Source organism: Streptomyces sp. NPDC028289 (assembly GCF_055565975.1).
This window is the reverse complement of record NZ_JBVHTI010000005.1, coordinates 708,325-763,505: the sequence shown is the minus strand read 5'-3', so window position 1 is coordinate 763,505 and position 55,181 is coordinate 708,325. Positions and strand designations below refer to the sequence as shown.

Sequence of the window (55,181 nt, the reverse complement as noted above, 5' to 3'; positions counted from 1 at the left end):
CATCGGCAACGGAGGAGCCTCCGTACTTCTGCACGACAAGGCCCACGTGCGCTCCTCGCTCGGTTTGTTGTGTCGGCTCAGTTTAACGAGCGTCCGAATTCCACCAGCCTGCTCCCGCATGGTGAGACCGGCGGGCCCTCGCCGCTCGCGACCGGAACCTGCCCAGCGAACCGCACCCCACGCGGAAAGTGCCCTGCCTCACAGTGACGGCTGTGAATTAAGTTTCAAGAATTAAGGTACGGGACGACGGCGCCGCGTACTTCTGTTGACATCCTCCCCCTCTTGGAAGAGGGGGATCCCAACCCGGGTGGGTTGAGGTTCACGGGCGCTCGAACGGCTGGTGGCCGCTGTCGCCCCTCCGGCACCGGCTGTCCGCCCGGCCCGGCTTCCTCAGCTGCGCAGGAGACTGACGCCGGCACCGAGCGACACGACTCCCATCCCGACGGCCGTCAGCACACCCTGCGTGCCGTCGACGACGAAGGGCGCGACGGCGGCGACGACGAGGTTGAAGAGGAAGAGGAACCACAGGACGGGACGGGAGGAGAGCAGCGGCTTCACGGCGGGATCCTTGTTTCTCGGCTTGGCTGACCTGGCGAGATCAACGATCCCGTCTCCCTGCGGCCGCAACGAGGAAGCGCACTCCCGAACCGTTGGTGTAGGCAGGTACACCATGACGGCGCTGATCCTTCTCTCCGGCGTCGTGGTGCTGGGCGCGAGCGTGCAGTGGCTGACCGGCATGGGCTTCGCGCTCGTCGCCGTCCCCGCCCTGATCCTCCTCCTCGGCCCGGCCGAGGGCGTCGCGCTCGCCAACTGCGCGGCGGGCGCGATCAGTGTGGTGGGCCTGGCGGGCGGCTGGCGCCGGGTCCGCCCGGCCGCGATGGTCCCGCTGTGCGCGGCGGCGGCCTGCACGGTCCCGGCGGGCGCCTGGCTGACCCGCCGACTCCCCCCGCCCTTCCTCCTCCTGACCATGGGAGCCCTGGTCACCTTGGCCGTGCTCCTCGTGATGCGGGGCGCCCGTCTCCCGGCCCTCGGCGGCCGGGGCGGCGCGCTGACGGCCGGCGCGGTGGGCGGCTTCATGAACTCGGCGGCGGGCGTGGGCGGCCCGCCGATCTCCCTCTACGCCCTCAACGCGGGCTGGACGGTACGGGAGTTCGTCCCCAACGCCCAGTTCTACGGCGTCGTCGTCAACGCCTTCTCGGTGACGGCGAACGGGGTGCCGGGGCTGAGCGCGGCACAGTGGACGGCGGTGGGCGGCGCCATGCTGACGGGCGGCCTGGCAGGCCGCGCGGTGGCCGACCGCACCCCCGAACACCACGCCCTGCCGCCTGGTCCTCCTCCTGGCCCTGACGGGCGGGGTCACCGCGGTGGCGAAGGGGGTGTGGGCACTGTGACCCGCCCGCCGACGAGACTCAGTCCACGAACTCTTCTGGTCGGTTGGGTCGGTTCAAACCACCCCAGATACCCATGGGAAGAGCTCGAAGCCCGGGGCTCGAGCCCCGGGACGAACTACGGCTGACGGTCAGAACCAAGGATCAGCCGGTCGACTTCACGGGCGGGCTGCTGCGCCCCCGGCCGCGGCCGCTGAGTTCGACGTCGAGGGTCTCCTGGGCCACGCGCATGGCATCGGCGTACACCGGGTCCTGGAGCCGGGTCCACATCTCGTCCTCGGGGACGTCCTCGACGTGGGCGACCACCCACCAGATGTTGCCGAAGGGGTCCTTGACACGTCCTCCGCGCTGACCGAAGGCGTTGTCGGCCAGGGGGGTGACGACCGTCGCCCCGGCCGCTACGGCACGCGTGAACGAGTCGTCGGCGGCGGCGACGAACACCCGGAGCAGGCTCGGCATGGCGGGCCAGTCCGCGCGCCGGTCGAAGGCCAGGACGACGGTGTCGCCGACCCTGATCTCGGCGTGCCCGATCAGACCGTCCTCGGTCTGTACGCGCCCCAGTTCCTCACCCCCGAACGCCTGGCTGACGAAGTCCAGGAACGCCCCGGTGTCGTCGGTGACGACCCAGGGCGCGACTGTGGTGTACCCCTCCGGTGAAGCGCTGGCCTGCTCGGTCATTGCGGTCCCCTCGCTGGTGTCGGTGCCATCGACGACCGTAGGCACGACTTAGGACCACCCCTGTCCTATATGACTGTTGTGGCCTCAACTCATCAACAGAGCAGCGAAGTTGCTCTACGCTGATGGGTCCCGCACGCGCATGAACTCGGGGGACGAGCTTTGATCGTGCAGTGGTGTGTGAAGGGGATGGCGCTCCCCGGCGACGACGTCGCCAGAAAAGTGATCGACGACAGGTTCGGGATCGCCTGCCGCTGGTGGCAGCGGATCGATCCCCTGCCGCACGGCGACGTCGCCTCGAAACTGACCGCGCAGAACCTCAATCTCCACGTGAACCATTTCGAGAGCACCGACCCGGCCACGGGGCTGCCTTTCTGCGAGGAGACCCCTTTCATCTCCCTGTCGTGCGGGACGGTCGAGCGGGACACGGCGGCGAAGACCAACTTCGTGCACACCGCCCGGCACACGGCCCTGTGGTTCGGCACCCGCTTCGGCCAGGAGCCGGTCGCCTATCTCTACTTCTGCTGGGTCATCCTGGCCCCCCGCTCCGCGGTGGCCGTACAGGGCGTCGCCGAAGAGGTCCGGGACCTGAACACCTACCGCAGATACTCTGCGTACCAGGTCGAGGGCGAGGTGGCCGCGAAGATCCTCGTGCCCGCGAACCAGATCAGCCGGTGCGAGCGATGGGAGTGGAACCGCGAGAGCAGGACGATCCGGCAGACGTGGACTCACTCCAACCCCCATTTCGTGCGGCCCGAAGCGCTGAGCAACGTCAGGGAGATGCTCTGAGATGACCTCTCGCTCACTGGACCTCCTGGGGCTCCGCGCCGAGCAGGCGGGGACCGCCGCGGACTTCCACGAGGCATACGGGCGCCTCGTGGAACCCGACCAGGAGAACGTCGACTTCAAGGCCCTCGTCGAGGCCGCGTCGGCGTACCGCCTCGCGGGCCAGTGGCGGTGGCTGGTCGAACAGGACGCCGGAGTCGAACTGCTGCTCCACGCCGCCTCACTGTTCACCCGGGCCGGACTCACCTACGGCGCCTACCTCAGCGCCTCGCTGGCACCTGTCAGCCATGGCGACCAGCTCGATTCCTGGGTGGAACGGCTCCTGCGCACCGCCGGGCAGCGACACCGCGAGAACGAACCACTCGTCGAGCTCGGGCTGGAGGACCACCGGCCGGACGACATCCTCGGACATGTCCAGCAGCAGGCCTATCTGCTCCTGGCCTGCGCCCTGCTCACCACGCCCGGGAGCCCGCAGGCGACAGAGCTCAGGTCCTTCGCGACCGAGTCACCGCACCGGGACGGCGTCGTTCCCATGGGGTCGATGGCCATGCCGGTGCGGACCTTCTGGGGATTGGCGGTGGACATGCTCTCTCCCGAGGACAGCGAGGCCGCCCGACGGTACGCCGACACGCTCGCCGAACTGTCCCGCGCCTATGCCAGGACGGTCGACCTCGCCATGGCCAACACCCTGACCTGGTCCAACGGCGCGGCCCCGATCGACGTGGCGGACCTGGACGTGATCGGCACGACGGCGATGGGCACACGGCACTTCGGCCGGCGCCGGATGCGAGTCCTGCTGGCCACCGCAGAACTGCCCGACCTCGCGCTGGTGCCGCTGGACCTCGGCCTGGAGGTGGTGGACGTACCGGACCCACCTGACCCAGATCCGTCTGGTCTACGTCGAGACCGACTGGAAGTGGATGATCTCGCCCCGGACGGTCTCGACCCGGACCTCACCTGGGGCCGTCGCAACTGGGGCCATCTCGACCCGGATCGAACGGAGCTGGGCGACCCGGACGACGGATTGGACCCGGACGGCCCGGACGGGGGGCTGGATCTGTGATGAAGGACGCGACGGAACTGATCAGGGCGCTGACCGGGCTGGCCTGGCCGCTGTTCGCCGCCTGGGTGGTGTGGAAGCTGCTTCCGGAGATCCGGGGCATCGTCAGGCACCGGGCCTTCAGCATCAAGGTCGGCAACAACGAACTGACGGTTCAGGAGTTCACGAACCAGGTCGTCGAGACCACCGCGGAGCTCCAGCAGCAACTCACGGTCCGGACGGATCGGAGCCGGCTCCGGCAGGAGCCGTCGCCACCGCCGCAACGCGTCCTGCACAGGGTTCTGTGGGTCGATGACAACCCCTCCAACAACGCCTACCAGACCGCCCAGTTACAGGCGATGGGCGTGGAGGTCGTACAGGCCGAGTCCACGGACGAGGGCCTGCGGGCCCTGCGGAGGGCATCGCGGCCCTTCGACGCCGTGATCTCCGACATGGGCCGCGCCGAGGCCGGCGGGTTCGACCCCGAAGCCGGGCTCACGCTGATCCGGAAGATCCGCGAGACCGATGCCACGACCCCGGTGTTCGTCTACGGCGGCACCGGCGCGACGGCCCGCCGGGAGCAGGTGGCCGCCGCCCGGGGCAACGGCGTAACGCAGTCCCCGAGCGAGCTGTTCGACCTGCTGGGGCGGGTGGGCCGGTTCCCGAGGACGGCTACTTGACCGGCCGCACCCCCACCGGCCCGCCGATCTCCTGCTGCATGACCTGGCCCGCCTCGAACTCCAGGGTCTCGTCGCCCATGGTGGCCTGGTCGGTGTCGAGGCCGTCCAGTTCTTCGAGGGGCTGGTTGAGGCGGACGTGGATGAGGACGGACTGGAGGGCGCGGAGGACGGCGGAGGCGGTGGGGCCCCAGTTGGAGAAGTAGGAGAACTGCCACCACCACAGGGCCTCCGTGGTGCGGCCCGCGCGGTAGTGGGCCATGCCGTGGCGGAGGTCGGTGATGATGTCGGCCAGGTCGTCCGAGATCCGGGCCGGGACGGGCGCCTTGCGGGGCTCGTACGGGTCGAAGACCTCGGAGTAGACGTCGATGGGGTCGAGGAGGCGTCCGAAGTTCTCGCGGAGCTGGTCGACGTCCGGCTCCGGGCCCAGGTCCGGCTCGTAACGCTCGTCGGGGACGATGTCCTCGTGCGCGCCGAGGCGGCCGCCGGCCAGCAGCAGCTGGGAGACCTCCAGGAGGAGGAAGGGGACCGCCGAGTCCGGCTCGTCGCCCTTCGACACCTCCGTGACGGCCACCAGGAAACTCTCCACCTGGTCGGCGATCTGGACCGCGAAGTCGTCGGGGTTCTGCGCGGTCGCGTGCAGCGTGGCGTCAGACATCTAGGAGTCGTCTCCCCTCGAAGGCGCGGCCGAGCGTGACCTCGTCCGCGTATTCCAGGTCGCCACCCACCGGGAGGCCGCTGGCCAGGCGGGTGACCTTCAGGCCCATGGGTTTGATCATGCGGGCGAGGTAGGTGGCAGTCGCCTCGCCCTCCAGGTTCGGGTCCGTGGCGAGGATCAGCTCGGTGACCGTGCCGTCCGCGAGGCGGGCGAGCAGCTCCCTTATGCGGAGGTCGTCGGGGCCGACGCCCTCGATCGGGCTGATCGCGCCGCCGAGGACGTGGTAACGGCCGCGGAACTCACGCGTGCGCTCGATCGCGACGACGTCCTTCGGCTCCTCCACGACACAGATCACCGTCGGGTCGCGGCGGGTGTCGCGGCAGATGTTGCACAGTTCCTCCTGTGCCACGTTGCCGCAGGTCGCGCAGAAGCGGACCTTCGCCTTCACCTCCAGGAGAGCCTGCGCGAGGCGCCGTACGTCCGTCGGCTCCGCCTGCAGGATGTGGAAGGCGATCCGCTGCGCGCTCTTCGGACCGACGCCGGGCAGCCGCCCCAGCTCGTCGATGAGGTCCTGGACCACGCCTTCGTACAACGGACTGCCCTTCCTGGAGTCTTTCGGTACGTACGGTAGTTGGCTGCCGCCTGTCCTAGGAAGGCGGTGCGGGTGTCGTGCGGGCGACGAACATCAGAACGGCAGGCCGGGGATGCCGCTGCCGCCGCCCAGACCCTGCGCCAGCGGGCCGAGCTTCTGCTGCTGAAGCGCCTGGGCGTTCTCGTTGGCCGCCTGCACCGCCGCGACGATCAGGTCGGCGAGGGTCTCGGTGTCCTCCGGGTCCACCGCCTTCGGATCGATCTTCAGCGCGCGCAGCTCGCCGGAACCGGTCACGGTGGCCCGCACCAGGCCGCCGCCCGCCTGTCCCTCGACCTCCGTGCCCGCCAGTTCCTCCTGGGCCCGTGCCAGGTCCTGCTGCATCTTCTGGGCCTGCTGGAGCAGCTGCTGCATGTTGGGCTGGCCACCACCGGGGATCACGATCAGCTCCTGGGTCGGGTCCGGATTTTCTCTGTTGTGCATGAGCCTACGTGGTCGACGCAGCCATCGCCCCGCCACTCTTTCGAGTGAGATTCCCGGCCGCCCTATACCTGATCAAGACCCCCTTCCGGGCGGAAAAGAGACGAAAGCACAGCCTTCGCCACCCATTGGGCGGTAGGAAGGGTTCCCGTCGTCAGCATCCATTGTCAGGTCCAGTGCCGGGGCCAGTGTCAGGCCCGACGTCAGTCCGATGTCAGGTCCGATGTCACGGAACGTGACCGGTCGGGATCAGTAAGGGAGTGCCGGGTGGGTCAGCCGGAGATGCAGCCCGAGGGGCCGCCTCAGGACGGGCGGGGCGGCGAGGGCGCGGCCGGACTGCGGCCGGGTGATCTGACCGGGCGGGCGTTCCCGCTCGGGGACTGGGGCGAGCCGGCCGAGCGGCTCGACGAGCTGTACCGGTGGGTGGAGCGCGGGGCGCTGGAGACGGCCGGGTGGTATCTGGCGGACCGGGTCTGGAAGCGGCGGGGGGCGAGGGCGCTGCGGTGCGGGGCGGCCGTGGGGGCGGTGCTGGGGGCCGCGCTGCCGCTCCTCGACCTCACCGGGGTGGTGGGCGGGGTCGCGCCCTGGGGATATCTCGCGCTGCTGCTGGCGGTGTCCTGCGTCGGCATCGACCGGTTCTTCGGGGTGACGTCCGGCTGGATAAGGGACATGGCGACCGCACAGGCCGTGCAGCGGCGGCTGCAGGTGCTGCAGTTCGACTGGGCGTCGGAGAGTGTGCGGGAGGTGCTGGGGCCGGCCGAGGGTACGGCGAGTGAGGCGGCCGAGCGGTGCCTGGGGGTGCTGCGGAGGTTCTCCGAGGACGTGACCGAGCTGGTCCGTACGGAGACGGCCGACTGGATGGTGGAGTTCCGGACGGGGCCGGCGCCGCTGGGCATGCAGGCGACGGTGACGGCGGGGCCGCGGGCGGATGCGGGGCATCTGAACGGACGGTTCCCGCTACCGCCGGGGCCGAACGGGGCTCGCCCGAACATGCCGAGGCAGCGGCCGCCGGAGCCGCGGTGAGAGGGGGTGCGCGTCGTCGGTTCGGTGCCGCGCCGCGGGGGTGTTCGCGCAGTTCCCCGCGCCCCTAGAAGGTGGGTGCATCGCGCCGTGGCTCAGTGCCGCGCCGCGGGGGTGTTCGCGCAGTTCCCCGCGCCCCTAGGGGGTGGGGCTTCGCGCCGTGGTTCGGTGCCGCGCCGTGGGGGGCTGGTCGCGCAGTTGCCCGCGCGCCTGACGGGGGGCTGTAGCGGGCGGGGCCGCGGAGGCGCCCCTGAGGGGCGCGGGGAACTGCGCGGGCAACCACGACGGCGGTGCACACGGCCTTGTCCAGACGCCCGAATGTCTTGACATCTTTGGAAGCGGCGCCCCATCGTGAGCACGCAGGCTCTGGACGGTCCAAGGAGGGGCAGCCCCATGGTGCGTACGCTCGGCGTCGCCGTCGTCGGATTCGGGTGGATGGGGCGGGTGCACTCGCAGGCCTACCAGCGGGTGGGGCACCACTTCCCGCAGCTGGGCGTGCGGCCCGAGCTCGTGGCCGTTGCCGAGGAGGTGCCGGGGCGGGCGGAGGAGGCCGCCGCGCAGTTCGGGTTCACGTCCACCGCCCGGGACTGGCGCGAGGTCGCCGCAGACCCGCGGGTGCACGCCGTCAGCATCACCGCACCGAACTTCCTGCACCGCGAGATCGGCGTCGCCATGGCGGAGGCCGGCAAGCACATCTGGATCGAGAAGCCGGTCGGGCTGACCGCCGAGGACGCCCGCGCGGTGGCGGAGGCGGTGGCCAAGGCCGGGGTGCGCGGGACGGTCGGCTTCAACTACCGCAACGCGCCCGCCGTCGCCCACGCCCGTGAGCTGATCGCCTCCGGTGAGCTGGGAACCGTGACACACGTCCGCGTCCGGCTCTTCAGCGACTACGCGGCCCACCCGGACGGCGCCCTGACCTGGCGGTACGAGCGGGCCCGGGGCGGCGGCGGGGTGCTGGGCGACCTCGCCTCGCACGGCGTCGACCTGGCCCGCTTCCTGCTCGGCGACATCGAGTCGCTCGCCGCCGACACGGCGGTGTTCATCCCGGAGCGCGCCCGGCCCACCGGCGCCACCGCCGGCCACACCCTCGCCACCGGCGGCGAACTCGGCCCGGTCGAGAACGAGGACTACGTCAACTGCCTGCTGCGCTTCGCCTCGGGCGCCCGCGGTGTCCTGGAGGCCTGCCGGGTCTCGGTCGGCGAGCAGAACAACTACGGCTTCGAGGTGCACGGCACCAAGGGCGCCGTCTTCTGGGACTACCGGCGGATGGGCGAGCTGGGCGTCAGCCTCGGCACCTCCTACCAGGACCAGCCCGTCTCCACCGTCTTCGTCGGCCCCGGCCACGGCGAGTACGGCGCCTTCCAGCCCGGCGCCGCCAACGCCATGGGTTACGACGACCTCAAGGTGATCGAGGCCCGCAACTTCCTGCGGTCCGTCGCCGAGGGCACCTCCTACGGCCCGACCCTGGAGGACGCCGTGCGCAGCGCGACGGCCCTGGACGCGATGAGCCGCTCGGCCGCGCAGGGGAGCTGGGTGAGCCTCGGCTGACCGGGGCGGGCGGCGGGCGTCACGCGCAGAGTTTCATGCCCACCGGCGTGTAGCAGGCCACATGCCCGTACGAGCGGATCACGTCCTGGCCGTTGCCCTTCTCGACGTACGACAGGAAGCTCGACGCCAGCGAGGTGGCGGCCGGCTGACCGTAGGTGTACGCGTACTCGATCTCGCGGTACGGGTACGGGCTGACGCCGCGCTCGATCGCGTCCACCGACGGGGCCTCGGCGTCCAGCGAGAGGATGTGCAGACCCTTCGCGCCCTCCGCCCTGTTCAGCTCGGCGTAGCCGACCGCGCCCTTCAGCTGGGCCACCTCCGACAGCACCTGGTCGGTGGAGTCCAGCTCGCAGCGGATCACCTTCGCCGTCGGGTCGTCCTTGTGCAGGCAGTCCACGGAGGAGTTGGCGATCTCGCCGCGCTTCAGGACCCGCCGTTGGAACACCTGCCGGGTGCCGGAGTTGGCGTCCCGGCTGACCAGCACCACCGGCAGGTCGGGGCCGCCCAGCTGCTTCCAGTCGGTGATCTCGCCCCGGTACAGCCGTCGCACGTCGGACGTGGTGAGGTTGCGCAGCGGCACGTCGTCGTTCACGACGAGCGCGAAGACCACCAGGGCGACCCGGTTCTCCTTCAACTGGGGCATGTCGGTGGGCTTGGGACCGTCGGAGAGGGCCAGGACCGGCGGGGAGCCGTTCTTCGCGTCCTTCCCGGCGCCGTCCAGCTCCCTGATCCCGGCGGTCGAGCCGTGCGCGTCCACCGTGATCGACGCGCCCTCGCACTGTTTCTCGTACTTCTTCGCCGCGTCCTGCATCACCGGGGCGAAGGCGGTCGAGCCGATGACCCGCAGCGAGCCCTTCGAGCAGCCGATCGGCGGCGGGGTGTCGTCACGGGCCACGACGATCGCGGCGAGGGTGAGGACACTGAGCGTCAGCATGATGGTGATCAGCCGGGAGGCGCGGCTGAACAGGGGCGTGGCGTCGTCCGGGGTGGCGCTGCGGTTGGGGTGCACCTCGCCGTCGTGGAGACCGCCGACGATCCTGATCTCCCGGCCGACGTCACCGCCGGAGAGCAGCACGAGCAGCTTGAAGTGCTCGCCGTGGTTGAGCGGGACCCGCGGGATGCGCAGGGTGTTGCCCGAATAGCCGAAGCCGCGGTCCGGCGTGAAGTGCGGCATGAGGTGGTCGCTGTCGGTCGGCTGGGTGACCGAGACGCCGCGGATGATGCGGTCGGTGAAGACCGCGGTGAGACCGTGCAGTTCGGGACTGGTGTAGTCGTCGCGCCCGATGCCCTGGGAGCCGTCGTTCTCGATGCGCAGCAGGACCAGGGTGGCGTCGGTCATGTCCGGGGCCTCGTCGAAGAGGCCCAGGCGTCTGCCGATACGGCCCGAACGGACGTCGTCGCCGATCGGGTTGTCCATCTGCACCCGGTAGCCGATGCGCTTACGGCGCGGGACCCGGCGCTCGTACCAGAAGATGCCCGCAGACGCGACGATGCCGAGCACCGCGGTCCCCACGGCGACGATGTTCTCCGCGCTCAGCCACTCCATGTGGGTGCCCCCGCCACTCCCCGGAGTCGGATGGTGGGGTCACCGTAAGGGGCCGGATGCGGCCGTGAAGGGACATATCGGTCGCCCGCACTGTTGTTCGCCGAACGTTCAACTACCCCGGGTCCGGCGGCAGTTCACTCCTTGCTGTAGGTCAGGCTCTCGTCGCCGCCCTTCGTCACGCGCTTCAGCTTGCCGCCCGGGAGCAGGGTCACCTCGGTGGCCTCTCCGGCGGTGCACGACGAACGGGGCTTGCCCGCCGTGACCGTGGACGGGCCGATCTCCAACGGACCGTCCGAGCCCGGCTTTTCGGCCAGCTTCGCCGCGAACTCGCAGTGGTAGCCCGGGCCGTCCGCGACCAGGGTGAGGACCGTGTCGCCCACGGCACCCTGGCGGATGGCCAGTTCGCGGGTGTTGTGACCGGTGTCGTTGTCTATCGAGGTGACCCAGGTGCCGAGGAAGCCGCTCGGAACGGTGCCCTTGGGAGCGGCCGAGGAGGAGGGCGGCTCGGTGGGCGACGGCTCCGCGGCGGTGGTCGGGGCGGTGGCCGAGGGAGCGGCGGCGGTCCGGCCGCCCGCCTTGGCGTCCGTGCCGTCGCCGCCGCCGCTGTTCATGAGCGCGTAGACGGAGCCGCCCGCGGCCAGCAGCACGATCAGGGCGACGGTGACGAGGAGGGCGGTGGAGCGGGCGGTGCGGCGGGGCTCGTCGGCGGGGAGGGGGTCGTACAGCGGGGGCGGCGGGACGGGCGGGTAGATCTGGGTGGGGTCGGGGGCGGGCTCGGGTGCGGTCGCGGTGTACGGGTTGTACGGGTTCGGCGACGACTGCGGGTGCTGGTGGGGTTGGTTCGGGTAGCCGTAGGCCGGGTGGGCGGGGGCGTGTTCGGGGGACGAGGCGTTGTGGGGCGGCTGCGGGTCGGTGGGGGCTGATCGCGCCCCCGCGGCGGCAGCCGCAGATTCGACACCGCCCCGCGCCCCTCGGGGAGTTGGCCCCTGCGCCCATTGATTCGTCGCCGCGGCCGCGGTTGCCGGGGCCTCGTTCAAGGCCCCGTAGACCGTCGGGTCCTCCACCTCCAGCAGCTCCACCGCGTGGCGGCCCAGTTGCGCCACCAGTGCCCCCGGCAGCCACGGGTCTCTCGACCGGCCCTCCCAGACCGTGTCGCCCGCTCCCGTCCGGGACAGGATCGCGTCCAGTGACGGACGGGCCGCGGGGTCCTTGCGCAGGCAGTCGCGGACCACGTCGGCGATGTCCTCGGGGAGGCCGGAGAGGTCGGGGTCCTCCTGGGCGATCCGGAACATCAGGGCGTGTGCGCCGCCCTCCGTGGAGCCGAAGGGAACCCGGCCGGTGGCCGCGTAGGCGAGCACCGAGCCGAGGCAGAAGATGTCGCAGGCCGGGGTGATCCGGTCGCCGCGCACCTGCTCGGGGGCCATGAAGCCGGGCGAGCCGAGGAGCGAGCCGGTCTGCGTGAGCCGCTCGCCGGGCAGTGTCTCCAGCGCCCGCGCGATGCCGAAGTCGATGACCCGGGGCCCCTCTATGGTGAGCATCACGTTGGACGGCTTGAGGTCCCGGTGGACGATCCCGGCCGCGTGGATGTTGCCCAGCGCGTGCGCAAGCCCGGCGGCGAGGATGCGCACCGACCGCTCGGGCAGCGGCCCGTGGTCGTGCTCGACGACCCGCTGGAGGCTCGGCCCGGCCACATAGCCGGTGGCCACCCAGGGCACGGCGGCCTCGGTGTCGGCGTCGAGCACCGGCGCGGTCCAGAACCCGCCGACCCGCTGGGCGTTGCGGACCTCCTGCCGGAAGCGCGCCCGGAACTCCTCCTGCGCGGCCAGCTCCGCCCGCACCAGCTTCACGGCGACGGTACGACCGCGCTCCGACCGGGCGAGATACACGTGCCCCATGCCGCCCGCGCCCAGCCGCGCCAGCAGCCGGTAGCTCCCGATGTGCTGCGGATCCCCCGGCCCCAGCTTCTCCATGGCAGATCCGCCCCTCGCTCACACTTGTGATCGAGCCGAGAATAATGCGGCCCTTCCGGGGATCGCGCAGTGCCATGTCTACGGTTACGTAACAGGGACCGACCGCGGGCCATGTCCCCAGGCTGTGGACAATCTGTCGCGGAATCCCCCTGGCCACGGAACAGGTCGCCGATACCGCTCCGGTGCCGGCCGCTCCTACGCTCCCCCGCATGACCCCTCAGCCCAATCACCAGGCCGGAGCCGCCGTGAAGGCGGCCGATCGTGCGCATGTCTTCCACTCCTGGTCCGCGCAGGACCTCATCGACCCGCTTGCCGTGGCCGGCGCCGAGGGGTCGTACTTCTGGGACTACGACGGCCGGCGCTACCTGGACTTCACCAGCGGGCTCGTCTTCACCAACGTCGGGTACCAGCACCCGAAGGTCGTCGCCGCCATCCAGGAGCAGGCCGCGAAGATGACGACCTTCGCTCCCGCCTTCGCCGTCGAGGCGCGGTCGGAGGCGGCACGGCTGATCGCCGAGCGGACGCCCGGGGACCTCGACAAGATCTTCTTCACCAACGGGGGCGCGGACGCCGTCGAGCACGCCGTGCGGATGGCCCGGCTGCACACCGGGCGCCCGAAGGTGCTGTCCGCCTACCGCTCGTACCACGGCGGCACCCAGCAGGCGATCAACATCACCGGCGACCCGCGCCGCTGGGCCTCCGACGGCGCCGCCGCCGGGGTCGTGCACTTCTGGGCGCCCTTCCTCTACCGCTCCCGTTTCTACGCGGAGACCGAGGAGCAGGAGACCGCGCGGGCGCTGGAGCACCTGGAGACGACCATCGCCTTCGAGGGGCCGGGGACGGTCGCGGCCATCGTGCTGGAGACCATCCCCGGCACCGCGGGGATCATGGTGCCGCCGGCCGGGTACCTCGCCGGTGTCCGGGAGATCTGCGACAAGTACGGGATCGTCTTCGTCCTGGACGAGGTGATGGCCGGGTTCGGGCGGACCGGTGAGTGGTTCGCCGCCGACCTGTTCGGGGTCGTACCCGATCTGATGACCTTCGCCAAGGGCGTGAACAGCGGGTACGTGCCGCTCGGCGGTGTGGCCATCGGCGAGAAGATCGCCGAGACCTTCGGCAGGCGGCCCTACCCGGGTGGGCTGACGTACTCCGGGCATCCGCTGGCCTGCGCCGCGGCCGTCGCCACCATCAACGTGATGGCGGAGGAGGGGGTCGTCGAGAACGCGAAGCGGCTGGGGGCCGAGGTGGTCGGACCCGCGCTCGCCTCGCTCGCCGAGCGGCACCCGAGCGTCGGCGAGGTCCGCGGGGTCGGCATGTTCTGGGCGCTCGACCTGGTGAAGAACCGGGAGACCCGGGAGCCGCTGGTGCCGTACAACGCGGCCGGGGAGGCGAACGCGGCGATGGCCGCGTTCGGGGCCGCCGCGAAGAAGCACGGGCTGTGGCCGTTCGTGAACATGAACCGGACGCATGTCGTGCCGCCGTGCAACGTGAGTGAGGCGGAGCTGAAGGAAGGGTTCGCTGCGCTGGACGCGGCGCTGAGTGTGGCCGACGAGTACACGGTGGGTTGAGGCCGGGTTTTGGCTGCGGGTGCGTGGGGGCTGGTCGCGCAGTTCCTCCCCCAGCCTTCGGCCGGGGGTACCCCCAGCACCCCTTGCGGGGCGCTACAGCACAGGACGCTCACAGGATCCGTAGAAACGACCCACGGGTAGCTTCGCGGACACGGAAGGAGTACACGCGGAACCCGAACGCGTAAGGTGGCGTGCTCGTACATGTACGTGTAAGCGAGCACGTCACCCGAACGCGTGAGGAGAGGGACCCCACGATGCCCGGCAACGGCGCTGTGACCCGCAGTACCCTGCGCCAGCAGATCGCGGACGCGCTCCGTGACGAAGTGCTCGCCGGGCGGCTCCAGCCGGGCCGGGAGTTCACGGTCAAGGAGATCGCCGAACAGTACGGGGTCTCCGCCACCCCGGTCCGCGAGGCGCTGGTCGACCTGTCGGCGCAGGGCATCCTCGACGCCGACCAGCACCGAGGGTTCCGGGTTCCGGAGTACACGCTCGCCGACTACCGGGGCATGATCGAGGCCCGCAGCCTGGTCACCGACGGCATGTTCCAGGCCCTCACCGACGGGCTGCACCCCGCCTTCAAGGACCCCGAGGAGCCCCGGGTCTCGGCCGCCCTGGCGGCGGTCCGGCGGCGTGGCGAGGAGGCGCAGCGCGCCGCGGCCGCCGGTGACCTGACCGTCCTCATCGGCTACGACCTCCGGTTCTGGCGGGAGCTGTCCGCCCTGTTCGGCAACCCCTACCTCGCCGACTTCCTGCACCGGCTGCGCGTGCAGTCCTGGGTGTGCGCGGTGCGGCATCTTCGCCGGCTGCCCGATCTACGCGGGTATCTGTGGTCCCGGCACACCGAGTTGGTCGACGCGCTGTCGCGCCGGGACACGGAGGCCGCCCGGGGGATCGTCGCCGCGTACAACACGCACTCCCTCGCCCTGATCGAGCGACTGGCGGAGAAGGACGGATGACCGCGCCCACCACCGTCGACCTTTCCGTCGTCATCCCGGCGTACAACGAGGAGGAGCGGCTCGGCCCGACCCTCGACGCCGTCACCCGCTACCTCGCCGACAACGAGAGCCGCTTCGGTTCCTGGGAAGTGATCGTCTCCGACGACGGCTCGACGGACGGGACCCGCGAGGTCGCGGCCTTACAGCACCCGCACGTCCGGCTGGTCACCGCCGACCGCAACCGGGGCAAGGGCAACGCCCTGCGGCTCGGCGTCGCCGCCACCTCCGGCGGCCGTGTGCTGGTCACCGACGCCGACCTCGCGGCGCCGATCGAGGAGCTGGAGCGGCTGGACAAGGCGCTCAGCGAGGGCGGCGCCGCGGCGATCGGCTCGCGTGCGGTGCCGGGCGCGGAGATAGCCGCCCACCAGCACCGGCTGCGCGAACTGCTCGGCCGCGCCGGGAACCTGCTGATACGCGCCACCGCCGTGCCGGGTCTCAGGGACACCCAGTGCGGGTTCAAGCTCTTCGACGGCGACCTGGCCCGCGAGGCCTTCGCCGGCTCCCGGCTCGACGGCTGGGGCATCGACGTGGAGGTCCTCCAGCACCTGCACCGCGCCGGCCACCCCGTCACCGAGGTCCCGGTCCGCTGGAGCCACCAGCCCGGCTCGAAGGTGGGCCCGCTGGACTACCCGAAGGTCCTCGCAGACCTGGCCCGGCTGCGGCTGCGCCGGCTGCGCCCGGCGGACCTGCTGGTCCCCGTCCTCTTCCTCGCCCTCTCCGTCGCCCTCTACTCGGGCCGCTTCTTCGACCCGGACCACCGCTACCTCACCGACTCCCTCCAGGACCAGAACCAGTGGGAGTGGTTCTTCGCGGTGACCGCGGACAACCTCGCGCACTTCCGCAACCCGCTCTTCTCCGACTTCCAGAACTTCCCCGACGGCGTCAACCTCATGGCCAACACGGTCATGCTGGGCCTGTCGGTCCCCTTCGCCCCGCTGACCCTCATGGCCGGTCCGGCCGTCTCGCTCTCCGTCTGCATGGCGCTGGGCCTCGCCGCGACCGCCGTCGCCTGGTACTGGCTGATCGTCAGGCGGGTGGTACGGCACCGGGCCGCCGCCTTCGTCGGCGCGGCCCTCGCGGCCTTCGCGCCGCCGATGGTCAGCCACGCCAACGCGCACCCCAACTTCGTGATCCTGTTCATGATCCCGCTGGTCATCGACCGCGCCCTGCGCCTCGCCACCGGCGCCCGGGTCCGGCGGGACGGGATCGTGCTCGGCCTGATGGCGGCGTACCAGGTCTTCCTGGGCGAGGAGCCGTTCCTGCTGGCGGCACTGGGGATGACCTTGTTCGCCCTCGCCTACGCGGCCGTACGCCCGCAGGTGGCGAAGGAGGCATGGCGCCCGCTGGGCAAGGGCCTGCTGATCGCCGGGGCGGTCTGCCTGCCCCTCGTCGCCCTCCCGCTCCACTGGCAGTTCTCGGGCCCGCAGAGCTACCACAGCGTCCTGCACGGCGACAACGCCGGAAACAGCCCCCTCTCCCTCCTCGCCTTCGCCGAACGCTCGATGCTCTACGGCGACGCCGGCCGCGCCAACGAGCTCTCCCTCAACCCCACCGAGCAGAACGCCTTCTACGGCTGGCCGCTGGTCCTGGTCGCCTTCGGGATCGTCGTACGGCTCTGGGAACGGCCGCTGGTCAAGGCGCTGGCGTTCACCTCGGTGGCCGCGGCCGTGCTGTCCATGGGCCCGGAGATCCGCATCCCGCTCACGGAGACGGTGTATCCGGGGCCCTGGGCGCTGGTGCGGAAGTTCCCGCTCTTCGAGTCCGTCATCGAGGGCCGGGTGGCGATGATCTGCGCCCCGGCACTGGGCATCCTGCTCGCGCTCGCGGTCGAAAAGGCGCTGGCCACCCGCCGCCCCGGCGCCCAGTACTTCGGTCTGCTGGCGGTCGCCCTCGCCCTGCTCCCGATCGTCCCCGCCCCGCTGAAGTCCGAACAGCGGGAAGCGGTCCCGTCGTTCATCAGCAGCGGGATGTGGAAGTCGTACGTGGGCAAGGGCGAGTCCCTCGTCCCCCTCCCGCTCCCGGATCCCGGCTACGCCGAGGCCCTGCACTGGCAGACCAGCGCGGGGCTCGGCTTCAAGCTCCCCGGCGGGTACTTCAACGGCCCCTACGGCGCGGACCGCACCGGCATCTACGGCGCCGTCCCGCGCTACACCTCCAGCATGCTGCGGGACGTCCGCTACTCCGGCAAGGTGCCGGTGATCGGCAAGAACTGGCGGGCGCAGGCGAAGAAGGACTTCGCGTACTGGAAGGCGGGGGCCCTGGTGGTCGCCCCGCAACCCAATGACGAGAAACTACGACAGGCGGTGGAGGCCCTGACCGGAAAACCCGGTAAGTGGACCGGTGGGGTCTGGGTATGGGACCTGCACGAGGGGAGCTGACCGGCGCCGCACGGACTACTCTTCCCTGACCACCTAGCTGAGCACCTGCTGTGAACGCGCTGATATGAGGAGCCCTCTTTGGCCTGTGACCTCTGGCTGGTACCGCTCGTCGACGTGTTGTGCCACACCCCCGACAATCCCTTCGCCGAGGAACTCGCGCAATACAACAAGGTGCTCGCCGAGGCCGGGCTGCCCCCGGTGCCGGTGTACCAGTACATGCCGGGCCTGTCCGGCGAGGTCGCCCCGGTGGCCGGCTTCGACTACGACGCGCTCCACTTCCTCCGCCGCGCCTACCTCCTCCAGGTCTGCGGCCTGCCCGTCTCCCCCGTGGACGACCTCGGCGGCGACTACGAGCAGCTCCTGGAGATGTTCGAGTCGACGGCCCAGCAGTCGCACCTGGTCTGGCACTACGACCACGCGGGCGCCTACGTCCCGGTCGACTTCCCGCGCCCGCTCTCCAGTGACGAACTCCTCGCCAGCGGCGGCCCGCTGGGCTCCTCCCACGCCCTGCTGCGCGAGCTGGAGTACGTCGCCCCGTCGATCGGCATCGACCCGGCGAACCCCCCGGCGCCGCCCCAACCCCCGGCCGCACCCACCGACTTGGAGGAACCGGCGGTCCCGGCGCCCTACGACCCGAGCCCGTTCGCGCGGGAACGGCACGTGTGGCTGGGCCTGCACGCGGCGGCGACCCGCAGCCTGGCCCAGGGTTCGATGATCGTCTTCAGCTGACGCCAGGTCACGCTGATGACAGGTCACGCTGACGGCTGGTCACCCGGATGACCGTCACACCCCATATGGCTCCTCCGAAGAGCGCGGCGAGCGATGTCGATCTAGCCTCCGAATTGAGCGCTTATCAGTTCATATGACCGCGCGCTCTCATCAGCTCGAGGAGGAACATGCGCAAGCTTCACAAGGCAGCTGTCACGATCGCCATCGTCGGTGGCGTCGGCTTCATGGGCACCGTCCCGGCCACCGCCCTCACGGCGCAGCAGCACGCGTACGGCGGTCACGGCGGTGGCTGCCGGTCCCACGACTTCAACCTCGACATCCTCGGCAACGTGGGCATCGCCAACGGGCTCGCCGGCAACCTCCTCAACGGCGAGGGCAGCCCGGGCGCGCAGTTCACCGACCTCGGTTCCGACTGCGGCCGCGGCGACTGGTAGGCCGTCACGCACCACTGAAGCGGCCGTGAGCCGCGTATTCATCTCTGTGTGAGTGAAAAGGCTCCGGACCGTTTGCCGGTCCGGAGCCTTGGGGTGTGTCTTCGGGACCGCGGTCAGCCCTGCTCGACGATCCACGGTCGCCGGGCCCGCACCGTCCCGAGCACGACCGTGACCGCCGCCGCGGCCAGCGCGACCGCCGGCCCGAACGTCGCCACGAGAATCCATCCGCCGGAGTCGTCGCGGAACCGGGCTGTTCCGGCCGAGGTGCCACAGCTGTCACCGGCGAACGCCATGCCGAGGAACAGCGGCCCGTTGACGGCGACGGCGACCGCGAGCAGCAGTACGGCCACGACGGCGAAGACCACCCTGAGGGGACCGCCCTGCGAGGGGCACGACGGTGGAAGGCTCATGCTCCCCGTCTCGTCCCCGACCGCGCGTTCCCGCCCGAGTAGAGCTACTCAGCAGGGGTGAGCCCGTGCCCCGGGGTGAGTCACCAGGGCACCTCCCCGTCGTCGTCGAAGAAGCGGCCGGTCGGGCCGTCGTCGGGCAGGGTGGCGAGGCGGATCGCGGTCGCCGCGCCCTGTTGCGGGGTGCGGTGGCCCTGGAAGCCGTTGAGGTCGGTGGCGCAGTAGCCGGGGCAGGCGAGGTTGATCAGGATGTTCGTGTCCTGGAGTTCCCTGGCGTACTGGACGGTGACGCCGTTGAGGAACGTCTTGGACGGCGAGTAGGCGACGGCGATCGGACCCATTTCGGCGCCGGGCGCGGTCTGCCGGGTGAGGGAACCGACACTGCTGGAGACGTTGACGATCCGCGGGGACGGCGAGCGCCGCAGCAGCGGCAGCATCGCGTTGGTGACGCGGATGACGCCGATGACGTTGGTCTCGACGGCCTCCCGTACCGTCGCGAGGTCGGCGGTGGTCGGCGTCTGTGCCATGCCGCCGGTGACACCGGCGTTGTTGACGAGGGCGTCGAGGTGTCCGGCGAGGTCCTCGACCAGCGCTGCGGCCGCGGTCACGCTCGCGTCGTCGGTGACGTCGAGCGGCACGCCGAACGCGTCGACGCCGGCCGCCCGCAGCTTGGCCACGGCGGTCTCCCGGCGCTCCGGGTCGCGCGCGCCGACGCCGACGCGCCAGCCGAGGGCGCCGAGGCCGGCCGCGATCTCGTGTCCGATGCCCTTGTTCGCGCCGGTGACCAGCGCGGTCTTCTGCTGTTCGGTCATGCTTCGATCCTGTCCGGGGCCGGGGCGTATGGGCCAGGACCGATCGGGTGGGCAGCGATACCGCAGGGGTATCGATCCCGGCCGGATCGGTAGCATGGAGGTGTGGAGACGCGGGAGTTGCGGTACTTCGTGGCTGTTGCCGAGGAGCTGCACTTCGGGCGGGCGGCCCAGCGGCTCGGGATGGCGCAGCCCCCGCTGTCGCGGGCGATCAGCCGGCTGGAACGGCGGCTCGGGGCGACCCTGCTGGAACGCACCAGCCGCGCGGTCACCCTGACCGAGGCGGGGTCGGTGCTGCTGCGGGAGGCCCGGGCGGCGCTGGACGCGGTGGCGGCCGCCGAGCAGCGCACCCGGCGCGCGGCGCTCGCCGCGTCCGGCCGGCCGGGCGTGGTGCTGGCCACGAAGGCGGGCGCGTCCGGCGAACTGCTGGCGAAGCTGCTCGACGCCTACGCCGCCGAACCGGACGCGGTCGCCGTCGATCTGCTGCTGTGCGGGGTCGGCGAGCAGGAGCGGATGCTGCGTGACGGACGGGCCGACGTGGCGCTGCTGCACCTGCCGTTCGATTCCGCGGCGGGCTTCGACACCGAGGAACTGCTGACGGAGGGCCAGGTACTGGTGGTGCCGGCCGGGCATCCCTTCGCCGTCCGCGAGCAGGTGCGGACGGCCGAGGTCGCCGAACCGGCCGGGCTGCCCCTGGCGCGCTGGCGAGGCCGCGACGGCAGGTACCCGGAGGGGCCCGGTCCGGAGGTCCGGGACCAGGCCCAGCTGTACCAGCTGATCGCGCTGGGCCGCGCCTGCTGTGTCGTGCCGGAGTCCGTCCGGTCCCAGCTGCGCGAGGACCTCGCCGCGGTACCGGTGGTGGACGCACCGCCGGTCACCACCGTGATCGCGTGGCCGCCGCACAGCCGCTCCCGGGCCGTCGCCGGACTGGTCCGCGCCGCCATGCAGCTCTGAGCCGGGGGGCGTCAGGCGCGGTGGGCCGACGCCGTGATGGTCGCGGTGCCGATCACGTGGCGCCGTCACCCCGGCGGACCCGGCGGCCGAGGACGGCTTCCGCAGGCTCATGAACGGTCCGGGGCTGCACGCCATCGGGGCGGCCTGAGTTCGCCCTGCGGTGCGTTGCGCATGCGGGCGGCCAGGGCCCACCCGGTGCTGGCGAGCGCGGTCAGCGCGAGGGTGACCAGCAGCAGAGTGGTGTGGGAGCCCGCGCTGTCGGCCGCGCGGGCGACCGGGTTGGGCAGGCCGAGGCGGTCGACCAGCCAGCCGAGGGCCGCCACGCCGGTGAGCGCCGCGCCGGTGAGGCGGAGTACGGGCTGGACGCGGAGGCGGGCCAGGACCAGGAGCGAGGGCAGGGCGAGGCAGACCAGCAGCAGCTGGACCAGTTCGATGCCGAGGTTGAAGCCGAGGAGGCTGGTGGCCAACTGGCCGGTGGAGAGGTGCATTTCGGCGAGCACGAACGAGAACGCCATGCCGTGGCCCAGGCCGAAGACGCCGGCCACGAGCGCTTCCCGCCCGGGGAAGAGGGGGCGGATCGCGTGGATCGCGCCGACCAGGATGCTCGCGGCGATGAACGCCTCCACCGGCCAGGACGAGATGTCGAGCCGGCCCAGGGAGCCGGCGGCCAGGGCGACCGAGTGGCCGGCGGTGAAGGCGAGGGTGATGCCGCCGATACGGGCGAGTGCCTTGCGGGGGCCCACCAGGCCGGACCAGCGGCCGCCGGTCGCGGCGAGGGGGGCCGGCAGGAGCAGGATCAGCAGGAAGAGCAGGTGGTCGGTGCCGGTGAGGATGTGGTTACCGCCGAGTCCGACCATGGCGACGAAGCCGCGCCAGGCGCTGCCGGAGCCGAGGTCGACCTCGAGGGCCGGGACCTTCATGTGCCGGACGTCGAGCTCGATGGTGCCGACCTGGGTGGCGCCCTCGCCGTCGACCTGGCCGTTCGCCCAGTCCTGGCGGACCGTCACGAGGGTCACGTGGGTGACGACCTGGTGCACGATCACGTCGTAGTCGAAGGTGAAGCGGCGTACGTCGGCGCCGGCGGGCGGGGTGAGGACCGCGGCGACGGTCAGTTCGCGGTAGGGGCCGGTGGACGTCTGCCGGGTGGCGCTCAGGTGTATGGAACCGATGGCGACCCGCCAGGCCGTGCCCCGGGCGGTGGTCGGGTGGATGTGCTTCAGCAGGTAGGTGCGGATGGCGGCGGCCCGGGACGGCAGTTGGGCCTTGGTCGTCCCGGTGAGGTCGATCCCGCTGGCCCGGGAGAAGTCGCTGACCGGCAGTTCCAGGCGGGCGGCGACCGACGACCGGTACACGTCCAGCTGCACCACCGAGTGCGGCATCGGATGCGCGGCGGCCGGCGGCGCCCCGAGCAGGAGCGCCGCCGGTACCACGATCGCGATCCCGGCCACCAGGCGTGTCAGGGCGGTGGTGAGCCAGTTTCGCGGTCCGGTCATGAGAAGGAGAACTCGCTGCCGTAGTCGCGGGTGTGGTCCCGGTACACGGTGTGGTAGTGGACCTGGTTCTGGAACACGACACCGTTCTGGCAGACGAACTCGATCCAGACGCTGGGGCCGTCGATGCGGACGTAGTCGCCCTGCGTGTCCAGGCCCGTGCCTCCCGAGTAGGAGATGTAGGTCTGGTCGAGCTCCTTGGTGTACGTCCTCATGAGCTTCGCGGCGGTGGCCTCGTCCGCGTCCGCCACCCAGGGGCGCATCGCGGCGATGACCAGCTTCTTCTGCTTCGCCGACAGCTCGCTGACCTTGATGCCTTCCTTGGTCTCCGGGAAGTCGCCGTCCTTGTTCGGGCCGAGCAGCACGTCGCTGAACGACTCGGACAGCTTGGCCTTGGCCAGCTCCGCCGCGCTCAGGCCGGCGGTCAGCTTGAGCATGCCGTCGCGGAACCTGTTCAGCGGCGCGACCGTGGTGCCGTCGGTCGTGGTCCAGCTGGAGGGCTCGACGCCGGTGAAGTACGGGCTGGCTCCGACGACCTTGCCGTTCTTGTACGTGATGTTCACGGCGAGGTGGTGACCGCCGAAGTGCAGCTGCCAGGTGCCGGTCGCCGACGGGGTGCCGAGGAACGCCAGGAAGTACTGGCTGCTGCCGTACCCGCCACCGCCGCCACCGCCGCCACCGGTGCCGCCGGAGGGCGGGGCGCCCGTGGGGGCGTCGGTGGGAACGGCGGTGTCGGTGGAGGTCGCGCTCGGGTCCGCCGAGGCGGAGTCGGTGGGCGCGGCCGAGGGCGCGTCCGTGGGTGCGCCGGCGCTGCTGGTGGCCTGGGCGGAGGCGAGCACGTCGTCGGCCGCGAGGGTCTGCAGGACGTGCTGGTAGCCCGTGTCCTTGCCGGTGCCCAGGGCCTCCTTCAGCACGGCCTCGGCGGCGGCGATCTGGTCGGTGGTCAGCGAGCTGAACTCGATGCCGACGCGGCAGGAGGAGCCGCACGGCAGGTTCGACCAGGCGGTCGCGTTCGCCTGGGTGAAGTCCAGCAGCGTCGCCGACTGCTCGTCGGAGGTGAGGGTGTTGAGGAACGCGTTGGCGGCGCTGACCACGCCCGCGACGCCCGTGGCCTTCTTGTTCACCGGGCGCTGGACACCCGCGTCGGATTTCTGGGCCCCTTCGGTCGAGGCGTTCGCCACGGCGAATCCGCCGCCGACCAGGACTATGGCCGTGGCAGCTCCGGCCACACCCCGCCACGTCCGCCGTGTACGCACCTGGCGGGTTCTTTCTCTGCTCACGAACCTCTCCTTTGAAGACAGGGGGAGAAAGGCATGAAAAAACGCAACAGCCTTACGGGAGACACCCATTGGCCTGCTGTGACGCCACGGACAGTACCAACAACACCGTCGACACTCAATGCGTGAAAGACGACTGAAGAACAGCTTCGAATCGCCTCCGAAATCCTTCAGAATTCACAGCCTTAAGATTTCACAGATTGGGTTGAATTCGCTATGGAAATTGACAGGTTCCGCTTATCGAGCAAACAAAAAATGGCGGCCCCACACGAGGTGGGACCGCCACAGAACCGCGGCAGACGAACGCTAGAAGACGGGCGTGCCGCCCTGCGTCAGCTTCCAGTTGGTGGCCGCGAAGGCCGACGGGTCGATGGTGCCCTTGGCCGTGGCGTAGGCGATCAGCAGGTCGCGGACCTGGTTGGTGGAGCTGTAGGCGGTCTCCGCGGCGGCGATGTGCGGGTAGCCCGAACCGCCGTTGGCCCGGTAGTTGTTGACGGCGACGACGAAGACCTGGTCGTCGGCGACCGCGGTGCCGTTGTAGGTCAGGTTCTTGATGCGCGAGCCCTCGGCCGCCGCGATGTCGATCTCGTAGTCGACGCCGGCCGCCATGTCGTACATGTAGTCCCAGAAGCTGTTGGCGTTGGTGAGGGTGGCGGTGTCCACCGCCGTGCCCGCCGGGACCTGGTGGTAGTACTTCGCCGCGTACTCCAGGTAGTCCTTGAGCTGGGCGCCGGTGAGCTTCTTGCCGTACAGGGTGTTCTCGTAGACGTACAGGCCCGCCACGTCACGGATCGTCACGTCACCGGCCGGGATGGTGGCCGTACGGCTGAAGCACGCGGCCACCGAGATCAGCGGGAGCGCGGCGTCCGCCGCCGACAGGCCCGCCTTCACCGCGTCCATCTGGACCTGCTGGATGAAGTCGATGGCGGGGACGTCCTTCCAGCAGGCCTCCGCCGTCGTCATCGCCGCGGTGCAGGTGCCGATCGCGGTGTTGACGTACTTGACGACCAACTGGTGGTCCGCGGTGAGGAGTTCGGTGATCCGCGGGTCCTCGGCCACCGTGTTGCTGTTCAGGGTGGTGGCGGTCTTCTTGGTGATCTTCCAGGAGCCGCGCACGTGCTCCAGCTCGAAGTCGAAGCGGGAGAGGCGGTAGCCGTAGCAGTACGGCTCGGACAGCAGGACGTCCTCGCCCGTCTCCGCGTTCTTCACCGTGTACGACGGGACGTCGACGTGGGTGTGGCCGACGAGGATCGCGTCGATGCCGGGGACCTGCTCGGCGACCAGGTTCGACGCGTTCTCCACGTAGGGGAGTTCGTCGCCCCACGAGGTCGAGCCGTCCAGGCCGGAGTGGTCGGTGAGGAAGACGACGTCACAGCCGAGGGCGCGCAGCCGCGGCACGTACTTCTTCGCCTGCTCGACCAGGCCGGTGAAGGCCATCTTCCCGGAGACGTTGTCCTTGTCCCACAGGGCGATGCCCGGGTTGGTGAGGCCGAGGATGCCGACCTTGATGTCCGGGCCGTGCGGGACCTTGATGTGCTTGACGGTGTAGGGCCGGAAGGCGGGCTGCAGCGTCTTGGCGTCCAGGGCGTTGGCACCGAGCAGCGGGAAGTCGCACTGCTTCTCGAAGGTGCGGACCGTCTCGATGCCGTAGTTGAACTCGTGGTTGCCGAGGGCCGCCGCGTCGTAGCGCATCTCGTTCATGGCGATCGCCATGGGGTGCTTGGGGCCGCGCTTGCCGTTCTTGCCGGTGATGGGGTCGACGCTCGCGAAGTAGGAGGCGAGGGACGTGCCCTGGATGATGTCGCCGGCGTCGACGAGGAGGACCCGGTCCGCGCCCTTCTCCTTGCGGATGTTCTTCACCAGGGTCGCGATGCGGGCGATGCCGTAGGTGTTGCCCTTGGAGTCCACGGGCGCCGCGTTGGTGTAGTAGTCCCAGTTGAAGACGTGGCTGTGCAGGTCGGTGGTGCCCAGGATGGAGAAGCTCCAGGTCTTGGGCGCCTTCGGCGGCTTGGCGTGGCCGGCCTCGGCGGCCTCGGCGCTGCCGGTACCGACCGTTCCCGCGACGGCCACGGCAGCGCCGGTGACGGCCGACTTCTGCACGAACTCACGGCGGTTCATGGGATTGACGGGCATTCAGGGCTCCTGAAAGGCGGAGAGGACGGGTGGGGCATGCGGGAGGCGGCGGGCTACCCGCGTAGATGCTGACCGTCGCCCGTTACCGGCGTAACCACGGAAAGCCCAAGGGCCGGTCAAGGATTACCAAGACCGGCCCAAGTGCGTCGCCCAACCGCAGCCCTACAGGAACGAGTTGATCTCGATCGTCTCGTCCCGGCCCGGGCCCACGCCGATCGCGGAGATCGGGGCGCCGGACATCTCCTCCAGCGCCTTCACGTAGTTCTGCGCGTTCTTCGGCAGGTCCGCGAAGGACTTGGCCTTGGTGATGTCCTCGGACCAGCCCGGCAGCGTCTCGTAGACCGGCTTCGCGTGGTGGAAGTCGGTCTGGGAGTACGGGAGTTCCTCGACGCGCTTGCCGTCGATCTCGTACGCGACGCAGACCGGGATCTGCTCCCAGCCCGTCAGCACGTCGAGCTTGGTGAGGAAGAAGTCCGTCAGGCCGTTCACGCGGGTCGCGTAGCGGGCGATGACCGCGTCGAACCAGCCGCAGCGGCGGTCCCGGCCGGTCGTCACACCGCGCTCGCCGCCGATCCGGCGCAGCGCCTCGCCGTCCGCGTCGAAGAGCTCGGTCGGGAACGGGCCGGCGCCGACGCGGGTCGTGTACGCCTTGAGGATGCCGATGACCCGGCTGATCTTCGTCGGGCCGACGCCGGAGCCGGTGCAGGCACCGCCCGCGGTCGGGTTCGAGGACGTCACGAACGGATACGTGCCGTGGTCGATGTCGAGGAGCGTGCCCTGCCCGCCCTCGAAGAGGACGACCTTGTCGTCCTCCAGGGCCTGGTTGAGGACCAGGACCGTGTCGGCGACGAACGGAGCGAGCTTCTCCGCGTAGCCCAGCAGCTCCTCCACGACCTGCTCGACGGCGATGGCCCGCCGGTTGTAGAGCTTGGTGAGCATCTGGTTCTTGACGTCGAGGGCCGCCTCGACCTTCTGGGTCAGGATCGACTCGTCGTAGAGGTCCTGGACCCGGATGCCGACCCGGTTGATCTTGTCGGCGTAGGTCGGCCCGATGCCGCGCCCCGTCGTACCGATCTTCCGCTTCCCGAGGAAGCGCTCCGTCACCTTGTCGACGGTCACGTTGTACGGCGTGATGATGTGCGCGTTACCGCTGATGAGGAGCTTGGACGTGTCGACGCCACGCTCGTTCAGACCGCTCAGCTCGGAGAGCAGGACCGACGGGTCGACGACGACGCCGTTGCCGATGACCGGGACACACGTGGGCGAGAGGATTCCGGAAGGGAGGAGGTGGAGCGCGTACTTCTGGTCGCCGACGACGACCGTGTGACCGGCGTTGTTGCCGCCCTGGTAACGCACCACATAGTCGACGGAGCCGCCTAGCAGGTCCGTCGCCTTTCCCTTGCCTTCGTCACCCCACTGAGCACCGAGCAGCACAAGTGCGGGCACGCGCGTACACCCCTTCCGGGCGGGGCATGTCCAAGGTCAGGGGCGTACGCGTAAGGTTCGTCGCCGCGTACCACCGCGACCGTCGTTGGCCGCACAACCGTCGGACCGGATGCCCCGGAATAGACGAAGCCCCTGGCGCAATAGCGCAAGGGGCTCTTGCACAGTGATGCTACCCGAGGAAGCGAGGCAGGACCGAGGTGGCGACTTTCGCGAGGTCCGATCAGCTGCTGGTGATCATCGATCCGGCGGCGAGGGAAACGGACGGTGAATCCGTCCGGATCGCGAAAGACGTGCTCAGCGCGGGTGCGGCCGCGAAGGTGTGCATGCCGGAGGGGCCCGAGGAATTCGCCCGTGTGCTGTCCCGCAGGGGCTCGCGGCGGCCGGTGGTCGTCGGGGACGACGGCGCCCTGGTCCGTGCGGTGACCTTTCTGCACCGGAGGCGGGAGCTGGCCGACTGCGTGCTGGCCATGGTCCCGGTCGGGGGCGCGCTGGGCGTCGCGCACGCGCTGGGGGTGCCCGCCGGTGCGGTGGCGGCGGCGCGGGCGGTCCTGGACGGGGTGGAGCGCCGGATGGACCTCCTCGTCGACGACAGCGACGGGGTGGTGCTGGGCGCGCTGCGGATCCCGCCGGTGACGGCCGCGGCCCAGGCCGCGGAGACGGTGCCGGCGCGCGGGTGGCTGCGGCCGTACCAGCACCTCGTGCGCTCCCTGTCCGCGCGCCCGGCCCCGGCCCTGGCCGTGCCCGGCCCGCCGGCACGGCTGCGGGTGGAGGTCGACGGCGAGACGGTCGTCGACCTGGACCAGCCGGTCGAGGGGATCTCGGTGACCCCGGGCGGCCACGACGGCCTCGCCGAGGTGGAGGTACGCCCGCTGTCGGTGGGCGCGGAGGCGACCCCGGTACTGGCCACGGGCCGCACGGTGACGGTGGTGGGCGCGGACTTCCGCTACCGGGCGGACGGCGGCCTGGCGGGGCCGGTACGGCGGCGGACCTGGCGGGTGGTGGAGGGGGGATGGGGGCTTACGGTGCCGGGGGCGGGGTGAGCCCGTCAGGCTTCGCCCTCTTCAACGGGGGCCTCGAAGCCGGCGGTGTCGATGATGCAGTCGAAGGGAGCCGGAATGGAGAGCCTCTCTCCAAACGGCCTCGTGTCCCGTGACTCGTACCCCTTCGGCGAGGGGTTCCAGAACACGGTGGCCAGCTCCTCCTGCATGTCGAGGAGCAGATAAACCGGAACTCCGGCCCTTCCATAGACCGTGACCTTCTCCGTCAGGTCATCGTCTCGGGTGGAGCTGGAGGTCAGCTCCACGGCGAGAGACAGGGCCTCTCCATCGAGCCGATTGCTGACTGTCCGAAAGCTTCGTCGGGGCGCTACGTGAATATCCGGTCCGTACGCACGTTCGTCCCCAGGAAAGACGTAGAGGAACGGGGCAGCGCTGATGCGGTACCCCTCAGGCAGATGCGGCCGTAGCTGATCACAGACCAGCTCCATGGCGTCCTGGTAATACCCTTTCGACCACGGCGACAAGACGATGCTCCCCCTGATGATCTCGGCCTGGAGGCCGACAGGCACGATCAGCTCGTCGAGGTAGTCCAGCAACGCCTCGAAGCTGCGGGGCTCGGTGCCGCTTATCGTCGGTCGCTCAGTCATCAACGTCATGATGCGCCCTCCCCGTGTCGCAGACCAGCCACCACTCAGAGTATCCGACCGATCACATCTCCGTGATCGCTTTCGTCCTTCAGCTCCACCCCCGTCCGCCCCAGCTCCCGCGCCCTCCCCATCAGCGCCGCCAGCTTCCCCGCCGCCGCGTCGTAGCCGAGGCCCCGCGGCGGCCGGATGTTGCTCAGGCAGTTGCGGTCGGCGTCCGTCGTCACGCCCGGCACCGGCCGGTACGTCAGGTAGGCGCCCAGGGAGTCCGCCGCCGACATGCCGGGCCGTTCGCCGATGAGGACGACCGCCAGGGCGGTACCCATCGCGTGCGCGATGTCGTCGCCGAGGGCCACCCGGGCCTGTTCGGCGAGCACCACCGGGGCGACGCGCCAGTCCGGGAGGCGGGCCGCCGTCGCCCGGACCACCGCCGCCGCGTGCTCGTGCACCGCCCGGCTGGACAGCCCGTCGGCGACGACGAAGACGAGGTCCCAGTCACCGGCCGGCAGGTGCGCCCGGTCCATGGGGTGCAGGCGGCGGCCCAGGTCGGGCCGCTGGAGATACGTCAGCCGGTCACCGGCCGCGCTGCGGACCCGTACCGTCGGCATCCCCGGCAGCCCGGCCGTCACGGTGTCCGGCTCGAACGGCGAGTGCACCGCGTCCCGGGCCGCCGCGTGCGCCGACTGGAGGCCCAGGCGGTGCCGGGTGGGCAGGGCGGAGCCGGAGCGGCCGAGGCCGATCCGGGCCTGGGTGTGGCGGCGCAGCAGCGGCCAGAGTTCGTCGAGTCCGGTGGTCGTCGTCACCTCGGTCATGCGGCCAGTTCCCTTCCGATCGCCGCCAGCGGGTGGCCGCCGACCTCGCGTACGCCGCCGTCCTCGGCCAGCAGCCCGACCGACTCCAGCCACGCCTCGAACTCCGGGGCCGGGCGCAGGCCCAGCACCTCGCGCAGGTACAACGCGTCGTGATAGGAGGCCGACTGGTAGTTGAGCATGATGTCGTCGCCGCCCGGCGTGCAGATCACGAAGGAGGCGCCCGCGACGGCGAGCATGGTCAGCATGGTGGCGATGTCGTCGTCATCGGCGTCGGCGTGGTTGGTGTAGCAGATGTCCAGGCCCATGGGCAGGCCGAGGAGCTTGCCGCAGAAGTGGTCCTCCAGGGCGGCCCGGAGGATCTGCCGGCCGTCGTAGAGGTACTCGGGGCCGATGAAGCCGACGACGGTGTTCACCAGGAGCGGGCGGTAGCGACGGGCCACCGCGTACGCCCGTGCCTCCACCGTCTGCTGGTCCACCCCGTGGTGCGCGTCCGCGGACAGGGCGCTGCCCTGGCCGGTCTCGAAGTACATGACGTTGTCGCCGACGGTTCCGCGGCCGAGCGCGAGCGCCGCCTCGTAGGCCTCGTCGAGCAGGCCGAGGGTCACGCCGAAGGAGGCGTTCGCGGCCTGGGTGCCGGCGATGGACTGGAACACCAGGTCGACCGGGGCGCCGCGCTCCATGAGGTCCACGCTGGTGGTGACGTGGCAGAGCACGCAGGACTGGGTGGGGATGGCGTAGCGGGTGATCACGCCGTCCAGGAGGTCCAGCAGGTCGCGGACCGCCCTGGGGCTGTCGGTCGCCGGGTTGATGCCGATGACCGCGTCGCCGGAGCCGAGGAGGAGGCCGTCGAGGAGGGCGGCCGCCACGCCCGCCGGGTCGTCGGTGGGGTGGTTGGGCTGCAACCGCGTCGCGAGCCGCCCCGGCAGACCGATCGTCGAGCGGAACGCGGTGACCACCCGGACCTTGCGGGCGACGGCGACCAGGTCCGCGTTCCCCATCAGCTTGGACACGGCGGCGGCCATCTCCGGTGTGATCCCCGGCGCCACCGCGGCCAGCGCCCCGGTGTCCGCGGCCAGCAGCCACTCGCGGAACTCGCCGACGGTCAGCCCGGCGACGGGGGCGAAGGCGGCGGTGTCGTGCGTGTCCAGGATCAGCCGGGTCACGTCGTCGTCCTCGTACGGGATCACCGGCTCGGTCAGGAAGGTGGCGAGCGGCACTTCCGCCAGCGCCCAGCGGGCCGCGACCCGTTCCCGCGCGCTCGCGGCGGCGAGGCCGGCCAGCCGGTCGCCGGAGCGTTCGGGGCTCGCGGCGGCCAGCAGGCGGGCCAGGGAGCCGAAGCGGTGGCGTTCGCCACCGAGGGTGGCCGTGTACGTGCTCATGGCGGCGACCGTACGAGCCGGGTGTTGCCGACAGATTGCGTCAGATTTCTAAAGGTCTGGTTGACAAACATTTAACGCACCGAGACCCTCGACGGACTCATTCGGCCTACAGAGTTCCGGTTCGGTACAGCCAGCGAACAGCAGGAGAGGGGCCACCCCGATGGCAGTGGACGAGGGAGTCGCCCCGGCGACGGAGACAGGCGGCGAGGGCACGGTTCACCGGCTCAAGCCCAACGCGATCGGTCTGCTCGGGGTGGTCTTCATGGCCGTCGCGACCGCCGCACCGATCACCGCGATGACCGGCAACGTGCCCTTCATGGTCTCGTCCGGCAACGGCATAGGCGCGCCGGCGAGCTACCTCGTCGCAATGGTCGTCCTGGCAATCTTTTCCGTCGGCTTCACGTCGATGGCGAAGCACATCACCTCGACGGGCGCCTTCTACGGCTTCATCTCCTACGGTCTCGGCCGCACCGCGGGCCTGGCCTCGGGGCTGCTCGCCACCTTCGCGTACGTCGTCTTCGAACCGGCGCTGATCGGCATCTTCTCGGTCTTCGCCAACACGACGCTCAAGGACCAGACCGGCCTCGACGTCCCGTGGTGGGCGTTCGCGATCCTGATGCTCGCCATCAACGCGACCGGCACCTGGTTCGGCGTCAGCGTCGCCGAGAAGCTCCTCGTGGTCCTCCTCGGCACCGAGGTGACCGTGCTCGCGGCGATGGCGATCTCGGTCGCCCTGCACGGCGGCGGCCCGCACGGCTTCACCTTCGCCCCGGTCAACCCGGTCAACGCCTTCAAGGGGACCAGCGCCGGCCTCGGCCTCTTCTTCGCCTTCTGGTCCTGGGTCGGCTTCGAGTCGACGGCGATGTACGGCGAGGAGTCCCGCGACCCGAAGAAGATCATCCCCAAGGCGACGATGATCTCGGTCCTCGGCGTCGGCGTCTTCTACGTCTTCGTCTCCTGGATGGCCATCACCGGCAACGGCGAGACGGAGGCCGTGAAGGCCGCCTCCTCCGCGAACCCGCTCGCCCTCTTCTTCAACCCGACCGAGCACTACGTCGGCCACTGGGCGGTCGTCCTCATGCAGTGGCTGATGATCACCGGCTCGCTGGCCTGCGGCATGGCCTTCCACAACTGCGCCGCCCGCTACATGTACGCGCTGGGCCGGGAGGGCGTCCTGCCGAAGCTCCAGAAGACCGTCGGCCGCACCCACCACAGGCACGGCTCCCCGCACATCGCGGGCCTGGTCCAGACGGTGATCTCCGCCGTCCTGATCGCCGCGTTCTGGATCGCGGGCAAGGACCCGTACAACGCCCTCTACGTCCTGCTCGCCATCCTCGGCACCATGGCGATCCTGGTCGTGCAGGCGGTCTGCTCGTTCGCGGTGCTGGTCTACTTCCGCAAGAACCACCCCGAGAGCCGGCACTGGTTCAAGACCTTCGCCGCCCCGCTCATCGGCGGCGTCGCGATGCTCGCCGTGGTCGTCCTGCTGGTGTCCAACATGGGCGTCGCGGCCGGCACCGAGTCCGGCTCACTGCTGCTGAAGGCGACGCCGTGGCTGGTGGCACTGATGGCGGCGACGGGCATCGGCTACGCGCAGTACCTCAAGCACCGGGCACCGGAGCGGTACGCGCTGCTGGGGCGGACGGTGCTGGAGGAGACGCGGGAGCGGTAGGCGTGGGGGGCCGGTGACCGGTGCGGCCGGTGGGCTGCCGGACCGAAAGGTGAACTCCCGGACAACCATCGGCATTCGCCGGGTGTCTCAGTGGTGTGGCAGGGGCGAGGGGCGCCCCGCCGGGAGGAGCCACCATGACCCACCGCCGGCACCGATTCGGGGCCGCGCTGGCAGTCTTCGCGGCCGCGGTCGCCGCATGGCTGCCCGTGACGTCCGCCCAGGCCGCCGACGGCCCGGTCGTACACATCTGGCTCCAGGACGACCACCTGGGCCTGCCGATGCCGCCGAACACGGGCGACCCGACGATGGTGAACTGGGGCCTGCGCAACGACGGCCCCGGCACCGCCAAGGACGTCACCATCAGCGCGGACCTGAGCAACGTCATCGACTGGGTCACCACGGACGCGCCCGTACCCGCCGACCACGTCTACACCTGGCCCGCCCGGGACGTCCCCGAGGGCGAGGCGGCCGGCTCGCTCATCGGCCTGAGCGCCAAGCCCGGCACCCCGCTCGGCACCACCGGCACGGTGACCCTCAGCGGTACGTCCGCCAACGGCACCGTGGTCTCCACCACCGCGAAGGTGACCGTGGGCACCACCGACCTGAAGGTCAACAAACTGGCGGCCCGCAAGGGCGACAAGCCCGGGTCCACGATCGACACCCCGATCACGATCAGCAACGTCGGCACCCTGGCCGCCGACGGGGTCCAGCTGAAGATGCGCACCACCATCGGGCTCTCGTACGCGAAGCACTACTCCAACTGCGTGTACTCCAAGGCGGACGACTACGTCCTGACGGAGCAGGCGCTGTGCACGTTCGACACGGTCGTCGAGCCCGGCAAGAGCTACCGGGTGGACCAGCCGGTCGGGCTGGACGTGACGGACCAGGCCCTGTTCGAGTACTTCAGCCACGAGGCCCTGCCCCTGTCCGGTAGCGCACCGAAGCCGGGGGACGGTCCCGTGCTCTCCCTCGTCGCCGCCGGGGACGCCGCGACCGGCGGCACGGCGATCGACCGGCAGCACATCGACGCCGACAACACCGCCGACATGGTCGCGGGCGGCGCCACCGCGAAGGGCGCACCGGGCGACCTGGTGCACGTGACCGTCTCCCTGAGCAACGAGGGTCCGGGCTGGGTCGGCTACAACGCCAGCGACGACCAGCCCGCGCTCCTGGTGACCGTCCCCACCGGCACCAAGGCGGAGGAGATCCCCGCGCACTGCAGCCCGTGGAACGACGAGGCAAAGTCCGGTACAGGGGAGCAGACGCCGGGCGCGGCGCAGTACCTCTGCCAGTCGAGTCCGAACCAGTTCACCGTCGGGGACTCCCGCTCCTTCGACTTCGGTCTGCGGATCCGCGCGAACGCCGCGACCACCACCGGTGAGGCCCTGGCGACCACGGCCTACGGCAACACCATGACGTTCGACCACACGCACGGCAACGACACCGCGGCCGTCAGGGTCGAGGTCGAGGGCGGCACCACCGCGACGCCGAGCGCCTCCGCGTCGCCTTCGACGACGGCGACGGCCGGTACCGGCGGCAACACCCCCGGCACGCAGACGGTCTCCACCACCGGCGACAGCGGTTCCCTCGCCTCCACCGGCAGCAGCGGCGCCGTACCCGTGGCCGTTGCCGCCGGCGCGGCAGCGCTGCTGCTCGGCGGCGGGCTGGTCTTCCTGGTCAGGCGCCGGAACCGGACGTGATGTAGGCAGGTTCAGCGGTCTTCGGCGAGGGGTCGCCCCTCGCCGAAGAGCTGATCGCGGTGGACGCGCCAGCGCTCCATCATCTTGCCGATCTCGTCGTCGACGAACTCGAAGAACGCGAGCGTCTCGGCCATCCGGCGCCCCGCCGGGGTGTCGGGGCCGAGGCTGCTCACGCCCTCCCGCAACGCCCCCTCCCACCGCCTGATCACGGCCTCCCGGTTGGTGAGGGCCTCGTACCACTGGTTGCTGTGCACCCGGTACCGCTCCCGCCGGGAGCCCGGCTCCCGCTCGCGCGCGACCATGTGCTGCTGGGCCAGATAGCGCACCCCGCCGGACACCGCCGCCGGGCTGACCTGCAACTGCTCCCCCAGTTCGGCCGAGGTCAGGGCGCCGGAGTCGGACGACAGCAGGGCCGCGAAGATCCGGGCCGGCATGCGCTGCATCCCGGCCTCGACGAGCTGTGCCGCGAAACTCTCGACGAACTTCGAGACGGCCTCCTGATCGCGCCCCATCGCATCCGTAGTCATGGTCACCAGCCTAGCGGGGGTTTCCACACTTCCTTAACTTCACAAATTTCTGAAGACAGCGTACGTTCTGAGCCATGACGAAGGCCATCACGGTCGCGGGGCTCCACAAGTCCTTCGGCCGCACCCACGCCCTGGACGGCCTCGACCTGGCCGTCGAGGCCGGCGAGGTGCACGGTTTCCTCGGCCCCAACGGCGCCGGGAAGTCGACCACGATCCGGGTCCTGCTCGGCCTGCTGCGCGCCGACTCGGGCGCCGCGCAGATCCTCGGCCGTGACCCCTGGAAGGACGCCGTGGAGGTGCACCGCCGGATCGCCTACGTCCCCGGCGACGTGACCCTCTGGCGCAACCTCTCCGGCGGCGAGGTCATCGACCTCTACGGCCGCCTGCACGGAGGCCTGGACAGGGCCCGCCGCGCCGACCTGCTCGACCGCTTCGAACTCGACCCGACGAAAAAGGGCCGGACGTACTCCAAGGGCAACCGGCAGAAGGTCGCCCTGGTGGCCGCCTTCGCCTCCGACGTCGACCTGCTGATCCTCGACGAACCGACCTCCGGCCTCGACCCCCTGATGGAGGAGGTCTTCCAGCGCTGCGTGGAGGAGGAACGGGACCGGGGCCGTACGGTCCTGCTCTCCTCGCACATCCTCAGCGAGGTCGAGGAACTCTGCGACCGCGTCAGCATCATCCGGGCCGGCCGGACCGTCGAGTCCGGCTCCCTCGCCGACCTGCGCCACCTCACCCGCACCAGCGTGACCGCCGAACTCGCCGGTCCCCCCAACGGGTTGGCGCACCTCCCCGGCGTCCACGACCTCGACGTCCAGGGCCACCGGATCCGCCTCCAGGTGGACACCGCGCACCTCACCGCCGTACTCCGCTCGCTGTCCGAGACCGGTGTCCGCTCCCTCACCTCCACGCCCCCGACCCTGGAGGAACTCTTCCTGCGCCACTACCAGGACGAGGCGGCCGCCCGATGAGCACGCTCGCCGGCACCGGCACCCTGCTGCGCCTCGCGCTCCGCCGCGACCGCGTGACCACCCCGGTGTGGATCGCGGTGAACGCGCTGATGGTCCTCTCCATGCCGAACACCCTGAAGAGCCTGTACGGCACGGACGCCGAACGCACCGACCTGGTCCGCCAGTTGCAGACCAACGCCTCCTACCGCGCCCTGATCGGCCCGCTCCACGACACCTCGCTCGGCGGCCTGACGGCGTGGCGGGTGGGCGTGTACGCCGGGCTCCTCGCGGCCGTGACCAGCCTGCTCGTCGTCGTACGGCACACCCGTGACGAGGAGGAGAGCGGCCGCGCGGAACTCGTGGCGTCCGGCGCGGTGGGCCGCCGGGCGTCGCTGACCGCGGCCCTGCTGGCGGCGGCGGTCGCAAACGCCGTGCTCGCCCTGCTCGTCACCGCGGGCCTGGCGGGTCAGGGCACGGCGGGTGCGCTCTCCTTCGGCCTCGGCCTGGCCGCGACCGGCATGGTCTTCGCCACGACGGCGGCGGTCGTCGCCCAGCTCACGGAGAGCGCCCGCCTGGCGAGGGGCCTGACGTCGGCGGTCCTGGGCGCGGCCTTCGTGCTCCGCGCGGCGGGCGACGCGGCGACGAGCGACGGCTCCTCGCCGTGGACGTGGCTCTCCCCGCTCGGCTGGCTGGAGAACCTGCGCCCGTTCGCCGCCGAACGCTGGTGGGTGCTCCTGCTCTTCGCGGCGGCGGTGCTGCTCCAGGGCTCCGCGGCCTATGTCCTTGCCGGGCGCCGGGACCTCGGCATGAGCTTCTTCCCCGCCCGCCCCGGCCCGGCCGCCGGCCGCCTCGGCTCCGCCGCCGCGCTCGCCTGGCGGCTCCAGCGGGGCGGCGTGCTCGGCTGGTCGCTCGGCTTCTTCCTGGCCGGCGTGGTCTACGGCGGCCTGACGGAGGGCGCGGCCGACCTGGTCGGCGACAACAAGAGCGCCCGCGAGATCTTCGAGCGGATGGGCGGCCAGAGCGGGCTGACGGACGCGTTCCTCGCCTCGATGGTCGGGATGCTGGGCCTGGTCGCCGCGCTGTACGTCGTCGCGTCGGTCCTCCGCCTCCACGGCGAGGAGACGTCGGGCCGCGCGGAACCCGTCCTCGCCGGTCCGGTGGGCCGCCTGCGCTGGGCGGCCGGCCACCTCACCGTCGCCTTCGGCGGCGCGGCCCTGATCATGCTCCTCGCGGGCCTGGGCTTCGCCGTCGGCTACGGCAAGGAGGTGGGCCCGATCCTGGGCGCCTGTCTGGTCCAGCTCCCGGCGGTGTGGGTGATCGGCGGGGTGGCGGTGCTGCTGTTCGGGGTTGCGCCTCGGTTCGCCCCCGCCGCCTGGGGCGTGGCCGTCGCGGTCCTCCTGATCGGCTGGGTGGGCCCGGCCCTGAACGCCCCGAGACTCGTCCTGGACCTCTCCCCCTTCGGTCACCTGCCGAAGCTGCCGGGCGGGGGCATGGAGTGGGAGCCGGTGGTGACCCTCACCGGGCTGGCGGTGGTGCTGGCGGGCATGGGGCTCACGGGGCTGAGGCGCCGGGACGTGACCGGCTGAGGGCTGTCTCTCAGCCGACGTACTGCTTGAGCTCCTCGGTGTCGAGTTCGATGCCGACGGGGTCGGGGAGAACGACCTTGCCCCCGAGCTTCACCACGTGGATGTCCCGGTATCCGTCCTCCAGATCGGGGTTGCTGTGCACGAGAACCGTGAGGTTGGCGCGGTCAATGAGCAAGTAGACCGGGATACCTGCCTCGGCGTAGGCGCGGGGTTTCTCGACCCGGTCCCGGTTGTGGGTGTCCGAGTCATAGGACGTAACCTCGACGACCATCAACACCCCACGGGTTTCGGCCCAGTCACCCTGCCCTGCGAAGTGACCCACGGGTGCGAGGGCACCATCGGGGCGGGCCCGGCCTCGGCGGTATGCCTCCACTTTCAGACCCTGCGTCGGGTTGAGGTCAAGCTCCGGCCGAGCCTGCATGCACTGGCGGATCAACCACATGATGATCGAGCCGTGGTCGCCGTTCGTCACCTTCTTGACCCCGATCCGTCCGTCGATGAATTCGAGCCTGACGGTGTCGTCCACACGCTCGGCGAATTCCGCGATTCGATCGAACACGTCTACCGACATCTGAGACGAGGTGCGCTCTGCCATAACCGTCATGGTGCCTCCCTTCGCGGGCAGGCACCAGCTTGACCCGTCACTCACGACCGACCACGGGAATCGGTCAGTGATCAGCCGAACGGGTGATCACTCCACGCCGACACTCAACCCCTCCAGCCCCCGGATCACGAAGTTCGGCTTCCGCTTCGGCTCGGCGTACAGGGTCAGGGTCGGGGCCCGCTCCAGCAGCGCCGTCATGGAAGCCGCCAGTTCGATGCGGGCCAGCGGGGCGCCGATGCAGTAGTGGATGCCGGCGCTGAAGGAGATGTGCGGGTTGTCGCGGCGGGTCAGGTCGAGGTGTTCGGGGTCGCTGAAGACGGCCGGGTCGTGGTTGGCGGAGCCGTAGAGCATGGCGATCTCCGCGCCGCGGGGGACGGTCGTGCCGTCGATCTCGATCTCGTCGAGCACCCAGCGTTCGAAGAGCTGGAGCGGGGTGTCGTAGCGCATCAGCTCCTCGACCGCGGTGGGGACCAGGGAGTGGTCGGCGCGCAGGGCGGCGAGCTGGGCGGGGTTGCGGAAGAGGGCGTACCAACCGTTGACCGTGGCGTTGACGGTCGCCTCGTGACCGGCGTTGAGGAGCAGCACGGCGGTGGAGATCATCTCCTGCTCGGTGAGCCGGTCGCCCTCGTCGTGCGCCTCGATGAGCCCGGAGATCAGGTCGTCGCCGGGCTCCTTGCGCCGCTCGGCGATGAGCACCCGCAGATACTCGGAGAACTCGACCGAGGCCCGCACCGCCTTCTCGGCCGTGTCCTCCGACGGGTTCAGCTCGTACATCCCGCAGATGTCCGCCGACCAGGGCCGCAGCGGGGCGCGGTCCGCCTCGGGGATGCCCAGCATCTCGGCGATGACTGCGACGGGGAGCGGTTCGGCGACGTCGGCGAGCAGGTCGCCGCCGCCGCCCTGCACCAGCCCGTCGACGAGCTCTCCGGCGAGCCGGGCCACGTACGGCTTGAGCCGCTCGACCGTGCGCGGCGTGAACGCCTTCGACACCAGGCGGCGGATGCGGGTGTGGTCCGGCGGTTCCAGGTCGAGCATGCCGTGGTCGTTGAGCGTGTGGAACGGCTCGTGCTCCGGCGCGGGCGCACTCCGCCCGAACTCCTCGTGCGTGAACCGGTGCTGGTACGTCCGCCCCAGCCGCCGGTCCCGCAGCAGCGCCGAGACGTCGGCGTGGTGCGGAACCAGCCACTGGTTCGTCGGCTCGAAGTACTGCACCCGGCCCCGGGCACGGAGCTCGGCGTACGCGGGGTACGGGTCGGCCAGAAAGTCCGGGTCCCAGGGGTCGAAGGCTGCCATGGACGGACGTTAGACCGCCGGTCCCCTTCCTGACCAGGGGGGTCTCAGCGTTCAGGCGCTGGGATCCTCAGGCACCGGACCCGGGGTGATCGACGGAGCGTGTTTCTGCTCCAGCAGCTTTCCGCGGGGGCAGTAGCTTGCCGACTCCGAACCCGGAACCTGTCCGGGACCACGGAACGGAGGCCGCCGATGTCCCGGGAAGCGCCGTATCTGACCACGGCGGAATCGCTGCGCGCGCGGCTCGCCGCGGGTGAGTGGCGGCTCGGCGAGCGGCTGCCGTCCCGGGCACGGCTCGCCGAGGAGTACGGCGTCGGGCGCAACGTCGTGCAGCGGGCGGTGGACCTGCTGATCGCCGAGGGGTTCCTGGAAGGCCGGGCGGGCTCGGGGACGTACGTCCGCCCGCCGCGTGAGCGGCTGCGGATGGTCCGCTCCCGGCGCCGCGAACGCTCGCTCGCCGCCCGCACGGAGCGGGGCCGGGCGGGTGCCTGGGACGCGCACAGCGAGGTGCGGGTCCCGGCCCCCGAGCACATCGCCGGGCGGCTGGCCATCGCCCCCGGTGATCCCTGTGTCCGCACGCGCTACGAGTTCCTCGCCGACGGCCGGCCCGTCCAGCTCTCCGAGTCCTGGGAGCCGTTGGCCCTCACGGGCGGCACCCCGGTCGTACTGCCCGAGCGGGGGCCGCTGGCGGGACAGGGGGTGGTCGCGCGGATGCGGTCCATCGGTGTGGACGTCGAGACGGTGGTCGAACTTCCCCGCCCCGCCCGCGCCACCCGGGCACAGGCGAACCTGCTCGGCATCGGCGCCGGCGATCTGGTCCTCCGGATCGAGCGAACCATCTACGACACCGGCGGCCGTCCGGTGGAGACCGCCGACATGGTCGTTCCGGACGTCCGCCGTGAGGTCGTCTACGAGTTCGAAGTGGACCGCTAGTGTCCTCCCGGCCCGGGCTGCTGCACGACCCGGACTTCCGCCGCCTCCTCACCGCCACCGCCCTCGGCCAACTGGGCGACCGTGTCCTCTTCCTGGCGTTGCCGCTGGTCGCGATCACGGCCCTGGACGCCTCCGCGTTCCGGGTCGGGCTGCTGACCGCGGCGACCACGGCCGGCTCGCTCCTGGTCGGGCTGCCGGCGGGCGCCTGGGTGGACCGCGTGCGGAAACGGCCGGTGCTCATCGCCGCCGACCTCGCCCGGGCGCTGGTCCTGCTGACGGTGCCGGTGGCCTGGTGGGCGGGCCGCCTCACCTTCTGGTGGCTCTGCGCCGTCGCCCTGGTCCACGGCGTGCTGACCGTCTTCTTCGACGTCGCCCACGTCAGCTATCTGCCCCACCTGGTGGGCCGCGCCCGTCTCGTCGAGGGCAACGCGCGGCTCTCGGCGGTCCGCTCGGTGACCGGCATCAGCGGGCCGACGCTGGCGGGACCGCTGGTCGGGCTGGCCGGCGCCCCCGTGACGCTGCTGGCGAGTTCGCTGGGGATGGCCCTGTCGGGTCTGCTCGCGACCGGCATCCGCAGGCCGGAGGAGCGGCCCTCGGCGGGCGAACACCCGCGGCTGGGGCGGGACATCAAGGAGGGCCTGCGGTTCGTCCTCGGGCATCCCGCCCTGCGTGCCATCGTTGTCGGGGACGCGGTTTTCAATCTCTTCCTGGTCATGTACCAGGCCATGCTGCTGGTCTACCTGGAGCGGGTGATCGGGCTGTCGTCGTTCGGCATCGGCCTGGTCCTGTCGGGGATGGGGTGCGGTGCCCTGCTGGGCGCGCTGCTGGCGGCCGGGGCCGCGCGACGGCTCGGCCCCGGCCCGGTCATCCGGCTCGCCCCGCTGACCACGTGCCCGCTGACCGCGCTGATGCCGCTGGCCCGGCCGGGCTGGAGCGTGACCGTGGCCGCGCTCGGGCTGGCGGCGCTCTCCCTGGGCGGGGTGGTGCGCGTGGTGGCCCAGTCGAGCGTGCAGCAGACGCTGACACCGGACCGGCTCCTGGGCCGCATGAGCGCGACCGCCCGCTTCGTTTCCTGGGGCGGCATCCCGCTGGGCGGCTTACTGGGCGGTGCGTCGGGTTCCGCGTTCGGCCCGGCGGCCACGCTGTGGATCGGCGCCACCGGAATGACCCTGAGCGCCCTGCCGAACCTGCTCACTCGTCCGAGGCGGCCTTGAGGTGCTCGATGAGGGCGGCGAAGGCGGGGGCGGGGAAGGTGAGGGGGGTGCGGGTGGGGGATTTGGAGTCGCGGACGGCTATGCGAGAGGGGAGCGGGGCGATTTCCACGCAGGTGTCGCCGTCACCTCCGCTGGAGTACGTCGACTTCCGCCAGTGCATTCACAGTTCCTTCGCCACCCGGTGAATGAGGTCCCGTGACGCCGCTGGATCCAGGGACGCGCTCTTCACCTGGCGAAACAGGGTGCGCAGCTTTTCCAACTGCGCTTCCGCATCGCAGAAGCCGGCGCCGGTGGGCGAGTCACGCAGCCCGGTGTCCAACTTGGGCACAGGACCGCCCAAGTACATCATCGAAGCTCCGGCTCCGGCGAAACCCTCGTACGCGACGGGGATGACACGCACGGCGGCATGGCCGGCATCGATCTGCTCCAGGACATACCGGAGTTGAGCAAGGGACGCCCGGCGGTCCGATACATGGACCCGCAGGGCGAACTCGTGGATGACCGTCTCGTACGGGGTGGGGTCCTCCCCTTCGATGACGACCCGCCGCTTCAGCCGATGCTCCACGCGGGAGGCCACCTCGCTCGCGGGCAGCTCGGGACGCATGTACGTGTAGACCGCGCGGGCGTAGTCGGCGGTCTGCAGCAGGCCGGGGATGAGCATGATGACGACCTCGCGCAGGAACGTCGCGTGGTGCTCGGCTTCGGCGGTGTCGAGGAACACCGGAGGAAGCACGTTCCGGTACTCCTCCCACCAGCCGTGTGTACGGTCGGTCGCCATCGCCACCAGCGCGTCGATCAGCGCCTCGTCCATACATGCGTAGTGCGCAGCGAGGCGACGCACCCGTTCCTCGCTGACACCCGCGAAGCCCAGTTCCATCTGGCTGATCTGGGCCGAAGTCGAATTCAGCGCCCCTGCCACCTCACGCGCCTTCAGTCCGGCAGCCTCACGCAGTCGCCGTAGCTCCGTGCCCAGGCGCACCTGCCGTGCGGTGGCATGGCCCCTCAGCGGCATCCGCCCTCCTGCCCTCAACGCCCGTGTCAGAGCACGTCCACGGCCCGCTGGGCGGCGCAGCCTATCCGGCTCGGGCTGCCCGGGTGGCACTCGCTCACCGTGAGGCCGCTCGTGCTGGGTCCGGAGAACGTCCCGCTGATCACCGACGAGGCGGAGGCCTCGCGGGACGTGTTCCTCACGGCGTTCTCGGCGATGACGCATGGTAAGGGCCCCGGCGCCGCTGCCATACTGAAGCCGCTGGCGGCAGCCTTGGAGACCACTGACACCGAGAGCGCGGGAATGCTCGCGCAGCTCGTCGAATCGTGCCTGGTCGATGCGGAGGCCAGGCGGACGTGGAAGGAGCTGATGATGGCGGTCCACTACTTCTTCCGGCATGAGGTCGCCGAGAAGGTTCGGGAAGAGGGGCGGGAGGAAGGTCGGGAGGAAGGCCGAGCCCAGGCCAAGGCGGAGATGGTCCTGCAGATCCTGGACTGGCGGGGCCTCGTGGTGCCGGATGCCCTGCGGGCGCATGTGCTGGCCTGCACCGACGCGGAGCAGCTCGAGAGCTGGGCGCAGCGGGCGGTCCGCGCACACGAGGCGGAGGACCTGCTCGCCGAAGACGCCGGCTGACCTTCCCGCCGGCACCCGGGGTGCTCGGGGTCAGGGCATGTAGCGCCGGTCCGCCAGGGACTGCGGGCTGCCGGTAGGGGGCCAGGGCTGCGCGGGCGTGGCGGGGGTGAGCTGGTCCGGGGCGGTCCAGTCGCGTCGGCCGCCCACGACCTCGGGGTCGAACATGACGATCGCCGCCGCCAGGATCAGGGCCGCCACCGGGCCGGCCAGCATGACCAGGAGGAAGGCGAGCAGGCTTGTCGAGGACTGGCCGCCCGCCTGCGCCTGGGCGACGTGGACGCTCACCGCTGCCATGCCGGTGTAGTGCATGGTCGCGACGGCCGCGCCCATCACCAGGCTGGCGCCGACCGTCGCCCAGACCGCGCTGATCGACACCGCCGCCCAGAGCGCGGCGGTCGCGGCGACCACGGCGATCACCACGGAGAGGACGACGACCGTGGTGTCGTAGTGCACGGTGCCGCCGGTGTTCATCGCGGTCATGCCGAGGTAGTGCATCGCCGCCACGCCGAGGCCGGTGAGGACACCCGCGGTGCCGAGGGTGACGGGGCCCGCACCCCGGTAGCCGACCAGGAACACGCCGGCGGCGACCACCGCGATGCAGACGACCAGACTCAGCACCGTCCGGCCCGCGTCGTAGCTGACCAGGGCGCCGTCCACGCTGAAGCCGATCATCGCGATGAAGTGCATGGTCCAGATGCCGCAGCCGAGGGACACCGCGCCCAGGGCCAGCCAGCCGAAACGTTTCTCTCCACGGCCGCGGCCGATCGAGCGGGTTGTGCAGCGCAGGGCCAGCACGGCGCCCAGGCAGGCCATCAGGTAGGCGGCTATCGGGGTGACCAGGCCGTAGTGGAACTCGGACACGTCAGCAGTCATCGCGGCAACTTTCTTCACGCGAAACGGGACGGCGGGGGTGAGAAACGGATGGAACCAGCCACCTGGCCGATTTCTTCACCATTCAAACACAACTTGAGCACTCCGTGTCCACACCTGTACCGCCCGCGATCGAATCGCAACAACGACTGTGCGCATGGCATGTGCTAGCCCGGCGTCACCAGCCGTGCCTCGTAGGCGAACACCGCCGCCTGGGTACGGTCCCTGAGGCCCAGCTTCACCAGGATCCGGCTGACGTGTGTCTTCACGGTCGACTCGGCCACCACCAGTCGCTCGGCCATCTCCGCGTTGGACAGGCCCTGGGCGATGAGGACCAGGACCTCGGTCTCGCGGTCGGTGAGGTCGCCGTAGGCGGCGTGGGCCGCGGGCATCAGGCGCGGGGGATCGGAGAGTTTGGAGAACTCGGTGATCAGGCGTTTGGTGACCGAGGGGGCGAGGAGGGCCTCGCCCGACGCCACCACCCGCACGCCTTCGGCCAGTTGGCGGGCCGAGGCGTCCTTGAGGAGGAAGCCGGAGGCTCCGGCGCGCAGGGCCTGGTAGACGTACTCGTCGAGGTCGAAGGTGGTCAGGACGAGGACCTTGGCCGTGGTGTCGGCGGCGACGATCTCGCGGGTCGCCTCGATGCCGTTCAGCTCGGGCATGCGGATGTCCATCAGGACTACGTCCGGGGTGAGTTCGGCGACCTTGGCCACCGCCTCGCGGCCGTTGACCGCCTCGCCTACGACCTCGATGTCCGGCATCGCGTTCAGCAGGACCGAGAAGCCCTCGCGCACCATCATCTGGTCGTCGGCGATCAGTACACGGATGGTGCGGTCGGTCATGCGTCACCTTCACGGGTGGTGGCGACGGGGAGGAAGACCGTCACCTCGTAGCCTCCCTCGGACGTCGGGGCCGCCGTCATCTCGCCGTTCAGCATGGAGACCCGCTCCCGCATGCCGGTGATGCCGTGGCCGGCGCCCGGGGACGGTTTGACGAGGGCGGGCTGCGGCGGCGGCCCGTTGACTATGCGCAGGCCCAGGCCTCCGATGACATAGCCGATCTCGACGCGTGCGCCCGCTCCCGGCGCATGGCGCAGGGTGTTGCTCAGCGCCTCCTGGACGATCCGGTACGCCGACAGCTCCACGCCCTGCGGGAGTTCACGCACCGCGCCGGTCACGCCCTTGTCGACGGCCAGTCCCGCCTCCCGCACGTTGTCGAGCAGCGCGTCCAGGTCGGCGAGGGTGGGCTGCGGGGCGTCCGGCACCTCGTAGTCCTCGGCGCGGACCACGCCCAGCACCCGGCGCAGTTCGGTGAGGGCCGCCACCGCGTTCTCCCGGATCGTGACGAACGCCTTCTCCAGCTCCGGCGGCGGGTTCTCCACCCGGTAGGGGGCGGCTTCCGCCTGGATGGCGACGACGGACATGTGGTGGGCGACCACGTCGTGCAGTTCGCGGGCGATCGTGGTGCGCTCTTCGAGGAGCGTGCGCCGGGAACGCTCGTGTGCCGTCTGCGTCTGCTGCGCGGTCACCGTCTGCTCGGCCTCCCTGCGGATCTGCCGGACGGTGACGGCCAGCAGGACTATCGCGGAGACGACCAGCATCGAGCCGACGTCGTTGTCGTAGTGGCCCCCGCCCAGGGCCGAGACGCACACGAAACCGTAGAACGCGGTGATCGCCCACATCCAGGCCGCCGTGCGTGGACGGGTACGGATCGCGACGACCGTGAGCACCACCAGGTGGGAGAGGAAGTTGGCCGGCTGCCACGGCCATTCGTCCCACGCGTTGGACAGCACGGCGCCGATCCAGGTCACGACGAGGGACAGCCAGAAGGCGGCGACCGGACGCGCCAGCGTGAGCAGCACCGGCGCCAGGACGAGCAGCCCGGACAGCAGGGCCATGGCGGGCCCCAGCGACTGCCGGTCCACGAGGGACACCAGCAGCGCCAGCACGCCGGCCGCGGCCACCGCCAGATGCGTGGTCCATTGCGCGTACTCGCGCAGCGGGCCGGGCAGCCGGCGGGCGAACGTCCGCTCGGTGCTCAGCGGCGGCAACGGCCGGTAGGCGAAGGCGTCCTTGAACAGGTCCTGCCGCAACCTGCCCAGGGCGTCCAGCACCGCCCGGACCTCCGGGCTGCGTGGCTTGTACGGTTCGAACGCGCCGTCCGGCGGCTGTGGCGGCATCGGCTGCGAAGGGGTCGTCTCGGTCACGTACACGACCGTAGGCGGAGGCGGGGGTAGCCGTCGTCACCAGTGAGGCGGGTTCTCGGGCGTCCCTCTCAGGTACTACGGGTACGGCGAGGAGCAGCCGGAGGCCGGTCAGTAACCGGAGGGCCGTACCAGCCCGGACTCGTACGCGAAGACCGCCGCCTGGGTGCGGTCCCTGAGCCCCAGCTTCACCAGGATGCGGCCCACGTGCGTCTTCACGGTCTGCTCGGCGACGACCAGCCGCTCGGCGATCTCCGCGTTCGACAGGCCCTGCGCGATCAGCGTGAGGACCTCCGTCTCGCGCTCGGTCAGATCGGCGACCCGCGCCTTCAGCGGGGCGCGTACCCCGCCCCCGTCCAGCTGGGAGAACTGGGTGATCAGCCGCCGGGTGATGCCGGGCGCCAGCAGCGCGTCGCCGGCCGCCACCACCCGCACCGCCTCCGCAAGTTTGTCCGCGGACGCGTCCTTGAGCAGGAACCCGGACGCGCCGGAGCGCAACGCCTCGTACACGTACTCGTCCAGGTCGAAGGTGGTGAGCACCAGCACCTTGATGTGCGGGCGTTCGCCGACGATCCGGCGGGTGGCCTCGATGCCGCCCAGTTCGGGCATGCGGATGTCCATGAGGACGACGTCCGGAGCGAGTTCGGCGACCTTGGCCACCGCGTCCAGACCGTCCACCGCCTGGCCGACCACCTCGATGCCGGGCTGGGCGTTCAGCAGCACGGTGAAGCCCTGCCGGACCATCTGCTGGTCGTCGGCGATGACCACCCGGATGGGGCTGCCGGTGCTGCTCGTCATGCGCGGTCGTCCTTCGGGTCGAGGGCACGGATGGTACCCGTGGTGGATTCCGCGGTGGGTCCCGCGGTGCGGCCGGGTACCAGTCCGGCGCCGGGAGCGGTGGCCGGGAGCTCCGCGAAGATCCGGTAGCCGCCGCCCTCCCGGGGGCCCGCCGTCAGCGACCCGCCAAGCATCACGGCCCGCTCCCGCATGCCGAGCAGTCCGTGCCCGGCGCCCGGCGACGGCGGCGCGGGCCGGGTCGGCCGGGAGTTCGCGACGGACAGCAGGAGTCCGTAGGCCATGTACTCGATCTCGACATGGGCGCTCGCCCCGGGCGCGTGCCGCAGCACGTTGCTCAGCGCCTCCTGCACGATCCGGTACGCCGACAGCTCCACGCCCGACTGCATCGGGCGCCGCTCGCCGGTGATCCGGGTGGTGACGGTCAGACCGGCCGCCCTGGTGTTCTCGACCAGCGCGTCCAGCCGGTCCAGGGTGGGCTGCGGGCTGTGCGGGCCGGTGCCGGGGTCCTCGGGCGCGTCCTCGTCGGGGCTCTCCGAGCGCAGGACGCCCAGCACCCGGCGCAGTTCGGCCAGCGCCTCCAGCGCGTTGTGCCGGATGCCTTCGAGGTTCTCGCGCAGCTCGTCCGGCGGGTTCTCCACCAGGTGCGGGGCGACCTGCGCCTGGATGGAGATGACCGACATGTGGTGGGCGACCACGTCGTGCAGCTCGCGCGCGATCCGGCTGCGCTCCTCCAGCAGGGTGCGCCGGGACCGCTCCTCCTCGGTGAGCGAGGCCTGCCGCCCGAGCTCCGCGCGCGCCTCGCGGCGGCCGCGCAGCGCCGTGCCGAGCGCCACGACGATCACGGACAGGACGACGGTCACCACCGAGGTGGACTGGTGCGGCGGCGCACCCCAGACGCCGTCGAGGAGCCAGGTGACCAGCACGGTCACGGCCAGCGCCTCGACCGTCACCCGCACCCGGACCCGCAGTGCGAGCAGCAGCAGGACCAGCAGCTGTGCGATCATCCCGGCCACGGTCCAGGGCCACGTGAACAGGACCACCGGTGTCGTGCCCAGCCTGCCGTGCAGCGTGAGAGCGGCCACCAGCATGGACCCTGTCGACAGCCACCAGGCCAGGACGGGCCGCCACATCGCGAGGAGCACGGCGCCGCCCGCGGCGAACCCCAGCAGCGAGGCGAGACCGGCACCCAGATGCCCGTTGTGCTGGAACTGCGCCACGCCACCGATCGTGATGCCGATCGCCGCCACACACAGCACGCCGTGCGGCAGCCAGCGCAACCACACGGAAGGGGGCAGCGGGTCCGGTCGGACGGTGCACAGGTCGTCGCGGAGTATCCGCAGCCAGCGCAGCACGCGCCCGATCCCGATCCACTCCGGCCGCCGGGTCCCCGTCTCCGTCACGGCGATCAGCCTAGACATGACGGGCTCCCGTCGGGGTCGCCCGATCGGAGGCGGGGTGGGCCCGGACGAGGCGCGAGCGGGTCCGGGGGCGGCCGCGCTCGTACACGTGGAACGCCGCCCAGCACAGACCGAGGGCCAGGGCGAAGGCCGGGAGCCAGAGCAGGCGGGCCGCGACCCAGCCGAGGTGGTCGGGGGGTGTGTGGAGTCCGGGGAGGGGGCCGGACAGCAGGCCGACGGCCGTGGTCGCCATCATGGCCGTCTGGTGCCAGAGGAAGATCGTCATCGCGGACAGGTTCACGAAGGCCACCGCCGCCCAGGCGAGGGGGCGGCGCATCGCGTGACGCAACCGCTCGCGCAGCAGCAGGGCCAGGCCGCACTGGGCCAGGCCGAAGGTGACGGCGGCCAGGGTGGGCGGGTCGAGGTTGGAGACGGCGGCGCCGGGGACGCCGACCATCGACGCCGGGTAGTGCGCCCACGCGACGAGGCCGGCCGTCGCCGCCGTACCGCCGACGAGCAGGACCCAGCCGGCGCGCGGACGGTCCAGTTCGCCGCGGGTCCAGGCGGCGCCCAGGGAGTACGGCACCAGCCAGCCGGCCGCCAGGTTCACCCAGCCGACGGCGGGCGGGGCGCCGAGGCCGAAGCGGAGAAGGTCCACATGGAGGACGACGGCCAGCGGCCACAGGGGGTTGAGCCGGGCGACGAGCGGAGTCGCCGCCGTCAGCGCCGCGAACACCAGCAGGAACCAGAGCGGGGACAGGGCCAGTTTGGCGAGCGTGCGGACGGTGGTGAGGTCGGTGCCGGACAGGAGCAGGGCGGTGGTCGCGATCGTCCAGAGGGTGAGGAGCGCGGCGACCGGCTTGAAGAGCCTGGACAGACGGGACGTCAGCCAGCGGTGGTAGGGGGTGCCCTGAGCCTGGGCCGTGGCGTGGCTGCGCGTGGCGACGTGGCCGCCGACCAGGAAGAACACGGCGAGGGTCTGGAAGAGCCAGGAGACCGGAGCAAGCCACGGCAGGTGCTGGAGGGGGCTGCTGGTGTGCAGCTCGCCGCCGTCCGCCACCAGCGCCGTGACCAGCCAGTGGCCCAGGACCACACCGAGCACGGCGAACGCGCGCAGGGCGTCCACGGAGCGGTCCCGGCCGGGTGGGGTGGCGATGTCGATGCGGTGGGCGAGGTGGCGTACGCGGTCTCGTATGCGGTCGGGGAGGCGGGGTGTCGGCGGCTTACGCACGGGTGACCTCCGTTGTCTCGCCGAGGACGATCCAGGTGAGGTTGGCCAGGGAGGCCGAGCCCGGGGTGAAGTAGTCGCTGTGGCCGCCGGGGCCCGCCGCGAAGACGCGGGCGCCGAAGGCCGGGGAGACGGGGTCGGTGCCGAAGCCGACGGTCGTGCCGAAGAGGTCGGCGCTGACGTGCGGGACCTCGGCTATCCAGTCGTCCGCTCCCCGGGCCGCCCAGACGCGGGCGGAGGTGCGCAGGGCCGCGGCCGAGTCGGCGCCGGTGCCGGGGCTGCCGACCAGGGCGATGTCGGTGACGCCGAGGCCGGTGAGGCCGGGGGCGGCGCGGGCGCAGACCACCGTGCCGTAGGAGTGGCACAGGAGGGCCACGGCCGCCGGCTCGGGAGCGGTGAGGGTGCGCAGTTCGCGGAGGAACGCGCGCAGGTGCGGGGCCGCTTGGCCGGCCCGCGCCGTGGTGAGGACCGTGGTGCTGATCGTGGCCGGGGCCCGGTAGCCGAGCCAGGCGACGACCGCGGTGCGGGTGCCGGCGGGTGCCTCGCGGGCCAGGCGCCGGTACAGGGACTCGGCGGCCGCGTGGAAGCGGGCGAAGGTGTCGAGGGTGGTGTCCGAGCCGGGGACCAGGACGGCGACGTGCGTCGCGTGCGGCAGGTCACCGAGGACCTCGGTGACCTGGCCGTCGCCTCGGGCGTCGAAGCGGAGCAGGTGCCGGGCGGGGGAGGCGAGGACGCGGTCGGCGGCGGCGCGGGAGGGGTCGCCGTGGGCGGCGGCCATACGGGCGGCCTCGGCGGCGTTCTCACGGTTGGCGTCGTAGGCGGTGGCGAGGCCCGCCGGAGTGAGGCGGGCGGGGAGCGCGGCGGGCGGCGGGGCGGGGATCCGGGGCCGGACGGCCGCGGAGAGGGGGAGGACCACGGCGACCGTGAGGAGGGTGGCGAGCAGGGTGCGGCGCAGCCTCCCCCGCCAGTGCCCGCGCCGGTGCCCGCGCCGGTGCCCCCGCCCCGGCCTCTGCCGCTCCCCCGTCACCGCCGTCATGGTCGGCCCCCCCGTTCAGTCGCCCGGCCACCGGGCTGCTCTGATCGGGAAATTACGGAACGGACCGTGTCGTTCGCGTCCCGCCCGGGAGCTCACCTGGGAGGTAGCTCTCAGGTACTACGGGTATGTGGGGGAAACCTCAGGGACGCACTCTCACCAGGCCAGTTGGGCGATCTCCTCCGCCACCACCGCGCAGGCGTCCGCCGCCGGGTCGATGAGGGGGAAGTGGCCGACCTCCTCCAGGAGCGTCAGGCCCACCACCTCGCCCGCCTTGGCCGCCGCGTCCGCGTAGGACTCGGCGACCGCCTGCGGGACGACCACGTCCGTGCGGCCCTGGACCAGGGTGGTCGCGATGCCGGTCGGGAGCAGGAGCGCGGGGTCCGCGTACGGCTGACGGTCGGCGAACTTCTCGTCGCCGCCGAGGAGTTGCAGGGCCGCGTTGCCGCAGACGTCCAGCTTCTCGGCCATCGCGAAGTCCGCGATCGGGGCCAGGGCCACCACACCCCGCAGCGGCGCCGGGCCGGAGGTGCGCCACGCGGCGTCCGCCGGGAGGACGTGCCGTGCCGCCGCCCACAGCGCCAGGTGGCCGCCCGCCGAGTGGCCGGTGAGGACCGTACGGCGCAGGTCCGCCCGCGGTACCGCCTCGCGGACCAGGGCCGGCAGGGCGTCCAGTGCCGCCGCCACGTCGTCGAAGGTGTCCGGCCAGCGGCCCGCCACCGGGGCCGTGCCGCCCTGCGCGGGGAGCGTCGCGCCGCGCCGGTACTCGACGTTGGCCACCGCGAAACCGCGCCGGGCCAGGTAGTCGGCGAACGGGGTGATGTGGCCGCGGTCGTACGGCGCACGCCACGCGCCCCCGTGCAGGACCACCACCAGCGGGGCCAGCGGCTCCTCGGTGCGCGGGGCGTAGAAGTCGATCACCTGGTCGGGATGGTCGCCGTAGGCGGCCGTGGCGTCGGGCGCGACGTGCGGGTGCGAGAAGGCCGACTCCTCCTCGGCGGCGGCCCGGGCTGCTGCGTCGTCGTCCGGCATGCTCCAACCTCTCAGCGGCGTAATGATGTTGGCGGACCAGGGGGGATGTCGGCCGTTGGCCGGGACGGTATCAGGCCCGTGACGTGCGGGGACACGCGGATGTCACGCACGGTGAGGATTGCTCGGTTCTGTACCGTCCCGGTCCCTGGCCGGGGATGACTATGTCGCCATGTCGCTAGGCGACGGCCGTTCCCGACGCCTCCCCCAGCACCTCCGCCAGCACCCGAGCCGCCCGCTCCGTGTCCGCGAAGCCGACGTACAGCGGGGTGAAGCCGAAGCGGAGCACGTCGGGGTGCCGGAAGTCGCCGACCACGCCCCGCTCGATCAGCCGTTTCATCACGTCTTCGGCGTCGGGACAGCGCAGCGCGATCTGGCTGCCGCGCTCCTCGTGGGCCAGTGGGGTCACGCACTCGACGCGGCCCGCCGGGACGTACGCCTCGACGCACTCCAGGAAGAAGTCCGTCAGTGCAAGGGACTTGGCCCGTACGGCCGCCACCGGCACCCCCTCCCACACCTCCAGCGCCGCCTCCAGCGCGAGCATGGAGAGGATGTCCGGGGTGCCGACGCGACCGCGTACCGCCCCCGCCGCCGGTTCGTACGCCGGGCGCATCCCGAAGGGCTCGGCGTGCGAGGTCCAGCCGGGAAGCGGCGAGTCGAAGCGGTCCTGCACCTCCCTTCGTACATACAGGTACGCCGGGGAGCCCGGGCCGCCGTTCAGGTACTTGTAGGTGCAGCCGACGGCCAGGTCGACGCCGTGCTCGTCGAGGCCCACCGGCAGCGCGCCCGCGCTGTGGCACAGGTCCCAGACGGACACGGCCCCGGCCGCGTGGATCGCGGCGGTGAGGGAGGGCAGGTCGTGGAGGCGCCCGGTGCGGTAGTCGACGTGGTTGAGCAGTACCGCGGCGGTACGGTCGCCGACCGCCGCCGGGACCTCGGCGGGGGTGAGCGGGCGCAGGGTGCAGCCCGTCAGCCGGGCCGCCGACTCGGCGATGTAGCCGTCCGTGGGGAAGGTCGTCGCGTCGACCAGGATCTCGTCGCGGCCCTTCCCCGCCAGCCGTACCGCGCCCACAAGTGCCTTGAAGACGTTGACACTCGTCGAGTCGCCGACCACGATCTGGCCGGCCGCCGCGCCGACCAGCGGGGCGATCCGGTCGCCGATCCGCTCCGGCGCCGTCCACCAGCCGCTCTCGTCCCAGGACCGGATCCGCAGCTCGCCCCACTGTCGCCGGACGACGTCCTCGACGCGGCCGGGGACGTGCGCGGGCAGGGCGCCCAGCGAATTGCCGTCCAGGTAGACGCCCGCGGCGTCAGCCGCATGATCGGACACCGTGTCCAGGACGAAACGCGCGCGCACCCCGGCCAGCTCGTCCTCGGCGTCCAGCTTCTCCGCCCTCAGGGCCCGCTCAGACATGGGACCTCGCCGTCCACAGCTCCGGGAACACGTTCTTGCGGGCGCGCTTCTCCAGCCAGGCGACCCCGGCCGAGCCGCCGGTGCCGGCCTTGGCGCCCATCGCGCGGCGGGTGGCGACCAGGTGGTCGTTGCGCCAGCGCCAGACGAGCTCGGCCACGTCGGTCAGCGCCTCACCCAGGCGGGCGAGGTCGGCGTCCTCGGCGCCGGAGTAGACGGCGGTCCAGGCGGCCTCGACGGCGGGGGAAGGTGCATAGGGCAGTGATATGTCACGTTCCACCAGTACCGCCTCCGGGATCGGATACCCCCGCCGCCCCAGCAGCCGCACCACCTCGTCGTACAGACTCGGCTCGTGCAGCGCCTTCTCCAGTTCCGCGTGCACACGCGGGGCGCCGCGGTGCGGGACGAGCATGGACGCGGACTTCTCGCCGAGCAGGAACTCCATCCGCCGGTACATCGCCGACTGGAAGCCGGAGCCCTCGCCGAGGGCGGAGCGGTAGGAGTTGAACTGCGCCGGGGTGAGCTGGCCGAGCGGCTTCCAGGAGGCGTTCAGCGCCTCCAGCTCGCGGGTGGAACGCTTCAGCGCGGCGATCACGGTGGGGATGTCGTCACCGCGCAGCGCCGCCGCGGCCGTCTCCCACTCGTGGACGATGACGGTGAACCACAGCTCCATCACCTGGGTCGTGACCAGGAAGACCATCTCTCCGGGATCGTCGGAGAGGGTGTGCTGGAGGTGGGTGAGCACGTCCGCCTTGACGTAGTCCTCGTACGGCGTCGTGCCGGCGAAGTCGAGATGCGGGGTCTCGGGCTCGTTCGTTTCGAGAGCCTCATGGGACATCGCTGTCTCCTGTTGTACTCCGGGTAGCGGTCCGCCCCTGCCGATGCCGACACGGGGGCCCCGGTCCCCACCGGCATCTTCCGCAACGTAACCCGGATACGGCAAGGCCCGCCCGTCGGGAACGCCCGTCCGGCGGCGACGGGACGCCGGGTGAGGTTGTCGGCGGTGGCAGACTTGCGCCATGACGACGCACACGAACCTGCTCGGCGGCCCGGAGCCGACGTATCTGCCGGAGAACGAAGAGGCGTACCGCCTGCTGGGTGAGGAGTCGCTGGCTCCCGTCGAGGTGGCGGCGAAGTTCCCGACCTTCTCGCTGGCCTGGGCGCTGCTCGCCGACGAGGCGTTCGAGCGCGGCGCGGTCGTCGAGTCGTACGCCTACGCGCGCACCGGCTACCACCGCGGGCTGGACGCCCTGCGCCGCGCCGGGTGGAAGGGGCACGGCCCCGTGCCCTGGGAGCACCGGGCCAACCGGGGCTTCCTGCGCTGCCTCGCCGCGCTCGCCCGCGCCGCCGGTGAGATCGGCGAGAAGGACGAGAACGAGCGCTGCTGGCAGTTCCTGAAGGACAGCAGCGCGGAGGCGTACGCCGAGCTGCACGGATAGCAGGGCGGTTCAGCTTCCGGGGCACCCGGCGGCCGTCCAGGCGGCGTACTCCTGGCGGACGTAGAGCCGGCGTCTGCGGGCGAGCGTGATCGTGTCGGGACGGTACGGGCCTGCCACCAGGTCGGGATGACGGCGGTCGTACCGGACGAGTCGCTCGGCGGTCTCCGCGGCGGCCGCGGCCGGGCCGGGGGCGCCGCCCAGGGCCATCCGGTCCATGAGGGCCGCCCTGCGCAGCAGCCAGGCCCGTTCGGCGGCCGTCGGGTCGACCGGGGGGCCGGTGACCGGCCCGGCCCGGCGGCCGTCGCGTTCGGCCCCGAGCGCGAGCAGCCGGTGCATCTCGCGGCGCAGATCCGGCGCGTCCGCGTAGGCGCGGGGGCGGGTGCCGCAGCGTCGGCACGGCGCGGTGTCGTGGCCGGGGGCGTCGGGGACGCCGGGCTCGCCGTGGTCGAGGGCCGATGGAGGCGCCGCGGACCGTGCGGGAACGCCGGCCGGTCGCGGGCAGCCGTCGACGGGGCACGGCTTGTGGGTCGCGAGGGCCCACTCGCGGGGTCGTACGGCGACCCGGTGCCGCGGCTCGCCCGGAGCACCCGGGCCGGTCATGCCGGACACCTCAGGCAGGCGCGGACCTCGCGGCCGCCGCCGGTCTGGTGGACCTCGGTCGACTGGGCGAGGTACTGGACGATGCCGGTGCCGCGGCCGTGTTCGTCGGGGGCCGCGTCGCGGCGACGGCGCTCCACCGTCGTGCCGGAGTCGGTGACGACGATGTGCAGCGTGCCGTGGTCGAGGGCGAGCGACAGGGTCATGTGCTCGCGGCCGTACTGGGCGGCGTTGGCGGCGAGTTCGTCGA

54 protein-coding genes and 1 pseudogene (2 of these 55 only partly in view) are annotated in these 55,181 nt (G+C 71.4%); 21 read left to right on the top strand and 34 right to left on the bottom strand.

The window, feature by feature from the left end:
- Together ACZ4UV_RS28290 and ACZ4UV_RS28285 are read right to left on the bottom strand one after the other, a co-directional pair.
- Positions 1-46, bottom strand: partial view of an aspartate kinase gene (locus ACZ4UV_RS28290; RefSeq protein ID WP_294002992.1) — the 5' portion only. Its footprint begins 1,226 nt before the window's first position; the window shows 46 of its 1,272 coding nt (coding positions 1-46); the start codon lies at positions 44-46; its stop codon lies off the left edge, out of view.
- Between the two features lie 344 nt (positions 47-390).
- The gene (locus tag ACZ4UV_RS28285) at positions 391-558 is read right to left on the bottom strand and encodes a hypothetical protein (RefSeq protein ID WP_351487112.1); all 168 of its coding nucleotides are present in this window, start codon (positions 556-558) and stop codon (positions 391-393) included.
- A gap of 112 nt (positions 559-670) precedes the next feature.
- Here ACZ4UV_RS28285 and ACZ4UV_RS28280 point away from each other — a divergent pair.
- Positions 671-1,391, top strand: a pseudogene (locus ACZ4UV_RS28280) (sulfite exporter TauE/SafE family protein).
- 141 nt (positions 1,392-1,532) lie between these two features.
- Here the strand turns inward: ACZ4UV_RS28280 and ACZ4UV_RS28275 are convergent.
- The gene (locus tag ACZ4UV_RS28275; RefSeq protein WP_451019467.1) at positions 1,533-2,066 is read right to left on the bottom strand and encodes a VOC family protein; all 534 of its coding nucleotides are present in this window, start codon (positions 2,064-2,066) and stop codon (positions 1,533-1,535) included.
- Between the two features lie 186 nt (positions 2,067-2,252).
- On the opposite strand from ACZ4UV_RS28275, the gene ACZ4UV_RS28270 reads away from it, so the two are divergent.
- From ACZ4UV_RS28270 to ACZ4UV_RS28260, 3 genes are read left to right on the top strand one after another with little or no spacing between them, the layout of a single operon-like run.
- Positions 2,253-2,852: a hypothetical protein gene (locus tag ACZ4UV_RS28270; protein ID WP_451019466.1), complete on the top strand. Its 600-nt coding sequence runs from the start codon at positions 2,253-2,255 to the stop codon at positions 2,850-2,852.
- Position 2,853: 1 nt separating this feature from the next.
- The gene (locus ACZ4UV_RS28265; protein WP_451019465.1) at positions 2,854-3,912 is read left to right on the top strand and encodes a hypothetical protein; all 1,059 of its coding nucleotides are present in this window, start codon (positions 2,854-2,856) and stop codon (positions 3,910-3,912) included.
- Entirely contained in the window at positions 3,912-4,568 is a 657-nt protein-coding gene (locus ACZ4UV_RS28260) for a response regulator (protein ID WP_451019464.1), read from the top strand. The genes ACZ4UV_RS28265 and ACZ4UV_RS28260 overlap by 1 nt, the downstream gene beginning before the upstream one ends.
- On the opposite strand, the gene ACZ4UV_RS28255 is transcribed toward ACZ4UV_RS28260, so the two are convergent.
- The 3 genes from ACZ4UV_RS28255 to ACZ4UV_RS28245 form a co-directional block, all read right to left on the bottom strand.
- Positions 4,561-5,223, bottom strand: a complete 663-nt coding sequence (locus ACZ4UV_RS28255) for a DUF5063 domain-containing protein (protein WP_451019463.1) — start codon at positions 5,221-5,223, stop codon at positions 4,561-4,563. The two genes, ACZ4UV_RS28260 and ACZ4UV_RS28255, sit on opposite strands and share 8 nt — an antisense overlap.
- Positions 5,216-5,815 (bottom strand): recombination mediator RecR, encoded by a 600-nt coding sequence (gene recR / locus ACZ4UV_RS28250; RefSeq protein ID WP_093500254.1) that lies wholly within the window; start codon positions 5,813-5,815, stop codon positions 5,216-5,218. The genes ACZ4UV_RS28255 and recR overlap by 8 nt, the downstream gene beginning before the upstream one ends.
- A gap of 93 nt (positions 5,816-5,908) precedes the next feature.
- Positions 5,909-6,253, bottom strand: a complete 345-nt coding sequence (locus ACZ4UV_RS28245) for a YbaB/EbfC family nucleoid-associated protein (protein ID WP_351487147.1) — start codon at positions 6,251-6,253, stop codon at positions 5,909-5,911.
- A 306-nt stretch (positions 6,254-6,559) separates the two neighbouring features.
- Between ACZ4UV_RS28245 and ACZ4UV_RS28240 the strand changes: the two genes are divergently transcribed.
- Positions 6,560-7,315 (top strand): SLATT domain-containing protein, encoded by a 756-nt coding sequence (locus tag ACZ4UV_RS28240; RefSeq protein ID WP_451019462.1) that lies wholly within the window; start codon positions 6,560-6,562, stop codon positions 7,313-7,315.
- A 390-nt stretch (positions 7,316-7,705) separates the two neighbouring features.
- On the top strand, positions 7,706-8,860 hold the full coding sequence (locus ACZ4UV_RS28235) for a Gfo/Idh/MocA family protein (protein WP_451019461.1): 1,155 nt from the start codon (positions 7,706-7,708) through the stop codon (positions 8,858-8,860).
- Between the two features lie 19 nt (positions 8,861-8,879).
- Here ACZ4UV_RS28235 and ACZ4UV_RS28230 read toward each other — a convergent pair whose 3' ends face one another.
- Both ACZ4UV_RS28230 and ACZ4UV_RS28225 read right to left on the bottom strand, forming a co-directional pair.
- The gene (locus ACZ4UV_RS28230; protein WP_467841600.1) at positions 8,880-10,406 is read right to left on the bottom strand and encodes a substrate-binding domain-containing protein; all 1,527 of its coding nucleotides are present in this window, start codon (positions 10,404-10,406) and stop codon (positions 8,880-8,882) included.
- 134 nt (positions 10,407-10,540) lie between these two features.
- A complete protein-coding gene (locus tag ACZ4UV_RS28225; protein ID WP_467841597.1) occupies positions 10,541-12,376 on the bottom strand; it encodes a serine/threonine-protein kinase in 1,836 nt (611 codons plus the stop codon).
- A 209-nt stretch (positions 12,377-12,585) separates the two neighbouring features.
- Here ACZ4UV_RS28225 and ACZ4UV_RS28220 point away from each other — a divergent pair, with 209 nt between their 5' ends.
- The 5 genes from ACZ4UV_RS28220 (at position 12,586) to ACZ4UV_RS28200 (ending at position 18,480) form a co-directional block, all read left to right on the top strand.
- The gene (locus ACZ4UV_RS28220; RefSeq protein WP_451019458.1) at positions 12,586-13,944 is read left to right on the top strand and encodes an aspartate aminotransferase family protein; all 1,359 of its coding nucleotides are present in this window, start codon (positions 12,586-12,588) and stop codon (positions 13,942-13,944) included.
- 254 nt (positions 13,945-14,198) lie between these two features.
- Positions 14,199-14,900: a GntR family transcriptional regulator gene (locus ACZ4UV_RS28215; RefSeq protein ID WP_390049506.1), complete on the top strand. Its 702-nt coding sequence runs from the start codon at positions 14,199-14,201 to the stop codon at positions 14,898-14,900.
- Positions 14,897-17,317 carry a dolichyl-phosphate beta-glucosyltransferase gene (locus ACZ4UV_RS28210; RefSeq protein WP_451021833.1) on the top strand — a complete coding sequence of 807 codons (2,421 nt, stop codon included), beginning with the start codon at positions 14,897-14,899 and terminating at the stop codon, positions 17,315-17,317. Before ACZ4UV_RS28215 ends, ACZ4UV_RS28210 begins: the two co-directional genes overlap by 4 nt.
- Before the next feature lie 78 nt (positions 17,318-17,395).
- Positions 17,396-18,046 (top strand): hypothetical protein, encoded by a 651-nt coding sequence (locus ACZ4UV_RS28205; protein WP_294002930.1) that lies wholly within the window; start codon positions 17,396-17,398, stop codon positions 18,044-18,046.
- A 167-nt stretch (positions 18,047-18,213) separates the two neighbouring features.
- Positions 18,214-18,480, top strand: coding sequence for a hypothetical protein (locus tag ACZ4UV_RS28200; protein WP_451021834.1), 267 nt, complete (start codon positions 18,214-18,216; stop codon positions 18,478-18,480).
- Positions 18,481-18,593: 113 nt separating this feature from the next.
- Here ACZ4UV_RS28200 and ACZ4UV_RS28195 read toward each other — a convergent pair whose 3' ends face one another.
- Entirely contained in the window at positions 18,594-18,890 is a 297-nt protein-coding gene (locus ACZ4UV_RS28195) for a hypothetical protein (RefSeq protein ID WP_451021835.1), read from the bottom strand.
- Between the two features lie 80 nt (positions 18,891-18,970).
- Complete coding sequence (locus ACZ4UV_RS28190; protein ID WP_390049491.1) at positions 18,971-19,699, bottom strand: SDR family oxidoreductase; 729 nt, start codon at positions 19,697-19,699, stop codon at positions 18,971-18,973.
- A gap of 102 nt (positions 19,700-19,801) precedes the next feature.
- On the opposite strand from ACZ4UV_RS28190, the gene ACZ4UV_RS28185 reads away from it, so the two are divergent.
- Positions 19,802-20,650 carry a LysR family transcriptional regulator gene (locus ACZ4UV_RS28185; protein WP_451021836.1) on the top strand — a complete coding sequence of 283 codons (849 nt, stop codon included), beginning with the start codon at positions 19,802-19,804 and terminating at the stop codon, positions 20,648-20,650.
- Between the two features lie 107 nt (positions 20,651-20,757).
- Here ACZ4UV_RS28185 and ACZ4UV_RS28180 read toward each other — a convergent pair whose 3' ends face one another.
- From ACZ4UV_RS28180 to ACZ4UV_RS28165, 4 genes are all read right to left on the bottom strand, one after another.
- On the bottom strand, positions 20,758-22,143 hold the full coding sequence (locus tag ACZ4UV_RS28180) for a HupE/UreJ family protein (RefSeq protein ID WP_467841591.1): 1,386 nt from the start codon (positions 22,141-22,143) through the stop codon (positions 20,758-20,760).
- Positions 22,140-23,420, bottom strand: a complete 1,281-nt coding sequence (locus tag ACZ4UV_RS28175) for a DUF3500 domain-containing protein (protein WP_467841588.1) — start codon at positions 23,418-23,420, stop codon at positions 22,140-22,142. Before ACZ4UV_RS28175 ends, ACZ4UV_RS28180 begins: the two co-directional genes overlap by 4 nt.
- A 303-nt stretch (positions 23,421-23,723) precedes the next feature.
- Positions 23,724-25,550 (bottom strand): bifunctional metallophosphatase/5'-nucleotidase, encoded by a 1,827-nt coding sequence (locus ACZ4UV_RS28170; protein WP_467841585.1) that lies wholly within the window; start codon positions 25,548-25,550, stop codon positions 23,724-23,726.
- A gap of 162 nt (positions 25,551-25,712) precedes the next feature.
- Complete coding sequence (locus ACZ4UV_RS28165) at positions 25,713-26,996, bottom strand: adenylosuccinate synthase (protein ID WP_390048583.1); 1,284 nt, start codon at positions 26,994-26,996, stop codon at positions 25,713-25,715.
- A 197-nt stretch (positions 26,997-27,193) separates the two neighbouring features.
- Here ACZ4UV_RS28165 and ACZ4UV_RS28160 point away from each other — a divergent pair, with 197 nt between their 5' ends.
- Positions 27,194-28,036 carry a diacylglycerol kinase family protein gene (locus ACZ4UV_RS28160; RefSeq protein WP_467841581.1) on the top strand — a complete coding sequence of 281 codons (843 nt, stop codon included), beginning with the start codon at positions 27,194-27,196 and terminating at the stop codon, positions 28,034-28,036.
- A 5-nt stretch (positions 28,037-28,041) separates the two neighbouring features.
- Here the strand turns inward: ACZ4UV_RS28160 and ACZ4UV_RS28155 are convergent, their stop codons facing one another.
- From ACZ4UV_RS28155 to ACZ4UV_RS28145, 3 genes are read right to left on the bottom strand one after another with little or no spacing between them, the layout of a single operon-like run.
- Positions 28,042-28,650 carry a Uma2 family endonuclease gene (locus ACZ4UV_RS28155; protein WP_467841578.1) on the bottom strand — a complete coding sequence of 203 codons (609 nt, stop codon included), beginning with the start codon at positions 28,648-28,650 and terminating at the stop codon, positions 28,042-28,044.
- A gap of 35 nt (positions 28,651-28,685) precedes the next feature.
- Entirely contained in the window at positions 28,686-29,450 is a 765-nt protein-coding gene (eutC, locus tag ACZ4UV_RS28150; protein WP_467841575.1) for an ethanolamine ammonia-lyase subunit EutC, read from the bottom strand.
- Positions 29,447-30,829 (bottom strand): ethanolamine ammonia-lyase subunit EutB, encoded by a 1,383-nt coding sequence (locus tag ACZ4UV_RS28145; protein WP_467841572.1) that lies wholly within the window; start codon positions 30,827-30,829, stop codon positions 29,447-29,449. Before ACZ4UV_RS28145 ends, eutC begins: the two co-directional genes overlap by 4 nt.
- A gap of 160 nt (positions 30,830-30,989) precedes the next feature.
- Between ACZ4UV_RS28145 and ACZ4UV_RS28140 the strand changes: the two genes are divergently transcribed.
- Both ACZ4UV_RS28140 and ACZ4UV_RS28135 read left to right on the top strand, forming a co-directional pair.
- Positions 30,990-32,501 (top strand): APC family permease, encoded by a 1,512-nt coding sequence (locus ACZ4UV_RS28140; RefSeq protein ID WP_467841569.1) that lies wholly within the window; start codon positions 30,990-30,992, stop codon positions 32,499-32,501.
- A 134-nt stretch (positions 32,502-32,635) separates the two neighbouring features.
- Positions 32,636-34,201, top strand: coding sequence for an LPXTG cell wall anchor domain-containing protein (locus ACZ4UV_RS28135; RefSeq protein ID WP_451020052.1), 1,566 nt, complete (start codon positions 32,636-32,638; stop codon positions 34,199-34,201).
- 11 nt (positions 34,202-34,212) lie between these two features.
- Here ACZ4UV_RS28135 and ACZ4UV_RS28130 read toward each other — a convergent pair whose 3' ends face one another.
- Positions 34,213-34,728, bottom strand: a complete 516-nt coding sequence (locus tag ACZ4UV_RS28130; RefSeq protein ID WP_451020051.1) for a GbsR/MarR family transcriptional regulator — start codon at positions 34,726-34,728, stop codon at positions 34,213-34,215.
- Positions 34,729-34,802: 74 nt separating this feature from the next.
- Between ACZ4UV_RS28130 and ACZ4UV_RS28125 the strand changes: the two genes are divergently transcribed.
- Positions 34,803-35,699, top strand: a complete 897-nt coding sequence (locus tag ACZ4UV_RS28125) for an ABC transporter ATP-binding protein (protein ID WP_451020050.1) — start codon at positions 34,803-34,805, stop codon at positions 35,697-35,699.
- Positions 35,696-37,264, top strand: coding sequence for an ABC transporter permease (locus tag ACZ4UV_RS28120; RefSeq protein WP_451020049.1), 1,569 nt, complete (start codon positions 35,696-35,698; stop codon positions 37,262-37,264). The genes ACZ4UV_RS28125 and ACZ4UV_RS28120 overlap by 4 nt, the downstream gene beginning before the upstream one ends.
- 10 nt (positions 37,265-37,274) lie before the next feature.
- Here ACZ4UV_RS28120 and ACZ4UV_RS28115 read toward each other — a convergent pair whose 3' ends face one another.
- The gene (locus tag ACZ4UV_RS28115) at positions 37,275-37,868 is read right to left on the bottom strand and encodes a Uma2 family endonuclease (RefSeq protein WP_451020048.1); all 594 of its coding nucleotides are present in this window, start codon (positions 37,866-37,868) and stop codon (positions 37,275-37,277) included.
- A gap of 87 nt (positions 37,869-37,955) precedes the next feature.
- The gene (locus ACZ4UV_RS28110; protein ID WP_467841563.1) at positions 37,956-39,161 is read right to left on the bottom strand and encodes a cytochrome P450; all 1,206 of its coding nucleotides are present in this window, start codon (positions 39,159-39,161) and stop codon (positions 37,956-37,958) included.
- A gap of 189 nt (positions 39,162-39,350) precedes the next feature.
- Here ACZ4UV_RS28110 and ACZ4UV_RS28105 point away from each other — a divergent pair, with 189 nt between their 5' ends.
- Both ACZ4UV_RS28105 and ACZ4UV_RS28100 read left to right on the top strand, forming a co-directional pair.
- A complete protein-coding gene (locus ACZ4UV_RS28105) occupies positions 39,351-40,091 on the top strand; it encodes a GntR family transcriptional regulator (protein ID WP_451020046.1) in 741 nt (246 codons plus the stop codon).
- Complete coding sequence (locus tag ACZ4UV_RS28100; protein WP_467841559.1) at positions 40,091-41,305, top strand: MFS transporter; 1,215 nt, start codon at positions 40,091-40,093, stop codon at positions 41,303-41,305. The genes ACZ4UV_RS28105 and ACZ4UV_RS28100 overlap by 1 nt, the downstream gene beginning before the upstream one ends.
- Here the strand turns inward: ACZ4UV_RS28100 and ACZ4UV_RS28095 are convergent.
- Together ACZ4UV_RS28095 and ACZ4UV_RS28090 are read right to left on the bottom strand one after the other, a co-directional pair.
- A complete protein-coding gene (locus tag ACZ4UV_RS28095) occupies positions 41,283-41,465 on the bottom strand; it encodes a DUF397 domain-containing protein (RefSeq protein WP_351487026.1) in 183 nt (60 codons plus the stop codon). The genes ACZ4UV_RS28100 and ACZ4UV_RS28095 overlap by 23 nt on opposite strands.
- A complete protein-coding gene (locus ACZ4UV_RS28090; protein ID WP_467841556.1) occupies positions 41,466-42,317 on the bottom strand; it encodes a helix-turn-helix domain-containing protein in 852 nt (283 codons plus the stop codon).
- A 99-nt stretch (positions 42,318-42,416) separates the two neighbouring features.
- Between ACZ4UV_RS28090 and ACZ4UV_RS28085 the strand changes: the two genes are divergently transcribed.
- Positions 42,417-42,926 (top strand): hypothetical protein, encoded by a 510-nt coding sequence (locus ACZ4UV_RS28085; RefSeq protein ID WP_467841553.1) that lies wholly within the window; start codon positions 42,417-42,419, stop codon positions 42,924-42,926.
- Positions 42,927-42,956: 30 nt separating this feature from the next.
- On the opposite strand, the gene ACZ4UV_RS28080 is transcribed toward ACZ4UV_RS28085, so the two are convergent.
- The 10 genes from ACZ4UV_RS28080 to ACZ4UV_RS28035 all read right to left on the bottom strand — a co-directional run bounded on the left by ACZ4UV_RS28080 (position 42,957) and on the right by ACZ4UV_RS28035 (position 53,733).
- Complete coding sequence (locus tag ACZ4UV_RS28080) at positions 42,957-43,799, bottom strand: MHYT domain-containing protein (RefSeq protein ID WP_467841550.1); 843 nt, start codon at positions 43,797-43,799, stop codon at positions 42,957-42,959.
- Between the two features lie 164 nt (positions 43,800-43,963).
- Positions 43,964-44,638, bottom strand: coding sequence for a response regulator transcription factor (locus ACZ4UV_RS28075; RefSeq protein WP_351487012.1), 675 nt, complete (start codon positions 44,636-44,638; stop codon positions 43,964-43,966).
- On the bottom strand, positions 44,635-46,002 hold the full coding sequence (locus ACZ4UV_RS28070; RefSeq protein WP_451020449.1) for a sensor histidine kinase: 1,368 nt from the start codon (positions 46,000-46,002) through the stop codon (positions 44,635-44,637). The genes ACZ4UV_RS28075 and ACZ4UV_RS28070 overlap by 4 nt, the downstream gene beginning before the upstream one ends.
- 108 nt (positions 46,003-46,110) lie before the next feature.
- Positions 46,111-46,797 (bottom strand): response regulator, encoded by a 687-nt coding sequence (locus ACZ4UV_RS28065; RefSeq protein WP_451020448.1) that lies wholly within the window; start codon positions 46,795-46,797, stop codon positions 46,111-46,113.
- Complete coding sequence (locus ACZ4UV_RS28060) at positions 46,794-48,215, bottom strand: sensor histidine kinase (protein WP_451020447.1); 1,422 nt, start codon at positions 48,213-48,215, stop codon at positions 46,794-46,796. Before ACZ4UV_RS28060 ends, ACZ4UV_RS28065 begins: the two co-directional genes overlap by 4 nt.
- The gene (locus ACZ4UV_RS28055) at positions 48,208-49,389 is read right to left on the bottom strand and encodes an acyltransferase family protein (RefSeq protein ID WP_467841801.1); all 1,182 of its coding nucleotides are present in this window, start codon (positions 49,387-49,389) and stop codon (positions 48,208-48,210) included. Before ACZ4UV_RS28055 ends, ACZ4UV_RS28060 begins: the two co-directional genes overlap by 8 nt.
- A 28-nt stretch (positions 49,390-49,417) precedes the next feature.
- The gene (locus tag ACZ4UV_RS28050; protein WP_467841545.1) at positions 49,418-50,458 is read right to left on the bottom strand and encodes an alpha/beta hydrolase; all 1,041 of its coding nucleotides are present in this window, start codon (positions 50,456-50,458) and stop codon (positions 49,418-49,420) included.
- 153 nt (positions 50,459-50,611) lie between these two features.
- Positions 50,612-51,487, bottom strand: coding sequence for an alpha/beta hydrolase (locus tag ACZ4UV_RS28045; protein ID WP_390048623.1), 876 nt, complete (start codon positions 51,485-51,487; stop codon positions 50,612-50,614).
- Between the two features lie 175 nt (positions 51,488-51,662).
- Positions 51,663-52,898, bottom strand: a complete 1,236-nt coding sequence (gene kynU / locus ACZ4UV_RS28040) for a kynureninase (RefSeq protein ID WP_467841542.1) — start codon at positions 52,896-52,898, stop codon at positions 51,663-51,665.
- Positions 52,891-53,733: a tryptophan 2,3-dioxygenase family protein gene (locus tag ACZ4UV_RS28035; RefSeq protein ID WP_467841539.1), complete on the bottom strand. Its 843-nt coding sequence runs from the start codon at positions 53,731-53,733 to the stop codon at positions 52,891-52,893. Before ACZ4UV_RS28035 ends, kynU begins: the two co-directional genes overlap by 8 nt.
- Positions 53,734-53,914: 181 nt before the next feature.
- Between ACZ4UV_RS28035 and ACZ4UV_RS28030 the strand changes: the two genes are divergently transcribed.
- Positions 53,915-54,334, top strand: coding sequence for a DUF3151 domain-containing protein (locus tag ACZ4UV_RS28030; RefSeq protein WP_294005701.1), 420 nt, complete (start codon positions 53,915-53,917; stop codon positions 54,332-54,334).
- Positions 54,335-54,343: 9 nt separating this feature from the next.
- On the opposite strand, the gene ACZ4UV_RS28025 is transcribed toward ACZ4UV_RS28030, so the two are convergent.
- Complete coding sequence (locus ACZ4UV_RS28025; RefSeq protein WP_451020443.1) at positions 54,344-54,934, bottom strand: hypothetical protein; 591 nt, start codon at positions 54,932-54,934, stop codon at positions 54,344-54,346.
- Positions 54,931-55,181, bottom strand: the 3' portion of a protein-coding gene (locus ACZ4UV_RS28020; RefSeq protein WP_390048630.1) for an ATP-binding protein. Its footprint extends 178 nt past the window's final position; the window shows 251 of its 429 coding nt (coding positions 179-429); its start codon lies beyond the right edge, outside the window; its stop codon occupies positions 54,931-54,933. Before ACZ4UV_RS28020 ends, ACZ4UV_RS28025 begins: the two co-directional genes overlap by 4 nt.

Bases quoted from the DNA above. Each gene is read 5' to 3' on its own strand.
- ACZ4UV_RS28275 (WP_451019467.1), bottom strand. From the start codon at position 2,066: ATGACCGAGCAGGCCAGCGCTTCACCGGAGGGGTACACCACAGTCGCG.
- ACZ4UV_RS28270 (WP_451019466.1), top strand. From the start codon at position 2,253: ATGGCGCTCCCCGGCGACGACGTCGCCAGAAAAGTGATCGACGACAGG.
- ACZ4UV_RS28265 (WP_451019465.1), top strand. From the start codon at position 2,854: ATGACCTCTCGCTCACTGGACCTCCTGGGGCTCCGCGCCGAGCAGGCG.
- ACZ4UV_RS28260 (WP_451019464.1), top strand. From the start codon at position 3,912: ATGAAGGACGCGACGGAACTGATCAGGGCGCTGACCGGGCTGGCCTGG.
- ACZ4UV_RS28255 (WP_451019463.1), bottom strand. From the start codon at position 5,223: ATGTCTGACGCCACGCTGCACGCGACCGCGCAGAACCCCGACGACTTC.
- ACZ4UV_RS28235 (WP_451019461.1), top strand. From the start codon at position 7,706: ATGGTGCGTACGCTCGGCGTCGCCGTCGTCGGATTCGGGTGGATGGGG.
- ACZ4UV_RS28230 (WP_467841600.1), bottom strand. From the start codon at position 10,406: ATGGAGTGGCTGAGCGCGGAGAACATCGTCGCCGTGGGGACCGCGGTG.
- ACZ4UV_RS28225 (WP_467841597.1), bottom strand. From the start codon at position 12,376: ATGGAGAAGCTGGGGCCGGGGGATCCGCAGCACATCGGGAGCTACCGG.
- ACZ4UV_RS28220 (WP_451019458.1), top strand. From the start codon at position 12,586: ATGACCCCTCAGCCCAATCACCAGGCCGGAGCCGCCGTGAAGGCGGCC.
- ACZ4UV_RS28215 (WP_390049506.1), top strand. From the start codon at position 14,199: ATGCCCGGCAACGGCGCTGTGACCCGCAGTACCCTGCGCCAGCAGATC.
- ACZ4UV_RS28210 (WP_451021833.1), top strand. From the start codon at position 14,897: ATGACCGCGCCCACCACCGTCGACCTTTCCGTCGTCATCCCGGCGTAC.
- ACZ4UV_RS28200 (WP_451021834.1), top strand. From the start codon at position 18,214: ATGCGCAAGCTTCACAAGGCAGCTGTCACGATCGCCATCGTCGGTGGC.
- ACZ4UV_RS28195 (WP_451021835.1), bottom strand. From the start codon at position 18,890: ATGAGCCTTCCACCGTCGTGCCCCTCGCAGGGCGGTCCCCTCAGGGTG.
- ACZ4UV_RS28190 (WP_390049491.1), bottom strand. From the start codon at position 19,699: ATGACCGAACAGCAGAAGACCGCGCTGGTCACCGGCGCGAACAAGGGC.
- ACZ4UV_RS28180 (WP_467841591.1), bottom strand. From the start codon at position 22,143: ATGACCGGACCGCGAAACTGGCTCACCACCGCCCTGACACGCCTGGTG.
- ACZ4UV_RS28170 (WP_467841585.1), bottom strand. From the start codon at position 25,550: ATGCCCGTCAATCCCATGAACCGCCGTGAGTTCGTGCAGAAGTCGGCC.
- ACZ4UV_RS28155 (WP_467841578.1), bottom strand. From the start codon at position 28,650: ATGACGTTGATGACTGAGCGACCGACGATAAGCGGCACCGAGCCCCGC.
- eutC (WP_467841575.1), bottom strand. From the start codon at position 29,450: ATGACCGAGGTGACGACGACCACCGGACTCGACGAACTCTGGCCGCTG.
- ACZ4UV_RS28145 (WP_467841572.1), bottom strand. From the start codon at position 30,829: ATGAGCACGTACACGGCCACCCTCGGTGGCGAACGCCACCGCTTCGGC.
- ACZ4UV_RS28140 (WP_467841569.1), top strand. From the start codon at position 30,990: ATGGCAGTGGACGAGGGAGTCGCCCCGGCGACGGAGACAGGCGGCGAG.
- ACZ4UV_RS28135 (WP_451020052.1), top strand. From the start codon at position 32,636: ATGACCCACCGCCGGCACCGATTCGGGGCCGCGCTGGCAGTCTTCGCG.
- ACZ4UV_RS28130 (WP_451020051.1), bottom strand. From the start codon at position 34,728: ATGACTACGGATGCGATGGGGCGCGATCAGGAGGCCGTCTCGAAGTTC.
- ACZ4UV_RS28125 (WP_451020050.1), top strand. From the start codon at position 34,803: ATGACGAAGGCCATCACGGTCGCGGGGCTCCACAAGTCCTTCGGCCGC.
- ACZ4UV_RS28120 (WP_451020049.1), top strand. From the start codon at position 35,696: ATGAGCACGCTCGCCGGCACCGGCACCCTGCTGCGCCTCGCGCTCCGC.
- ACZ4UV_RS28115 (WP_451020048.1), bottom strand. From the start codon at position 37,868: ATGACGGTTATGGCAGAGCGCACCTCGTCTCAGATGTCGGTAGACGTG.
- ACZ4UV_RS28110 (WP_467841563.1), bottom strand. From the start codon at position 39,161: ATGGCAGCCTTCGACCCCTGGGACCCGGACTTTCTGGCCGACCCGTAC.
- ACZ4UV_RS28105 (WP_451020046.1), top strand. From the start codon at position 39,351: ATGTCCCGGGAAGCGCCGTATCTGACCACGGCGGAATCGCTGCGCGCG.
- ACZ4UV_RS28095 (WP_351487026.1), bottom strand. From the start codon at position 41,465: ATGCACTGGCGGAAGTCGACGTACTCCAGCGGAGGTGACGGCGACACC.
- ACZ4UV_RS28090 (WP_467841556.1), bottom strand. From the start codon at position 42,317: ATGCCGCTGAGGGGCCATGCCACCGCACGGCAGGTGCGCCTGGGCACG.
- ACZ4UV_RS28080 (WP_467841550.1), bottom strand. From the start codon at position 43,799: ATGACTGCTGACGTGTCCGAGTTCCACTACGGCCTGGTCACCCCGATA.
- ACZ4UV_RS28075 (WP_351487012.1), bottom strand. From the start codon at position 44,638: ATGACCGACCGCACCATCCGTGTACTGATCGCCGACGACCAGATGATG.
- ACZ4UV_RS28065 (WP_451020448.1), bottom strand. From the start codon at position 46,797: ATGACGAGCAGCACCGGCAGCCCCATCCGGGTGGTCATCGCCGACGAC.
- ACZ4UV_RS28060 (WP_451020447.1), bottom strand. From the start codon at position 48,215: ATGTCTAGGCTGATCGCCGTGACGGAGACGGGGACCCGGCGGCCGGAG.
- ACZ4UV_RS28050 (WP_467841545.1), bottom strand. From the start codon at position 50,458: ATGACGGCGGTGACGGGGGAGCGGCAGAGGCCGGGGCGGGGGCACCGG.
- ACZ4UV_RS28045 (WP_390048623.1), bottom strand. From the start codon at position 51,487: ATGCCGGACGACGACGCAGCAGCCCGGGCCGCCGCCGAGGAGGAGTCG.
- kynU (WP_467841542.1), bottom strand. From the start codon at position 52,898: ATGTCTGAGCGGGCCCTGAGGGCGGAGAAGCTGGACGCCGAGGACGAG.
- ACZ4UV_RS28035 (WP_467841539.1), bottom strand. From the start codon at position 53,733: ATGTCCCATGAGGCTCTCGAAACGAACGAGCCCGAGACCCCGCATCTC.
- ACZ4UV_RS28030 (WP_294005701.1), top strand. From the start codon at position 53,915: ATGACGACGCACACGAACCTGCTCGGCGGCCCGGAGCCGACGTATCTG.
- ACZ4UV_RS28025 (WP_451020443.1), bottom strand. From the start codon at position 54,934: ATGACCGGCCCGGGTGCTCCGGGCGAGCCGCGGCACCGGGTCGCCGTA.